We start from the raw sequence: 54,163 nt of genomic DNA on the forward strand, positions 1-54,163 counted from the left end.
GACGTATCTCTTGGTTCTGGGTCTATTTGCTCGCATCAGGTTGAGCTTGCGCAGTCTACACACCCCTTTCCAGTGCCCCTCGCAGTGGTCTCGCTCTCCCCAGCTTTATCAACTCAGAACGCAACAGGCCCGAGGCGTGCTATTCGTCACATATTAATCGATCGGGTCGAGAGGGGGTGGCATGTGGGAACGGGTGACTCGACGGATGCTCCTGGCCGGCGGGGTGGCGGCCGGTGGTCTCGGGATCGCGGGCTGTCTCGGGGAGGGCAGCGACGGGGGGGCTACCGCCGGTGCCGACGGGTCCGACGGGGGCGGCGAGGACGACGCTACCTACGAGATCTGGGCACTCGATCGAGGGACCGATACGGGCTACGTCTACGAGCCCGGCGGGGAGGAGGGAACCTTCGAGGAGGTCGAGTCCATCGACTTCGCCGCCGACGACGGCGGGGGGCCCCACACGATCGCGTTCACTGCCGACTACGAGTACGCCGCCGTCGCCTGTACGGCCGGCGCCCGCACGCTCTTCGTCCGGACGGAAGACCGCCGGGTCGTCGGCAGCGTCGAGACCGGTCCGGGGTCGCGGTTCGCCGCCTTTACCCCCGACGAGGAGTACGTCGTCGTCGACGTCGCCGGCGCGGGCGCGATCAAGCGGATCGCGGCCGACCTCGAGGCCGAGGAGTTCGGGATCGACGGCGAGATCGTGCTCACCGACAGCGAGACGATCCGGGAGCACGCCGGCGACTTCTCGGACTCGAGCCCGGTCTGTCACCAGCACACCGGGGCAGGCCACTCCTATCACGCCCTAGGTCCGGACTACCGCGACGGCGGCCTCGTCGTCGTCGACCACGCTGACTTCTCGGTCACCGAGGTCTTTCACGGCGAGGTCGATGGCGTCCCGACCAACTCCGGGACGATGCCCCACTACGAGGAGTCGAAAATCTACCTCACGGCCGGCCGGCCGTCCGACTCCGAGGGGAGCGAGGAGGGTGTCGGCGACTACTACGTTTTCGATACGGAGGGCCACGAGCCGATCGAGAGCGGGTTCACGGAGGGGATCGACGCACACGACCTCCGGTTTACCCCCGACGGCGAGGAGCTCTGGGTGCTCAACCGCGAGACCGGCGACGGGATCGTCCTCGATCCCGGGACCGATGAGGCGATCGCGGAGGTAGCGAACTACGGTCCCGCGCCGGACGTCATGTGGTCCTCGCCCGACGGGGAGTACGTGTTCGTCTCGCTGCGGGGCCCCGAGCAGGCGCCGGGAGACTCCCATCCCGCGACCGGCGAAACACCCGGGTTCAACGCCATCGACGCCGAGAGCCGCGAGATCGTCGCGACCGTCGAACCCGACCCGATCGCGGACTACGGCGCGGACGAGATCGAAAACGAGGACGTCGCCACCCCCGACTTCCACGGCATCGGCGTCCGCCCGATAAGCGAGTTCGACACCGAGATCCCGAACTCGCCGCCGTTCTGAGTTGGGGTTCGTTCGACCTGCTGTGTCGTTTGACTTCGCTCCCGGTGACCGACATCCGTGTTACGTACAGTATTAGAGCAGACCACCGCTTTAGGAAGACTGTAAGTATCCGTCAGCAATCATCAATACTGCAAGGACGGCTATGGCGATTAATAGTATTAGGCCACTACCGTAATCCGTTCCGACAGCAGCATAGGTGATCAAACCAATACTGGCCGAAACCAGGCACATCGCAAATAGACGTTTATCAGTGGGGGTGTTCATGTGGCAATATTATCAAGTACAAGTATAAGTTTCCCTCTGTTTGTTACGTTCGCACGCGGATGTAACGCCGGGTTCGGACAAAAGCGCTCAGAAAAAAGACTTCGACGGAGCCGGTGGTTTCGTTCACCGCAAACCGGCGCTCGCTTCGGTTGCGTTACAGCTCCGTGCTCACGTAGGGGCCGTCTTGGCTGTACCCGAGTTTCTCGCGGTAGTACTCCCGGGCGCCGATGCCCGAGATCACGGCGAGTTTCCCGTAGCCCGCCTCGCGGGCGAGTTCCTCGGCGCGTTCCATCAGCCGGCGGCCGTACCCTCGGTGCTGGTGCTGGCCGTCCTCGCCAGCCCCGCCGACTGCGACCTCCGATCCGTAGACGTGGAGCTCCCGTACGAGCGCGGCGCCTTCCAGTTCCTCGCGAACCGGGTCTCCGGGAAACCGAAGCCGACAGAACCCGACCAGCACGTCGCGGTCGAAGTCTTCGAAGGAAATGAAGTGTTCCGTGCCGCCACAGGCCTCGTAGCTCATCACGTCGAGTTCGATCTCGGCGGCCTCCCGCTCGGACATCCCGGCTTCCCGACACCGGATGCAGTCGCAGGTCCAGCCGTGCTCTTCGAGGCGCTTTCGGGCGAGCTGTCTCAGGTTCGACTTCCAGACGCCGGCCTCGATGTGGTCTGCCGGAATGTCGCGCTGGACGCGCTGGAGGCGCGTGTAGCGCGGGATCATCGACTTGATCTCGGCGACGAGTTCGGCGGCCTCCTCGTTGCCCAGGGGATCGAACTCCCCTTCGTGCCACCAGTCGTAGGTCGCGGTGCCCTCGACGATCAGCGTCGGATAGATCTTGAGGTAGTCGGGGCGCCACTGCTCGTTGTCGAACAGTTCCCGGAAGTCCTCTAGGCACATCTCCTTTGACATCCCGGGCTGGCCGGGCATCATGTGGAAGCCGACCTTGAACGCCGCGTCGCGCAGCCGGCGGTTGGCGTCGATCGACGCCTGCACGCCGTGGCCGCGGTGCATTTCTCGATTTATACGCTCGTAGGTCGTCTGGACGCCGACCTCGACTTTCGTCCCGCCGAGGTCGAGCATCCGGTCTATCTGTTCGGGGTCACACCAGTCGGGTTTGGTCTCGAAGGTCGTCCCGATGTTCCGAACGTCGTTCGTCTCGTTTTCGGCGATCACGTCCTCGAGATACCGCCACTCGTACTCCTCGGGATCCTCCGCGAAGCTGACGCCCTCGGCGGGTTCGGGCTCCGCTCCGGGGTCGAAGTCGTTCATCGCCTCCAGGGCGCGCTTGACGAAGTGTTCCTGGTAGTCGTGGCTCCGGGCGGTCATCGTCCCGCCCATCAGGATCAGCTCTACCTTGTCGACGGGATGGCCGATCTGGCGCAACTGGTTCAGCCGGAGCGTGACCTGCCCGTATGGGTCGTAGTCGTTCTGGACCCCGCGGGCGGCGGCGGGTTCGTCGCCGGTGTAGCTCTGCGCCGAAGAGAACTCGGAGTCCGGCCCGCCGGGACAGTAGAGACACTTGCCGTGGGGACACCGCTCGGGCGAGGTCATGATCGCGACAGGCGACACCCCCGAGGCGGTCCGGACGGGCTTTCGCCGGAGCACCTCCTCTAGGTCCTCGCGGTGTTCCCGGGGTGCGTAGTCGAGCAACTCGGAGTTCTTCGGCACCTTCGGCGCCGAGTGCTCCGAGCAGGCTTCGAGCTTCGCCTTCTCGACCTCCTCGCGTTCGACCTCGCCGGCCAAGATACGACCGACAAGGGTCTCACAGACCCGCTCGAACGCCTCGGTCTCGGTCGGCGAGATCTCGGTACTCATTCGGTCATCTCCTACTGGCGGCGTCCGGCGAATAAGGGTGTCGCTACCCGGGTCATCGCTCGCGCTCGAGGTGGCGGTCGGTGTCTCCGTGCGGGTTCTCTCGATCCCCGCTCCGGGCGCGCGCCCACTCGGAGGCGTCCTCTACGGTCTCGACCTCGAGCAGCCGTTCGAGTTTGTGCTCGAACTGCTCGTCGGTGAGCTCGCCGGCGGCGTACCGTTCCCGCAGGGTCTCGAGGGCGTCCCGGCGTCCGGGTTCGAGTTCGCGTTCTGCGGGTCGATCCTCGCGTTCGTCCTCGCCCCACCACTCCCCCCAGTCGTCCCAGTCGGTGTCTCCCCACATGCCGTCCCACCACTCGGCCCTGTCTTCCTCGTCGCCGTACAGCAAGGCGACGAGGGGGACGACGACCATGTACCCGATCAGCATGACGGCGAGCCACAGCGAGCCGCCAAAGCCGGAGATCAGGAGCGCGAGCCAGAGTCCGGTGACGATCGTCGAGGCGATCGCCGTCGCGTTCTCCCGGGCGCGGGTCGCGGGATCGCCGCTCATAGCCCCTCGTGTGCGCGAGGAAACGAAAGGGGTTTCGACCGGCGGCCGGTCCGACGGACCGACCGCTCGTCGCCCCCGTTTGGGCCACGGGCCCGGGTTCGTCCTTCCTGCCGAAGGGTTAAGGCGCGACCGTGGGTAGATCCACCGAACCGAATGTCCCCGGAGCCGGTCGTCGTGTTCGCAGCCGTGTCGCTGCCGTTCGTCGCCGCCCTCCTGATGCCGCTTGCGTTCCGGTTGCTGGGCGAGCGGACGGGCTACCTCGCCGCGGGAGTCTCGTTTCTCTGTTTCGCACTGCTCGCGACCCAACACGGCGCCGAGGGCGTCGTCTCGCTCGCGTGGATCCCCTCCTTGGGAATCTCGCTTCGCTTCGCTGTCGATGGCTGGGCCGTGCTGTTCGCGCTGGTCGCAAGCGGGATGGGCGTCCTCGTCTCGATCTACTCGCCGGCGTACCTCCACGGCGAGTCCGGCCTCGCGAGGTACTACGCGGCCCTGGTGGCCTTCCTCGGGTCGATCCTCGGGGTCGCCCTCGCGGCGGACCTGATCGCACTGTTCGTCTTCTGGGAGCTGACGAGCCTCTGTTCGTTCGTGCTGATCGGTTTTCACACCGAGGACGACTCCTCGAGGTACGCCGCGCGGATGTCGATGCTCGTCACCGTCGGCGGCGGGCTGTTCATGCTCGCCGGCTTCCTGTTGCTGGCCCAGGCCGCCGGCGACCCCGCCTCCTTCGACCTCGCGGCGATGCTCGCCGAGCCCGGGCCCGTCCGCGACTCGCTACGGGAGGCCGGCCTCTTCGTCCCCGCGCTCGCGCTGATCGCCGTCGGCGCGACGACCAAGTCCGCCCAGGTCCCCGTCCACTTCTGGCTCCCCAGCGCGATGGCCGCGCCGACGCCCGTCTCCGCCTTTCTCCACTCCGCGACGATGGTCAAGGTCGGCGTCTACCTCCTCGGACGGCTCCGCCCCCTCCTCGAGAGCCCCGAGTGGTCGCTGTTGTTCTCGGCGCTCGGGCTCGCGACGATGCTCGTCTGTGCGATGCTGGCCGTGGCCTCGACCGACGTCAAGGAACTGCTGGCGTACTCGACGGCGAGCCACCTCGGACTGATGGTCGCGGGCTTCGGCTTCGCCTCGGGGTACGGCGCCGAGGCCGGGGTCTTTCACCTGCTCAACCACGCACTGTTCAAGGCCGCCCTGTTCTTGATCGCCGGCATCGTCGCCCACGAGGCAGGCACCCGCGAGCTCGCGGAGCTCGGGGGACTCCGCCACGAGCTGCCGTTTACGGCCGCCATCACGGCGGTCGTCGCCCTGAGCATGGCCGGCATCCCGCCGTTTAGCGGCTTTTATTCGAAGGAGTTGCTGTTCAACGCGACCGTCGAGGCCGCCGGCCAGATCCCCGGCGCGATCGGCTGGCTCTACCCCGCCGTCGCCGTTCTCGCGAGCGTCTTTACCGTCCTCTACTCGGTTCGCTTTCTCGCGCTCTTTTTCGGCTCCCGGCCCGATGGACTCGGCCACGTCACCCGGCCGGCGCCGATCCTGCTCGTCTCGCCGGCCATCCTCGGCGCCCTCACTGCCGTCATCAGCGTCTCGCCCGGGATCGCGATCGAGACCGTCGTCCGGCCGGCCGTCGACGCGACGGTCACGGAGCCCCGCGAGATGCCCCACGTGATCCCCACGTCGTACTCGACCGCGGTCGGGATGAGCGCGCTCGCGATCGGACTCGGACTGGCCGCCTACCCGTTCTACGGCCGCTTCCACCGGGGTATCGGCGGGCTGTCGGCGGCGATCCCCCCGGTCGCCGCGACCTGGTGGTACGACGCCGCTATCGACGGCCTCGAGCGCGCCGGACGAGGGCTCGCCGCCCGCGTCCAGAACGGGTTGCTCCGGACGTACGCGACCTGGACGCTCGGGGCCACCTGTGCGATCGCGCTCGCGGGCTTCGCCGCGGCCGGGGCACTCTCGGGAACGATGGTCGAGCTCGAGGCGTCGATCCCGATCGCGCTCGTCGCCGCCGTCGCGGTGGTCGCGGCGATCGCCGTCGTCCGCTCGCCGTCCCACGTCGTCGGCGTCCTCACGCTCTCGATCGTGGGGTTCATGCTCGCGATCGTCTACATCCTCGCGAGCGCGCCCGATCTCGCGCTGACCCAGCTCGTCGTCGAGACGCTCGTCCTCCTGGTCTTCCTGCTCGTCATCGAGGAGATTCCCGAGTCGGCGGAGCTTCCCGTCCCCAAGTTCTCGGAGATGGCCCTCGGGCGGGTCGGCCGGGACGCGGTCCTCTCGCTCGCCGTCGGCGCGACCGCCTTCGTCACCGTCCTCGTCACGACCGACGCCCGCCCCGAGGGGGCCTCCGAGATCGCTCGCTACTACGCCGAGCAGGCCGTCCCCGAGGGTGGGGGGACCAACATCGTCAACGTCGTCCTCGTCGACTTCCGGGCGTTCGACACAATGGGCGAGCTCGTCGTCGTCGCCGTCGCAGCGATCTCGGTGCTGACGCTGCTCGTCATGCGCGGACGGGGTGAGGACGCGTGACGACGGTCGTGATGCGGACGACCGCCCGGGTCGTCGTCCCGATCGTGCTCGTCGTCGCCCTCTCCTTGCTCCTCGAGGGCCACAACCTCCCCGGCGGGGGGTTCATCGCGGGCGTGCTCACGACGACCGCCTTCGCCTTGCTCTATCTCGCCTTCGGCCTTGACTTCCTCGAACGGGGCGTCCTCGGCCGCGAGGTCGAGTCCGGAAAGGCACCCTCGCGGGACCGGGTCGTCGTCGCCTACCGCCGACTGTTCGCGGCCGGGCTCGCGATCGCCGTCGGGAGCGCGCTGGTGCCCCTGTTCTTCGGGGTTCCGTTCCTGAGCCAGACGTACGTCGTGCTCGAGGGCGTCCCGATCTACGGCCACGTCGAGCTCGCGAGCGCGGTCGTCTTCGATCTCGGGGTCTACTGCGTCGTCGTCGGCGGCCTGCTCACGATCCTCTCGGCGGTGGGAGCCGAATGACCGCGATCGTCCTCGCGGCGACCGTCGGCGCCCTCTTCGCCCTCGGCACCTTCCTCATGCTCCGGCGGGACCTGGTCCGGGTCGTCTGGGGGCTCGCGCTCGTCGGCCAGGCCGCGAACCTCTACTTGCTGACCGCGGGCGAGATCGCACCCGCGACCCACGACGCGGTCCCGGTGCTCGCGGGCCACGGCGAGGTCCCCGAGACCGCCGACCCGCTGGTCCAGGCGCTGGTGCTGACGGCGATCGTCATCGGCTTCGGGATGACCGCCTTCGCGCTGGTGCTCTCCTACCGGGTCTACGAGGAACACGGCACCCTGGACCTCGCCGAGATCGGGGGCCGAGAGGTCTCCGAGGGGCGAGAGCGGACCCGGAGCGACGGGGGTGACCGGCGATGACCACCGTCGTCATCGCGCCGATGCTCGTCGTCCTCGTTACCGCCGTCCTCACGCTCCTGTTCGGGAGTTACCCCCGCCTCCGGACGGGCCTGGCCCTCGCGGGGACCGCGGGCTACGCGCTCGCGGTCGCCCTGCTGGCCTGGACGGTCGTCCTCGCGCCCGGCGCCCCGGGGATCGCGACCTACCAGGTCGGCGGTCACCCCGCGCCCTTCGGCATCACGCTGGTCGCCGACGGGCTCTCGGCGTTCATGCTCGCGATGGTCGCGACCGTCGGGCTCGCCTCGGCGATCTTCTCGACGCGGTACGTCCACAACATCGGCTACGACCGCCGGACGTTCTACAACCCGCTCTTTCACGTCCTCCTGCTCGGGGTCACCGGCGCCTTCCTCACGGGCGACCTCTTCAACCTCTTCGTCTGGTTCGAGGTCATGCTGATGGCGAGTTACGTCTTCGTCGCCTACTACGGCGGCCCCCAGCACACCCGCGCTGCCTTCCGGTACGTCGCCTTGAACCTCGTCGCCAGCGCCGTCTTCCTGCTCGCGGTCGGCGGGCTCTACGCGACCACCGGTACCCTCAACATGGCCGATCTGGCCCAGCGCCTCGCCGACCCCGCAGCCTACGGGATCGATCCGGTCCCCGTCGTCGGCCTCTTCGGACTCCTACTCTCCGTGTTCGCGCTCAAAGCCGGCCTCGTCCCCTTCCAGTTCTGGATCCCCTCGGCCTACCGGGCGGCGCCGCCGCCGATCACCGCCCTCCTCGCGGGCGCGACGAAGAAGGTCGGGATCTACGCGATCATCCGGCTCTCCTTTACCGTCTTCGCCGGCGCCGACGTCCCCATCTCGCTCTCGGTCCCCGGCACCGACCTCGGGATCGCGGGTGCCTCCCCGCTCGCGTTCGTCGGCCCCGTCCTGTTTGCGATGGCCGCGGCGAGCATCGTCGTCGGGGGGGTGGGCGCGATCGGCCGGCCCTCGATCGAGGGCGTCTTCGCGTACTCCAGCATCGGCCAGGTCGGCTTCATCGCGCTCCCGGTCGCGCTCGCGGCCGCGGCCACGAGCGAGCAGTTCCGCCGGCTCGCGGTGCTCGCGGCGCTGGTCTACGCGCTCAACCACGCGCTGGCGAAGGCGCTGCTCTTTCTCGCGGCGGGCGCCGTCAGGTCGGCGACCGGAACGATCGCCTTCGACGATCTGGGGGGGCTTGCCGAGCGCGCGCCCGCGCTGTCGATCGCGGTCTTCGTCGGCTCGCTTGCGCTGGTCGGGATGCCCCCGCTGTCGGGCTTTTTCGGGAAGTTCCTCGTCTTCGAGGCGGCGATCCGAGCGGAGGCCGGCGGCGCCCTCGTCGTCCTGCTCGCGGGCTCGCTGCTGACGATCGCCTACGCGACCCGGGTCTGGAACCGCGGCTTCTGGGGCGCCCCATCGACGGCGGTCACTGACGCCCGGATGGACCGGGTCCAGGTCGCCGCGGTCGTCGCGCTCGCGGCCGGCGTCCTCGCGGTCGGGATCGGCTTCGATCCCGTCTACGAGTTCGCCGAGGTCGCCGCCGAGGCCGCCCTCGACGCCGAGGGGTACGCCGAGGCGGTCGATCCGGGGGGTGAGGCGGCGTGAGCGTCCAGGTTCGGACCTGGCCGGTCGCGGGCTGGATCTTCGCGATCCTCTGGATGTTCGTTCGGGGCACCACCCTCGCCCCGATGGCCCTCCTCGGCCAGCTCCTCCTCGGGCTCGCGGTCGGGCTCCCGATCGCCTACCTTTTCCGGCGGCTCTACCCCCGCTGGATCGGGCTCGGGCGGGCCGGGGTGGTGCCGGCGGCGGGACGGTACCTCCTCGACTTCCTCCGGGAGGTGGTGCGTTCGAACGTCGACGTCGCCTACCGCGTGCTCGCGCCGTCGCTCCCGATGGAGCCCGAGGTCATCCTGATCCCGCTTCGCGTCGAGTCCGCCCCCGCGATCACGCTGCTCGCCAACAGCATCACGGTCACGCCGGGGACGATAACCCTGGACTACGCCGAGGAGGCGAACGCGCTGTACGTCCACGTCGTCGACGGCCGCGACCCCGACGGAATCGTCGATCCTATCAGGCGCTGGGAGGACTACGCACTCGAGATGTTCGACGAGGAGGCGTCGTCGTCGGAGCCGGCCCCCGAGATCGTCGTCAGCGGCGGCGACCGGTGGGGCGAGCGGAGTCGCGGAGACCAGGTCGGCCGCGAGAGCTCGGGCGACCCGGGACACGACGGGGGTGACGGGCGTGACGGCGAGTAGCGACCCCGCCGTCCTCCTGGTCGCGATCGACGCGGCGCTGGTCGTCGTCGGTGCGCTCTGTGTCCTCTGTAGCTACCGGGTCATCCGCGGGCCGACGGTCGCCGACCGCGTGGTCGCCCTCGACGCCATCGCGACGAACGTCGTCGCCATCGCCGTCCTCTTTGCGCTCCGGACCGACCGGGGGCTGTTCGTCACGATCAGCCTCGTGCTCGCGATCATCGGCTTCATCGCGACCGTCGCGGTCGCCAAGTTCGTCGATCGCGGGGAGGTGATCCAGTGATCCGGGCCGCCCTCCTCGTCGCCCTGATCGTCGTCGGGGTTTTCTTCCTCACCGTCGGCACGATCGGCCTGCTCCGGTTTCCGAACGTCTACAACCGGATGCACGCGACGAGCAAGCCCACGACGCTCGGCACCGCCGCCGTCTTCCTCGCCGCCGTCGTCGAGTTCGGTCCCGGCAGCGAGGGGCTGACGGCGCTCGTCGGCATCCTCTTTCTGTTCCTGACGGTGCCGACTGGCGCCCACATGATCGCCCGCTCGGCCGAACGGGTCGGCGTCCCCTTCGTCGGGAGCGTCACCTGGCCCGACGAGTCGGCACTTGAGCGCGAGGGCTCGGAGACCGACTCGAACCCCGGTCAGGACGAAAGCGACTGAGAATACGGGCGACTACTCGTCGGCCAGGTCGCCGACCGCGGCGACGGCGGCCTCAATCACGCCCTCGCGCTCGCCGACGAGGAAGGCGACGTAGCCGTCGGGGCCGCCGACGACCCGGACGCCACCCTCGGGGACCGCCGACTCGATCGCCGCGCCCAGTGCGCGGACGTCCACGGGGTCTGTGCTCCGGACGTGGAGTTCGTCCTCGTCGATGCCGATCGTGACCGTCTCCTCGCCGCGCTCCTCGCGTTCGACTCGCGAGAGGGCGTCGAGCAGGAGGCCCGTCGGCGGGAAGTCGAAGCGGTGGGTGTAGGCGTCGGTGTCGAGGACGGTGACCGGAACCCCCTCGGCCTCGCGGCGATCGACGTTCGAGCGGACGGTCTCGAGTTCGTCGCCCAGCTTGTCGCGGAACTGCTCGGAGATGTGGCCCGCGAGCCCGCTCCCGCCGTCGAACAGCAGGTCGGCAATGAGTTCGCGCTTGTCGCTGTAGGACTGGTAGTGTGCCTCCAGAGCGATCGCCTCCCGGCGCTCCGAGCGGGCGGTATCGTCGTAGCCCGCCTCGCTCGCGAGGTCGGCGTACGCCTCGGGGACCCCCTCCCAGTAGCTGATCGCGGGGAGGTGTGCGAGGTCCTCGCGGGCGTCGTCGTTGACGTGGGCAGCGACGTTCGCCGCGAGGGCGGTCGTCGTGATCTCGGCGTCGCCCTCGGCGGCCTCCGAGAAGGCCGGACCGACCGCGACGGAGACGGCCTCGGCGACGGCGCCGTCGCCCCGGCCGTCGTCGATCACGAGCCGGTCGGCGCCGTAGTTCTCGAGGAGCTCGTAGCCGTCGGCGGACTCCGCGGTGCTGCCGGCGTCGGCGAGCACCACGAGGGGGAGCTGTTCGCCGTGGCGGTCGCGGGCCTCGAGCATCGAGGTCGCGTCGCCGGTCGCGGCGTCCATGTCGTAGACCGCGTCGTCGAGCGGGCGCCGCTCGAAGTAGTGGTACTCGGCGTCCTCGCGGGCGTGTTTTGCCCGGATTAGCGGGAGGATCGCCCGTTCCAGGCTGGCGCCGGCGACGTAGCCGTCGGCGGTCGCCGTGTGGCGGACGACGATCGGCCGGGCCTCCATCACCGCCCGGCGGATCGCGGTCGCGGCCTCGACGACTTCCTCTTCGAGGTCGGCGACGGCGTCGTGGTCGGCCAGCAGGGAGACGGCGGCGGGCCGGGCCTCCCGTTCGACGGCCTCGACGAGGCGGTCGGCGACGGTCTCGCGGTCCTCGCCCGAGAGGGGCTCCAAGCGTTCGGTCTCGACCTGGAGGTCGCCGTGGTGGCGCTCGACCTCGCCCTCCAGAGCGACGATCTCGTCGACGTCGACGTCGGGGTAGGCACGGACGCCGGCCTCCTCGAAGGCCGCACACTCGACGGCGCCGGTCTCGTCGCGGAGTTCGAAGACGGTCGGGCCGGAGGTCTGGCGGACGCTCGTGATCTCGCCTTCGAGCCGGACGATCGCGCCGACCTGGTCCGCCAGCGAGTCGACCGTGGTCGGATTGAGCGTCGGCTCGCCGTCCTCGTCGGTCGGATACCCCTCGGCCTCGGGATCGCTCTCGGGCGGGGTCTCGGTCGGCTCGCTCTCGACGTCGACTGCCTCCTCGGGCGTGGCCGCGGTCTCGACTTCCGTGCCGCCGTTTGCGACGGGGTCGTCGGGCCCCGACGTCGGGTCGCCGGCCGCGGGCGAGTCGGCGTGGGTCGTGGGTTCCTCGTCTTCCTCCTCGCTCCCGTCGTCCTCGGGGAGGCGGTCGCCGTCGGGGGCATCGATCACCGTCCCGCGGAACTCGCGGTCGTCCTGGCGGATCGACCAGCCGAGGTCGACGTTGCCGTTGTCCCGGACGTCCAACACCTGGACGTAGACGCTGTCTCCGGGCTCCCAGTCCAAGCTCTCGAGTCGTTGCTTCAGTTCGCTTCGGTGCAACAGGCCCGTGACGTGGTCGCCGACGTCGACGAAGACGCCGAAGTCGGCGTAGCCGTCGACCGTCCCCCGGTAGTAGCGCTCGGGGGTGAGCTGTGACGCCGAGGTCCCTTCGAACTCGAAGGCGACGTCCTCCTGATGGCTCGTACAGACCACGCCCTCGACGGACGTGCCGCAGATGATACAGTTACCCATATAGTTCGTCCAAGCAGGTTCGGCCTAAAACGGTTGTCGAAACGCGCCCGCGACGAACGCCGACGCCGACGTTTATAACGCCGCCCTCGAATCGACCGCCATGGAGGTCTTACTCGTCGCCGACGACCTCACCGGGGCCGTAGACGCCGGTCACGGCTTCGCCCGGCGGGGCCACCGGACCGTCGTCGCCGTCTCCGAGCGCGACATCGCTCCCGACGCCGACGATCCCGCCGTCCTCGCCGTGAACACCGATAGCCGCTACGCGGAGGACGACGACGCCCGGGAGGCCGTCGCCCGCGCCCTCGGCGGCCGGGAGGCCCGGGTCGTCTACAAGAAGGTGGATTCGACGCTCCGGGGCAACGTCGCGAGCGAGGTAGAAGCCGCCATCGAGGCGTCGGACGCCGATCTCGCGGTCGTCGCGCCCGCCTTTCCGGCCGCCGGCCGGACGACCCGCGAGGGGATTCACCGGGTCGAGGGCCGCCGGCTCTCGGAAACCGGGTACGCGGACGACGCGAACCCGCCCGGAAGCGACCGGCTCCCCGCGCTCTTCGAGCAGGCCCGGTACCCGGTCGAGCACGTCCCCCTCGAGACGGTCGCGGAAGGCGTCGGCGCGATCCACGAGGTTCTCGAGTCTTCCGGCGAGGGGCCCCGGATCGCCACCTTCGACGCCGCGGACGACGGCCACCTCGCGACGATCGCACGGGCGGGTGGGGAACTCGGCGAGCGGGTCCTCTACGTCGGCAGCGGCGGGTTGGCGGCTCATATCGCGGTTCCAGAACGGGGAGTCGGCGTCACGGGGGGCGCGGTCGGATCGCCGGACGGATCGGGCGTCCTCGCGGTCGTCGGCAGCGTCGCCGACGCCACGCTCGCGGGGATCGAGCGGGTTCCCGACTCGACGGTGATCGAACTCGACGGGGAGGAACTGGTCGCCGAACCCGAGCGGGTGGGCCGCGCGGCGGGCGAGCGCGCGGCCGCCCGCCTCGCCCGCGGCGAGCACGCGCTCGTCACCGCCGCGCGGTCGCGCGCCGACGTCGCCGCGACCCGCGGTGCGGGAGCGAGGGCAGGCCACGACGAGAACGAGGTCGCGGCGCGGGTCCGGCGCGCGCTCGCGGCCGCGGCGGGCGTCGCGCTCGCGGAAGGCCGACCCTCCGGCCTCTTTCTCACCGGGGGCGACGTCGCACTCGCCGTCTGCGAGGAGGTCGGGATCGACGCGATCCGGCTCTCGGGCGAGGCGGTCGCCGAGGGCGTTCCGTGCGGGCGGGTCGCGGGCGGACCGCTCTCGGGGACGCCACTGGTGACGAAGGCGGGCGGGTTCGGCGGGGAATCGACAATCGTTACGGTCCTGGGACGTCTCGATGGGGGCAGTTGACATGGATCGCTACACCGTCGCCCTGACGATGGGCGACCCGGCCGGAGTCGGCAGCGAGGTGATCGTAACGGCCTGGCCCGAACTCTTCGAGGACGGCCGAACGATGCCCCTGGTCGTCGGGGACGCGGGCGTCCTCCGGGCAGCAGTCGAGAACTGCGGGGTCTCCCCCGAGATCGTTCCGGTCGATCGTCCCGCAGAGGCGGCCGACGTCGGAGGACCCGACACGGTCCCCGTCATCGACCTCGCGAACGTCGACGGGCTCGAGTACGGCGTCGTCCGCGAGGCCTACGGCCGGGCGAGTCTGGACTACGTCGAGCGTGCGATCGACCTCGCGCTCGCGGGCGAGATCGACGCGATGACGACCGCGCCGATCAACAAACAGGCCACGCGGCTCGCGGGCAGCGACCACGCCGGCCACACCGGGATGCTCGCCGACCGAACCGACACCGACTCCTACGCGATGCTGCTGATCGAGGGCGATCTTCGGGTGAGCCACGTCACCACCCACGTCCCGCTCGCGGAGGCCTGCGAGCTGGTCACTCGAGAGTCGGTTCTCGAGACGATTCGGGTCACCGACGAGGCCCTTCGGGAACTGGGGATCGCCGAACCCGGGATCGCGGTCGCGGGGCTGAACCCTCACGCGAGCGACGGCGGCCTCCTGGGGGAGACCGAACGCGAGGAGATCGAGCCCGCGATTTCGGCCGCCAGCGAGGAGGGGATCGCGGTCGCGGGCCCCGAATCGCCCGATACCGTCTACCCCGCGGCCGCGGGCGGCGCCGCAGACTGTGTCGTCTCGATGTACCACGATCAGGGCCACATCCCGATCAAGATGCTCGGGTTCGCCGAGGGCGGGCAGGTGTCGGGCGTGAACGTCACGATCGGGCTCCCGATCGTGCGAACCAGCGTCGATCACGGCACCGCCTTCGACATCGCCGGCGAGGGGGTGGCTTCCGACCGGAGCCTCCGCCAGGCCGTCTCGGTCGCGACGGAGATGGCCGCGAGCCGCACGGACGATGCGAAAAGCACCGACGGAGCCGAGAGAGGTGGACCGGAGTGACCGAGATCCCCTTTTCGGTCCCCGACGCCGAGGAACTGCGGGCGGCGACCGACGCCACGATCGGGGACCTGCCCCGGGTCGCGCCCGCCACCCGCCACCGCGATCACGACGAGCTCCCGGACGTCGAGCGGGCGGCCCACGAGGCCGTCGGCGATATCGACGGGTTGGGGGAGCTTCCGCCCGGCTCCGAGGTGGGGATCACCGCCGGGAGCCGCGGGATCGACGACATGCCGACGATCCTCGAGACCGCCGTCTCCGAACTCCGGGAGCGAGACCTGAAACCCGTGATCCTCGCGGCGATGGGGAGCCACGGCGGCGCCACCGCGGAGGGTCAGCGCGAAACCCTCGCCGCCCTGGGGATCACTCCCGAGACCATCGGCTGTGTGATCCGCTCGTCGATGGCCGTCGATCGCGTCGGCGAGGATGGGTTGGGACGACCGGTGTACGCCGCCCGGGACGCCCGGGAAGTCGATGGCGTCGTCCTCGCCAACAGGGTAAAGCCCCACACCGACTTTTCGGGACCGGTCGAGAGCGGGCTCTGCAAGATGGCCGTCATCGGCCTCGGCAAGCATCGTGGCGCCGAGTCGCTGCACAACGCGGGCCTCGCCGCCGACTTCTCGTCGGTGATCCAGGAACGCGCGGGGATCCTGCTGGAGGAGCTCCCGATCATCGGCGGGATTGCCCTCGTCGAGAACGCCCGCCACCGGGCCGCCCACGTCGAGGGGATCGACGCCGGCCGAATCCTCGAGCGAGAACCCGAACTCCTCGAGACGGCCAGAGAAACGCTCGCGACCCTTCCCGTCACCGACCTCGACCTCCTGGTCGTAGACGAGATCGGCAAGGAGATCTCGGGGACGGGAATGGACACGAACGTGCTCGGTCGGACCTACTTCCACGGCGAGGACGAACCCGACGAGCCATCGATCGCGCGGGTGTACGCCCGATCCGTGACGCCGGCCTCCCATGGCAACGCCCTCGGGATGGGCCTGGCGGACTTCGTGCATCGAGACGTCGTCGCCGACCTCGCGGTCGAGGACATGTACGTCAACGTCGTCACCAGCGGCGAGCCCCGCCGGGCGAAGCTGCCGTTCGTCGTCCCCGACGACGCGACCGCGCTCCTGGTTGCCCCCTCGACGACCGGCGTCGCCGACCCCGGCGAACTCCGGTTCGCGCGGATCCGAAACACCCTGGAACCCGACGACCTCGTCGTTTCGGAGCCGGTCGCCCGCGAGCTCGAGGACAGGCCCGACGTCACCGTAGGGAAACTCCGCCCGATCGAGTTCTCGGAGGGCCGACTGGAGACGGCGCCGTACGACTGATAGGGTCGGTTACAACGATGTACCGTTCGGTCGCAGTACCGTGTTGTGATCGACGGTGCAATGACTTGTAACCGACCCTATGACGTCCCGATCCGCTCGCTCGGCTCTCGGTATGCCGGCAGTAGCCCTTTGGCCGCGTCGTCCGAACTCCGCCCATGACCCTGACCGTCACCGTCGCGGACGTCCACCGGATGACCCCGGACGTCACACAGTTCCGGCTCGTCGCCGAAGACCACACCTTCGAGTACGAGCCCGGCCAGCATACCGCGATCCATTTCGAGGACGATGGCGAGGAGGTCGAACGTCCCTACACGGCGGCCACCCTTCCGGGAACGAACCAGCTCGTCCTGGCGATCAAACGCTACGACGACGGCACCGCCTCGGTCTACATGCACGACCGCGAACCCGGCGACGAGATCGAGATCGAGGAGGTCTCGGGCAACCTCCACGTCCGCGACCTGGATCGGGACGCGGCCTTCCTCGCGACCGGCACCGGAATCACCCCGATCTACCCGATGCTCAGACAGTACGCCAGAGAGGGTGGCGGGACGGCCCGGCTGGTCTTCGGCGAGCGCGATCAGGAACACCTGATCTTCCGGGAGAGCCTGGATCAGATTCGGGCCGAGCACCCGAACCTCTCGGTCGAGTACGTCCTCTCCGACCGCGAGGACGACCGGGCCTGGAACGGTCGGACAGGCCACGTTCAGGAGCACCTCCCGGAGGCCATCGAGGGCCTGGACGATCCCGCCTGCTACGTCTGTGGCGTCCCCGAGATGGTCGTCGAGACCGAAGAGCTCCTCGACGACGAGGGGATCGACGACGACGCGATCTACACCGAGGGCTGGGAGCGAGACGCCGCCGAGGACTGATCCTCACTCGTCGTCGAACACCGGCGACCCCGCCTCGAGTTCCGCGAGGCCCTCCCGGATCTGCCTCGCCTCGTCGGGAAAGAGCGCGACCTCGACTGCGTTTCCCTCGCCGTCCTCGAAGGCGAGTTTGACGCGCTTGTCGCCGAACTCCCGCGCTTCGGCGCTCTCGACCCCGAACAGCTTCGCGGTCGCGGCCTTCGTCGCCGGCCCGACGTTCTTGAACGCGCCCTCGTCGATCTCTACCATGAACCGGTCGATGTCGATGGTGAACACGCCGGCCCTTCGGCGGGAGAGGGTAAAAGCTGGGGCAGTCGTCTGAGAATCCGAACCGAGGCCTCGGCTCGTCAGCCATCTCGGGCGCGTTCGACGACTCTCCGGTGGACCGATCTCTCACTCCCGGTGCGGTGTGTCACATTGGTAACAGCTTCTAGTCGTCTTCCGCGCTCCACGTTTCAAGCAGTCGCCGCGTGGACGGATACAGCCGTTCGTCGGCTGGCGGGGTGGCGAACCATGCCGCTCCGTTCAGTTCGCCGGGTTGGATCGCGATCGAGCCGTCCTCGTAGTCGGCGTGAAAGAACACCCGGAGCACGTGGAGGCGCTCGTCGTACTCCTCGCAGGTCGCGATCTCGTGGCGCATGTGGCCGATCCCCGACGGAGAGACGGACATGCCGACCTCCTCGGAGACCTCGCGAACGACGGTTGACTCCATGGTTTCGTCGTCCTCCCGTCCGCCACCGGGGACGCCCCACTTGGACCCGCCTCGCCCGACGATCAGGAGGACCCGCTCCTGCTCGGTCCCGTCGACCGCCATCGACTCCGTGAGCGGCGGGAGTTGATCGGGCGTCCGTCGGACGAGGGCGTACGCGCTACCGATGTACCCGTCGCGGGACATCTCGAGCCACTCCGCGAACTCGCCGTCGCTCGGCGTGTCGTGGCGCTCGTACACCGGCGCATCGCCGAAACGGTCCAACAGCCGATCGCGCCGGCGTTCGACCTCGTCGCGGTTGATATCCCGATAACCCATATCACCTACCTCCGGCCAGGCCGACAAAACGCTTCGGAGACCCATCGCGTCGGCGCCAGCTACCGGACGACTCCCTACGCGAGCGGGACGGATCGGCGGCTGGTCGGCCGACGTTCGATCGAAAGCGGGGTAACGGTCGGATCCGGAGGCGTACTCGACTGCGCTTTCGTATCGTCGTCTCGTCCTGCCGGGTTACGCTTTAGTAGCCCACGACTGTACCACCGCCCGCTATGGAACTCACCTGGCACGGCCACTCGACGGTCGCGGTCTCGGTCGGCGACACCCGCTTGCTGATCGACCCCTTTTTCGACAACCCGCAGACGGACGTAGAGCCAGCCGAGGTTGAGGAGCCCGACTACGTCCTCCTCACACACGGCCACGCCGACCACGTCGGAAGCGCGGGGGCGTTTGCCGACGCGACGCTCGTCGCGGTGCCCGAACTCGCCGCCTACGCCCAGGAGGAGTACGGCTTCGAGGAGGTCGTCGGCGGGATGGGGATGAACCTCGGGGGCACCGTCGAGTGTGGCGACGCCTACGTCACGATGCATCGTGCGGACCACACGAACGGCATCGAGACCGACTACGAGTATTCGGCGGGCCCGCCCGCCGGCTTCGTGATTAGCGACACGAAGCCCACCCAGGTTTCGGACGACGAATCGACGACGTTCTACCACGCCGGCGACACCGGGCTGATGACCGAGATGCGCGAGGTGATCGGTCCCTACCTCGAGCCCGACGCCGCCGCCATCCCGATCGGCGACCACTTCACGATGGGGCCGATGCAGGCCGCGATCGCGGTGGACTGGCTCGACGTTGATCACGTCCTTCCGATCCACTACGACACGTTCCCGCCCATCGAACAGGACCCCGCCGATTTCGAACGGGAGGTCGAGGCCGCCGGCAGCGACGCCGAGGTCCACGCGCTTTCGGGCGACGAAGGTCTCGAGATCTAGAAGGGCAGCGCCGCCACTAGTCGCGCGACCAGGCCCTCCTCGTCCCCCTCGTTGCCCCCATCCGAGAGCTCCCAGTCAGCCTTTTCGGCCGCTTCGGTGACGCGAACGAACTCCCAGCCGGTGTGGCCGGCGACCCGTTGGTGTTCGTCGGACGTGCCCACGAGGACGTACCGGGGGGTGTCGGCGGCCGCACGGACGTCCTGGGCGGCGAGCCAGATATCCCGGTCGCCGAGGTCGAAGTCCTGGCGGAGGTCGTGGGTTTCGACGACGGCGGCGACCTCCTCAGTGTGATTCCCCAGCACGCCGACGTAGTGGGTCCATGTTGCCGCGTCCTCGAACGCTGCCCGTGGGTCTTCGAGCCGGGAGACGGCCGAAGGGGTGACCGCGAGGGTCACGTCGCCCGGTCCCGGGTCGGCCGAGCCGTCGATGCTCATCGCCCCGTTCTTGGGGACCCTCCCGGATAACCGCTGTCCCACAGCGGAAACGTTTACCCGCCGGGCGTCGACGGTGGGGACGCAATGACGAAGGAAGTGACCACCGTCTCCGAGGAGGGGTTCAGCGCGACGAACGAGATCCGCGACTTCGACGTCGAGATCGACGCCGAGGGCGAGTCGGCTCCCGACACCCTCGAAAGCCTGCTCGCCGCCTACGGCTCGTGTTACGTTCCCGCGCTCAGAGTCGGCGGCCAGCAACGCGGCGTCGACGACCTCGGGCGCGTCGAGATCGACGTTTCGGGCGATCTCAACGACGACGACAAGCTCGAGTCGGTCGCCTTCGACATCCGGGTCGAGAGCGACGTCGACGACGAGACCGGCGAGGAAGTGATCGAACGCGCGTTCGAGCTCTGCAAGGTCCACGACGCCCTCAAAGAGAGCCTCCACGCCGACGCCTCCATCGAGGGCGGCGCCTTCTAAACGCGGGGTTTCGTTCGGCCGTTTCGATGACCGGTTTCGCCGTCGAACGCGTGGACCGAGCCACCGGCGGGCGCTCGAGGGAAATCCTGATACCGCCGCTCCTCCAAGCGACCGTATGTCAGAGAGTGACTGGACCGACCGGATCGTCGGCGAGCGGATGACCGTCGACCGGGAGTTCACCTCGCGGATCGCCGGCTCGCGGTTTTCGAACCAGGAGTGGAGCCTGATCATGACCGCGACGGAGTTCGAGATCGAGAACGCCGACGACCCCGAGGCCGCCCGGATCGTCGCCAACACCGAGAAGGTCGAGCAGATCCTTCCGGAACTCGAGAACGTCCGCTCGCAGGTCGGCGCGATGGGTGGGGCCACAGGTCCTGAGGGCGGGGACGACCGGGGGTCGGGCGGCGGGATCGTTGACTCGCTCAAGGGTGCCCTCGGGATGGGCGGCGGAGGTGGCGGTTCGGACGCAGAACGGGAGGCCGCCGAGGAACTCACTCGAGAGTACGCCGAGGCGCTGCAGTCCGAACTCGAGTCGAAGGGGCGTTGGGAGTCGGTGCGGACGGCCGCCACCGAGTAGCCGCCCGCGGTCGCCGGCTACTCGCTGCCGGCGTGAAACAGCGTGAACTCGCCCGCCTCGTAGATATTTATCAATTCGTTTATTAGCTCGTCGTATGACTCGTCGTCGACCCGAAGGGCGTCGAGCCGTTCGACCGTCTCCTCTGCGAGTTCGATCTCGGTCGTGGGCATGGGGGGAACCGTAGGTCACGAACCGGAATAAACCCCAACCGTCGCGCGACCCGAGGAGGTTTATGTCGGCCCGTCCAGGTGGCGGTATGGCAAGCGAAGACGTCGAGACGATTGCGGTCAGCATCGAAACCGACGAGGGCAGCGACGAGATCGCCGTCCCCGCGACGCTCGTCGACCTGCTCGCCGAGGAGGGCCAGGGGTCCGCGGAGGCCGTCGCCGACGTCACCCTGCTTTCCTTTGCGAGCCGCGCCCATCATCTCGCCCACCACGGGGAGGCAGACGACCCCGACCTCGAGGCCGCCGAGGGCGAGATCATGGACCGATTCGAGGACCGGTTCGGCGTCACGTTCGGCGAGGCGACGGGCCACCAGCACTGATCGCCAGCCGGCGGTGAGGGGCAGGCGATTACCGGGGTAACGCAAATACCGGCCCACCCCATAACGGGGGCGTGAACGAGACGGAGAGCCGCGGTGGAACCGATCGACGGGCGATCGGGCGGCGACGGCTGCTCGGCTCCGGGCTCGCTCTCGCGGCGGGCGCCACGTTCGTCGAGGGGATCGACGACTACGTCGACGACGAGTTCGGGACGATCACCTACGCGTTCGCCCGCCCAGACGGCGCACCCGAGCGGGGGGCGCTGGAACCGCGGACGAGGGAGGTCTCTCCCCGCTGGCACGCGAGCGTGGAGCTTGCGCTTTCGGCCCGGGACCGGATCGTCGAGGCCGCCCTCGACCCGATCATCGACGCAGCGGTCGTCCCGGGGGAGTACGGCGAGGCGACGGCGTCGCTCGACGTCACCGCGACCGAGGCCGTCGGCGAGGCCCTAGAGGAGCTGGTGGCGCCGGTCGCCGCCGGGAGCGGGGCGGACCTCGCCGTAGACGTTTCGGTGATCGACGAGCTCTCGCCGCGGGTCGAACTCGCCGACGGCGGCGGGACGCCTGCGGGCTACCAGCTCCGGGAGCTCTCTCCCGAGGGCATCCCCGGCGGCGTTCTCTGTGTGACGGAGGTGGGCTCGGGAACGCTCTCTCCGGCGGTGATCGACGCCGACAGCGGCGAGCGCTTCTTCGCGACGTCAAACCACGTCTACGGCTCCGGGGGCGCCCGCGAGCACAGCCACCACGGAGCGGAGTTCGGCGTCCTCCACGGCGACCAGGTGTACCGCATCGGCAGCGTCGGCGAGGGGTATCCCGGGGCGGATCTCGTCCGGGTCGAACCCGAGGGGTGGTACCGTCCGGCCTCCCGGATCGAGCGGGCCGACCCCGCCCAGGTGATCGGCCAGTACACGCGGGTCGGACTCGCCGACCTCGCGGCGAGAGGCGAGCCCCTCACGAAGGTCGGCGCGCTGTCGGGGCGGTCGTCGGGACCGATCCACGGCGTCGGCGCGGTCACCTGTTACGCCGGCGAGGTCTGCAAGCGCGGCCAGTTGAAGTGGGGCGGCGCGGAGGACCTCGCCGACGGCGACAGCGGCTCGGTCAGCTTCCACGAGGACCCCGAGAACCCGGATGCCCTGCTGGTCGCCGGGATCAACAACGCCCGGACCTGGTGGCCCGGCGGCGACTTTACCTGGGGGACCGCGGCCCACCACCTCCGCTCGGAGTACGGACTCCACTTCTAGAGGCGTTCGGAGGTCGTCCCGCTCGCGTTCGGAACCGTCCTCCGCCGCCAGGGCGTAAACCGAAGATTGATTTCAGTTTACGAGAGAGGGCGGGTATGGAAACCGAAACGGAAGGGGTCGATCTCGTCGAGGGGCGGGTCGTCAGGCAGTTCGCGCGCGCGGCGCTGCTGGCGGCACTGATGGGCGCGACGGCGATCGTCGCGATCCCGATCGCCGGGATCCCGGGGACGCTCCAGCCGCTGATCGTCTTTCTCGCCGGGATCTATCTGGGACCGTACTGGGGAGCCACGTCGATGGGGCTCTATCTGGCGGCGGGGATCGCCGGCGCACCCGTCTTTGCGGGCTGGGCCGCCGGCCCAGGCGTCGTCGTCGGCCCGACCGGCGGTTTTCTCGTCACGTTCCCGGTCGCCGCGTTCCTGATCGGGTACGCGATCCACCGGGGGGGCGACCTGCGGGACCCGGCGGAACTCTCCCCGCTTTACCTGGGAGGCGTGTTGCTCGTCGCCACTGCCGTGCTCTATGCGGTCGGGGTATCGTGGTACGCCTGGGTCGTCGGGATCGAACTGGGCGAGGCCGCCCTCGCGGTCGCGGCCCCGCTGATCCCGGGTGATCTCGTCAAGATCGTCGTCGCGGTCGCGATCGCTCGATCCGGCCGGATCGACACCGTCTGAGATGATCGAGTTCCGGAACGTCACTCACCGGTTCGGCGACGTGACCGCCATAGCGGGACTCTCGCTCACCCTGGGCGACGGCGAGTTCGTCGTGCTTGCGGGGGCGAACGGGAGCGGGAAGACCACTCTTCTGGGCCACTGCAACGGCCTCCTGGTTCCCGACGAGGGACGGGTGCTCGTCGACGGCCACGACGTCGCCGACGAGCCCGTGGCCGTCCGCCGGCGCGTCGGGATGGTCTTTCAGCATCCCCGCGACCAGTTCGTCGCCGCGACCGTCGGCGAGGACGTCGCCTTCGGCCCCGCGAACCTCGGCCACCCCCGCGAGGAGATAGATCGGCGAGTCGAGCGCGCGCTCGCCGCGGTCGGGATGGGGAGTCGAACCGAGGAGGCGATCGAGGCCCTGTCGGGGGGCGAACAGTCGAGAGTCGCCATCGCGGGCGCGCTCGCGATGGAGCCGACCCACCTCGTCCTTGACGAACCGTTCGCCGGCCTCGACGAGCCCGCACGACGGTCGGTGCTCGCCCGTCTCGAGGAGCTCTCGGCTTCGGGAACCGCGATCCTCGTCGCGACCCACGACCTCCGGGACGTCCTCAAGCTCGCCGATCGCGTCGTCGGGATGTCCGAGGGAGCGGTCGTCCTCGACCGTGCGCCGGCCGACGGGCTCGGGGATCTCGACGGGATCGGCGTCCGGGTTCCCGGATGCTGAGCTACGCGCCCGGCGACTCGATCGCCCACCGGCTCGATCCCCGCTCGAAGCTCGCGGTCCAGGCGGGTTTCGCGGCGGCCGCCCTCGCCTACACGACCCCGGTCGCCCTGGCCGCCCTCACGGCCCTCGCTGCTGGGATCGCCGCCGCGTCGGAGTTCCCCCTCCGGCGGACGGCCCGCTCGCTTCGCTACCCCGCTCTCCTGCTCGCCGCGGGGCCGCTGGTCGCCGCGCTCACCCTCGGACCGCCCTGGTTCGAACCGTCTGCGGCCGTCGAGCCGGCGCTGGGGAGCTACCGGGTCCTGCTCGTGCTCGTCGTGAGCGCGGCCTACGTCCGGACGACCCCGGTCTCGGAGTCGCGGGCCGCGATCCAGCGGACGATCCCCGGCAAAGCCGGCCAGCTCCTGGGCGTGGGGATCGCGCTCGTCTTTCGATTCCTGCCGGTGATTCGGGGGGACCTCCGGCGGATCCAGCGGGCCTCGGCCGCCCGGCTGGGCACCGAACGCGGGGCCGTCGAGCGGGCGACGACGGTCGGGGTCCTCGGGCTCGAGCGGACCTTCCGCCGGGCCGACCGACTCTCGCTCGCCCTCCAGGCGCGGTGTTTCTCCTGGGGGCCGACGCTTCCGGCGCTCTCGCTTTCGCGGCGGGATCTGCCAGCACTGGCGCTCGCCGCGGGTCTGGCCCTCTCGGCGCTTCTACGCGGCGCCCGAGCCGTAGGTCTCCTCTAGATACTCGACGATGTCGCTGCTCTCGGGCATCCCCTCGACGCCGTGGGCTTCGTCAGTGAGTACGGGGACGCCGGTCTGGCCGCTTACCTCCTTGACCTGCTCGCGCTCGCCGTGTGCGCGGGGGACCTCGATCGAGTCGTACTCGAGGTCGAGTTCCTCCAACTTGGACCTGACTTTCGCACAGAACGGACAGCCGGGGAGCTCGTAGAACGTGATCTCAGCCATCGGCGGGCGTAGGAGGTCGGGCCGTATGAGCCCACCGGTCGCGCCGACGGGGCGTTCGTCAGCCGGGTCTGACTCGGAGCCCCGCGTTTCTTTGTCCCTGCCGACGACTGCCCCGCCATGACCGACTCCGACCGGACCCGCGCACACGTCTTCGTCTCCGGGACCGTACAGGGCGTCTACTTCCGTGCGACGACCCGCGACGCCGCCCGCGAGGCGGGCGTCTCCGGCTGGGTTCGAAACCTCGCGGACGGCCGCGTCGAGGCCGTCTTCGAGGGTCCCGAGGAGGGTGTCGAGTCGATGGTTGAGTTCTGTCACGAGGGCAGCCCGGCCGCCGACGTCTCCGACGTGGCGGTCGAGTACGGTGACCCCGAGGGGGAGTCAGGGTTCGAGATCCGGCGGTAGTCAGGGAGAATCGAAGGTCGGTTCCCCGTCCGCGTCGTTCCCTCCGTCAGTGGCGTCGTACTCGCCGAGCCACGGCGGTTCCTCGGTGTGGGCCCACGTCGCCCAGTCGGCCTTCTCGCCGGCGTAGTACGCCCGGTAGGCCGAGACGGTGTCGCCCTCGCGACGGTACTCGTCGGGCATCGCCTGGGGCCGGGCCGTCGGCTCCTCGCCCGGAAAATCGATCCCCGCATCGTCGATCCGGGCGATGACCTCCCAGGAGGCGTGATCGCTGTCCTTGTCGTAGCGTTCGACGAACTCCGCGTTCAGCGCCTCGGCGTGGGCGCGAAGCCGGAGCCAGTTCGCCCGCGACTCGCTCGCGCAGCGGGTGACCGGGTGGCCGGTGTGGGTCGGCGCGTAGAGGAAGTCGGCGTCGGCGCCGTTCTCGCGGGCCGCGGTACAGAGCACCTGGGCGGCCTCGAGAAGCAGCTTGTTGACGTGCTCGTCGCAGTGATAGCGCGCGGCGAGCCGGGGATCCTCGTCGAGCCAGAAGACGTTCATGGCCGAAGTAGGTGTCCGGGCCGGTTTGCACTTTCGTCCACAATCTTCAACGCCTCGCCGACCGAACCCCTCGCCATGATCACCGGCGAACGGATGGGTGCCGTAGACGAGAACGCCGCCGCGCTGGGCGTGGCGCGAAAGCAGCTGATGGAATCGAGCGGGAACGCTATCGCGCGTGTCGTCCGCGAGGTCGCCGATCCCGGTTCCAGGATACTGATCGTCGCCGGCCGGGGCAACAACGGCGGCGACGCGTTCGTGGCGGCGCGCTTTCTCGACGATTACGACACCACGACGCTACTTCTGGGCCGCGAGGACGCCATTGGCACCGGCATCGCCCGCGAGAACTGGGTGGTCCTCGGCGAGGCGGGCTACGACCGCCGGGAGGTGACCGACTCCCGGGCCCTGGAACTGCCCGACGCCGACGTGGTCGTCGACGCGATGCTCGGCACCGGGATCTCGGGAGAACTCCGCGAGCCGGCGGCGACGGCGGCGAGGGAGATCAATGCGGCGGACGCGACGGTCGTCTCCGTGGACGTCCCGTCGGGGTTCGACGCCGACGAGGGCGAGAGCGCCGACAACGGCGTCGAGGCCGATCACGTGGTGACATTCCACGACGAGAAACCGGGTCTGGCGGAACTCTCCGCCGAACTCACGGTCGCCGACATCGGCATTCCGGCGGCCGCGGAACGCGTTCTCGGACCCGGTGACCTCGCGCTCGCCCGCCCCGATACCCGCGAGGGCCGGGCGTTCGTGATCGGCGGCGGCCCCTACACCGGCGCACCGGCGCTCGCCGCCCAGGCCGCCCTCCGGTCGGGCGTGGAACTTGCCTTCGTCGCTGCTCCCGATACCGTCGCCGGCGAGATCCAGGGCTACGCCGAGGATCTCATCGTCCAGCCCTACGACGGCGACCGGCTGACCCCCGACCGGGCCGAGGAGCTGGTCGAGACCGCCGAGGGGTACGACGACGTCGTCGTGCTGGGGCCGGGGCTCGGAAACGCCGAGGAGACCCTCGAAGGTGCCCGGGTCTTCCTCGAGTCCTACACGGGCCCGATGGTCGTCGACGCCGACGCGCTGTCGATCGTTCCGGACGTCGAGACCGAGGCGACGCTTCTGTGTACCCCCAACCGGGCGGAACTCGCTGAGATGGGGGGCCCCGAGGTGACGGATCTGCGGGAGGCGACCGACGAGATCGAGGCGTTCGCCGACGACCTCGGCCACACAGTCCTCGCGAAGGGGGTCGACGACGTGGTCTCCGACGGCGAGCGCACTCGGGTCGCCCGGGTCGGGGTTCCCGGAATGGCCGTCGGCGGCACCGGCGATCTGCTCGCGGGGATCTCCGCGGCCCTCCTGGAGCACGCCGAGCCCTTCGAGGCCGGCGCGGCCGCGGCCTACGTCAACGGTCGGGCCGGCGAGGTCGTCGCGAGCGAGCAGGGCGACGAGAGCGGACTCGGGATCTACGCCTCGGACCTGCTCGAGGAGATTCCGCGGGTGATCCGGGGCGAGGCCGGCCGGGTGAGCGGCGATGACTGAGAACGAGGACGCCGAGGACCTGACCCACACCACGAGGGAGGGCGACGTCCAGATGGTCGACGTCGGGGACAAACCCGACAGCGAACGACGGGCCGTCGCCGCCGGCGAGATCTCCCTTCGAGAGTCGACGGTCGGGGCGATCCGGGCCGACGAGGTGGGCAAGGGCGACGTGCTGGCGACCGCCCGGATCGGCGCGATCCAGGCGGTCAAACACACCTGGGAGACGATTCCGATGTGTCATGGGATTCCGATCACGAACGTCGAGGTCGGCTTCGAGCTCCGCGAGAACCGGATCGACTGCGAGGTGGCAGTCGAGACCACTGGCAAGACGGGCTGTGAGATGGAAGCGTTGGAAGGGGTGACGACGGGGCTGAACGTCGTCTGGGACATGGTGAAGGCGATCGAGAAAGAGGACGAGGGCGGGTATCCCGAGACGGAGATCGGCAACGTTCGGGTACTCGACAAGGAAAAGCGGGCGCTCGAGTAGCTCCCGTTCGGGTCTGTCGCCCCGAGGATGGTGTGATCGACGATCGGAATCCCGGTTAAATCGTTTTCGCGACGTTTACGAAGAAAACTATTTCTCGTCGGCGGTCGTCTGTCGGTCCGAGTGATGGTGTCGGAACCGCTACTCGTCCTCGGGGTCGCGGTGATCGGATCGCTCGTACTCGCCGGACTCTGTCTCTGCTATGCGGTCGCGGCGGACGCGAACGCTCGGGGCGCGAAAGGGCGCCTCTGGGGGGTGTTCGTCCTCGTACTCGGTCCGGTCGCCGTTCCCGCGTACCTGAACCACCGGCGGGACCTTCCAGGCCGGGCCGAGACCGCGGATCGCCTCGAGCGGACTGCGGGGTCGGTCGGCATCGGCGTCGGTATCGCGGCTCTGGTCGGTGGCGTCGTCTCGCCGCCGGACCCGTTCACGATCGCCCTCTACACGGCCCCGCTGATCGTCGTCTCCGTTCCTCTCGCGTTCGCGTGCTGCTACGATCCCGGCTGGCGGGCGCTCGTCCCGAATCGTTTCGCGGAGTAATGCGTTTTAGAGGTCCATCCCGCCGTTGACGTCGATCACTTCGCCGGTGACGTAGGATGAGTCCTCGCTCGCGAGAAAGCCCACGACGGCGGCGACGTCCTCGACCTCGGCGAGCCGTTCGAGGGGGATCTCGGCGACGATCCGCTCGAGGACCGTCTCGGGGACGCTCTCCAACATATCGGTCTTCGTAAACCCCGGCGCGACGCAGTTGGCCGTCGAGCTCCCCTGGGCGAGCTCGAGGGCGATCGTTCGAGTGAACCCGAAGAGGCCGCTCTTGGCGGCGGCGTAGTTGGCCTGCCCGAAGTTGCCCTGCTTGCCGACGACGCTCGAGATGTTGATGAGCCGGCCTTCGGGCGCGTTCCAGACGTCGTCGTAGAAGACCTGGGTGCAGTGAAAGGTGCCCCCGAGGTTGACCTCGAGGACGCTCTCCCACTCCTCGGGGCTCATCTCGACGAACTGGGTGTCGGCGGTCATCCCGGCGTTGTTGACGAGCACGTCCGCGGGGCCAAAGGCCTCGTGACACCGCTCGCGCATCGCCTCGACGGCCTCCCGGTCGGTGACGTCGGCCCGGGCCGCGATCGCCCGTCCCCCGTGGTCCTCGATCGTTTCGACGGCCTCGCGGGCGGCTTCCTCGGAGCTCCGGTAGTTGACCACGACGTTCGCGCCCTTCCGGCCGAGGTGTTCGGCGATCCCCCGTCCGATGCCTCGTGCCGATCCGGTGACGACGCAGGTTCGCCCCTCCATGAAAGACCGTAACGAACTCCGACGGTAAATAACGAGGTGGCGTCTCGCGGGACGTGAGCCCCCCGATCGGCGCGGTCAGCGGTCGCCGGCGCGATCGATCCACTTCTGGAGCCCGCTCGGCGAGATTCCGGTCTCGGCGGCGAGGTCGGCGGCGTCCGCGTTCGCGAGATCCTCGACGGTCGTGATACCCGCCTCCGAGAGTCGCCGTGCATAGGCGGATCCGATGCCCGAGATCGCGGTTAGCTCCTTGCCCTCGTCGACGGCTTCGCCGTCCCCGGGATTGGCGTCTTCGTCGCCATCGCCGATTCCGTTCTCGCTGTCCAGATCGTCGGCTCCGGTCTCGTCACCAGCGACGTCCTCGACGAGACCGGCGTCGGCCTCCTCGGGTTCGGGCGCGTCGGGTTCGGCGTCGGTCTCGCTTTTCGAACGCTCCTCGAACCAGTCACAGACCTCGGGCCAGAGTTCGGCGTGGGAACGCGAGGAGACCGACATCCCGATGTGGCCCGTCGCGAACTCCATGACCTCGGTGTCGTCGCTCGGGATCGCCTCGTTGAACGGTTTGGAGGCTCCCGGCGGCACCAGGTGGTCGTACTCGGCGACGATCTGGAGCACCGGCATCTCGATGTTGTCGAGGTCGACGCGCTCGCCGCCCAGAGACAGTTCGCCGTCGATCAACCTGTTCTCCTGGTAGATGTCGGCGATGAACTGCTCGTAGGTCGCGCCCGCGACGTCGATCCCCTCGTCGAGCCAGCGCTCCATGCGCGCGAAGTTCTCGACGAACTCCTCGTCCTCGACGTTGTCGTAGAAGCGGACGTACTTCGTCACGTTGTTCGCGACGGGATCCATCAGCGCGAACCCCACGTCCAGAAACTCCGCGGGGACGTTGTCGAAGGTGTCGGTGACGACCCCGGGCTCGTAGTAGTCCTCGGCGCCCCAGAGCTCGAGGACGCCGCCGTCGCCGGCGAAACAGAGACCGGCGGCCATCAGCCCCAGGTTGCGGACCTTTTCGGGGTAGAGCGCGGCGTACATCGCCGCCATCGTCCCGCCCATGCAGTAGCCCAGCAGATTGATCGCGTCCTGGTCCGAGCGGTCGCAGACGACGTCGGCGCAGTTGTCGATGTAGCGGGTGACGTAGTCCTCCAGGGTGAGCGAGCGGTCGAGTTTGGAGGGCTCGCCCCAGTCGATCATGTAGACGTCGAACCCCGCCTCGAGCAGGCGCCGGACGACCGAGCGGTCGGGCTGGAGGTCCAGAATGTAGGGCTTGTTGATCAGCGCGTAGACGATCAGAATCGGGACGTCGTGTTGCTCCTCGGTTTGGGCCTCGTAGTGGAGCAGCCGGAGCTTGTTCTCCTCGTAGACGACCTCGCTCGGCGTCTGCCCCACTTCGGCGTCGCCGAGAGTCTCGGCGCGGTCGGGCGCGACGCCCGCCTTCTCGGCCATCTCGGCGGCGCCCTCCCAGGCCTGGCGCTGCATGTCGAGACCGACCGTGAACGGGTTCTTCATTCGAGTTCCTCGAGAACTCGATCGAGTTTCTCCTCGACCGCGTGCTGGCGCCGCTCGAGTTCGACGAGGCGGTCGCCGACCTCCGTCACCCCGCTCTCGGTGGCGAAACCGAGCGTCGAGAGCGTGCTCTCGGCGGCCTCCTCGGCGTCCTGTTGGGCTTCCATGAGGTCGCCGACGGTCTCGCCGGTCATCCGGGCGAAGGCGGTCGTCGACATGACCTCCTTGAACGCGTCGTTTGCGGTGTCGAGCCAGATGTCCCGGAACTCCTCCATCTCGACCTCTTCGCCCTCTAACTGGTCGTTCATCCGTTCGACCATCCGCTCGGAGGCGTCCATCCAGGCCTCGTAGGCACGAGCATAGCCCTGGACGCCCTCGCTCATCTCGGCGTCGTCGGTCGTCGCCTCGACGGTTTCGGCCCAGCTCTCGACGAAGCGGGCCTGTGCCTCCATGTTCTCCTCAACGGAGTCCATGAACTGCTCGTTCCACTGTTCGACGAACGCGTTCCAGTTCGCGGGTTCCGTGGGTGTCTCTGTCATGAGTAATGGTTGTGTCGCGTATGAAATAAAGCTGTGTGGCTGGGTGGGAGAGCCGGGGGACCCGGCGGTCGAGTTCGATTACGCCGAGGCGTCGAACTCCTCGCCTGCGTCCTCGACGGCGTCGGCCATCCCGCTGACGCTCTCCTCGACGTTCTCGTGGGCGTCGAGGTAGGCGTCGAACGAGGAGTCGACGGCCTCGGCGTAGGTGTCGGCGACGCCGTCGTAGGCGGCTCCCGACTCCTCGACCATATCGGCCATCGCGGCGAGGGACTCGAGCTGGCTCTCGCTTGCGGTCTCGACGCCCTCCTCGACGACCGCCCGGAGCTCGTCGGTATCGACGGCGCCCTCGGGGAAGGCCGCTTCGAGGGCGTCGAAGTAGGCGCCGACGGCGCCGGTCGTGAGCTCGGCGTTTTGCTCGGTGAGCCGCTCGGAGGCGGCCAGCATCTCGCCGGCGGCGTCGAAGGAGGCCCGCTGGGCCTCGATCGTGTCGTGGGTCAGTTTCCGGCTCTGCTCGACGGCGGTGCGCTGGGCGTCGAAGACTGCGGTGAGTGGGTCGTTGGTCATGGTAGTAGGGTTGGATGTGGGTCGTATCGGGTCGTTACTGTTCTCCGTCCTCGTCGTCGCGCGAGCGCTTGACGGGGACGACGATGGTCTGGACGATATCTCCCTCCTCGATGTCGAGGGCCTCGCGTTCGGGTTCGGGAACGCTGATCCGGCCGCCGCTCTGGACGCGTGCCTTGAACGTCGCAGTCGAGGTCGACAGCGGGTTGGTCATCGGATTGACCCCCGAGCTCTCGGTCGGGGAACTCGCCTCGAGGAACTGCCGGAACAGCTCCTGTTGGGACTGGGCGACCTGCTCGCTCGCGTCCTGCATCTCCGCCATCTGCTCGGAGAACAGCGCAGGCAACCACGGCGGCTGGGAGTCGTCCGTCATCACTCCTACCGAACGGCCCCGAGACAATAAATGTTTCCGTCTGATACCATCTGATACCGTCTGATGGCGAGAAATGTCTGATTCGGGTTTCAACCCCCGATCGGGGCGTCTGGGGGTTCGATTGGGGACTACACCCGATCGAATCCGGCTGATCGCCCCCATCAAAGGAGTCATAACCGTCTCGTCCATATTCCGGAGGTATGAGCGGAAACGAGGCCGGCGAGAACGCGTTCGCGGCGATGACCGAGGCGTGGACGACGATGGCGAGTAGCTTCTTCCAGGGCGCGACCGCCGCGAACCGGGCGGCGGCCTCCGCGATGTTTCCTCCGGGGGCAAACGGGGACGGAGAGTCCGGGCTCGTAGGCACGAATGGCGACGACACGGTCGCCCCCTCGGTCGACTCCCTCTCGTACGAGCGCCTCGACTGGACGTTCGAGCGCACCGCCGACGACCCCGCTGACCTGGGGGTCGGCGACAGCGTCACCTTCGAGAAGAGCCTCGTCGACGAGGACGTCCGCGCGTTCGCGCGCGCCAGCGGCGACACGAACCGCCTCCATCTCGACGACGAGTTCGCCCGGACCACCCGTTTCGGCGGCCGGATCGTCCACGGCACCCTCGCCTCGGGGCTCATCAGCGCCGCCCTCGCACGCCTCCCCGGGTTGACGATCTACCTCTCTCAAGACCTTGAGTTCCGGGGGCCCGTCGGGGTCGGCGACCGGGTGTCGGCCCGCGTCGAGGTCGTCGAGGAGTTGGGCGACGGGAAGTTCCGCCTCGAGACGACGGTCGAAGACGAGAGCGCGGGCGAGACGGCGGTGGCGGGCGAGGCCGTCGTCCTGATCGACGACCTCCCCGGGGCCGGCGACTGACCCCGACCACCATGACGCGCTTCGGAACCGCGGGCATCCGCGGCCCCGCCGAGGAGACGGTGACGCCCGAACTCGCCCTCGCCGTCGGGCAGGCCGCCGGCGCACCCGGCGAGACGGTCGTCCTGGGGCGAGACGGCCGGGAGACCGGTCCCGCGCTGGCCGCGGCGATGGAGGCCGGCCTCGAGAGCGCGGGCAGTGACGTCCGACGGCTCGGCACCCTGCCGACGCCCGCGCTCGCGTTCGCTTCGCGGGGACGGCGGGGCGTGATGCTCACCGCGAGCCACAACCCGCCCGCCGACAACGGGATCAAACTGTTCGAGGACGGCGCCGAGTACGACCGCGCGGCCGAAGAGCGGATCGAGTCGCGCCTGGAATCTGGCCCCGGGACCGCGACCTGGGACGAGTGGGGTCGCGGGGAGCGAGTCGAGATCCTTCCGGACTATCGCCGGGGCGTCGCCGACTACGTCCACGACCGGTTCGGCGAGGATCCCCTCGAGGGGCTGTCGATCGCCGTCGACTGTGGCAACGGCGTCGGCGCGCTCGCGACCCCGCAGGTGCTCGACCGGCTGGGCGCGGAGGTGACCGCGCTCAACGCGACCGTCGACGGGAGCTTTCCCGCCAGGGACAGCAAACCGACCAGGGAGGCCCTGTCGGACTTTCGAGGGTTCCTCGCCGACGGCGACCGCGACCTCGGGCTCGCCCACGACGGCGACGCCGACCGGCTGGTCGTCTGCGATCCGGACGGGGAGGTCGTCGCCGAGGACACCGTCCTCGCGGTCCTGGCCCATCACTACGTCCGGAGATCGGCCGCCGCCGACCCGGTCGTCGTCACGACGCCGAACACCTCGAAACGGATCGACGAGCGCGTCGCGGAGGCGGGAGGTCGGGTCGAGCGGGTCCGGCTGGGCGCGCTCCACGAGGGGATCGCAGAGAGCGAGGCCACCCCGGTGTTCGCGGGCGAGCCCTGGAAACACGTCCACCTCCCCTTCGGCGGCTGGATCGACGCGGTCGTCGGAGCGGGCGTCGTGAGCGCCCTCGCCGCCGACGCCGGCGGGGTCGACGCGCTTCGTGCACCGGTCACAGAGCGCCCGATCCGCAAGGAGAGCGTCCGCTGTCCCGATCCCGCGAAGGGACCGGTCATGGCGCGTCTCGCCGAGGACCTCCCCGACGCGTTCCCGGGGGCCACCGTCGAGACGGGGTACGGCATCCGTCTGGAGTTTCCCGACAACGCCTGGCTTCTGGTCAGGACGAGCGGCACGGAGCCCGTCGTCCGGCTGTACGCCGAGAGCGAATCGATCGAGGAACTGCTGGCCGACGCCCGCGAGGTCGTCGAGCGCGTCGTCGAGGACGCCGGTTGACCGAACGTGTTGAAACGGTGGGGGGAAACCGGATCTTTTAACCCGATGACCCGAGATGGTCGGCTATCATGGCAACGGACAGGCGCGCGTTCTTGACCGGCGTCGGGACGATCGGAATCGCGACGACCGCGGGATGCGTCGGCGGGTTCGGCGAGGAGGGGAACGGAGAGGACGGTGGAAACGAGAGCCAGGGCGGCAGTGGAAACGAGAGCGGGAACGATAGCGACAACGGCGACGGGGGCGGGAGCGCCAACGTCGGGATGGTGTACGCCACCGGCGGGCTCGGCGACAACTCCTTCAACGACATGGCCCAGCAGGGGTTGCTCGACGCCGAAGAGGAGTTCGGCGTCTCCTACTCGGAGGCCGAACCGGAGTCCAACGGCGAGTTCGAGGGCGCCCAGCGGGACTTCGCGGAGGGCGACTACGACCTGGTGAGCTGTATCGGGTTCGCACAGGAGGAGGCCCTCACGAGCAACGCGAGCGAGTACGGGGACCAGAACTTCATGATCGTCGACGCCGAGGTCGACGCCGACAACGTCCGGAGCTACGTCTTCGGCGAACCCGAGGGCTCGTTCCAGGTGGGCCATCTCGCGGGGCTGCTCACGGACATGGAGTTCGAGGCCGGGGCGGGCTCGACGAACCCCGAGGAGTCGGTCGTCGGCTTCGTCGGCGGCGTCGAGTCGCCGCTGATCGAGTCGTTCCAGGCCGGCTTCGAGGCGGGAGTCGACCACGCCGACACCGGCGCCGAGGTCGTCTCGAGCTACGTCGGGGAGTTCAACGACACCGCCGGCGGCCAGGAGACCGCCCGCTCGATGTTCGAAGGCCAGGGTGCCGACATCGTCTACCACGCCGCGGGTGCGACCGGCGTCGGCGTCTTCCAGGCCGCCCAGGACCAGGGCCGGTTCGCGATCGGGGTCGACGCCGACCAGTCGGTCACCGAGTCGGACTACGCCGACGTCATCCTCGCGAGCATGGTCAAACGCGTCGACAGCGCGGTGTACACCGCGATCGAGTCGGTCGTCGACGACGCCTTCGCGGGCGGCGAGACCGAGGTCCTGGGACTCGAGCAGGACGGCGTCGAGGCGGTCTACGGCCAGGAGATCGGCGGCGAGATCCCCGACGAGGTCGTCGAGGCCGTCGACTCCTCCCGTCAGGCGATCATCGACGGCGAGATCGAGGTCCCCGACACGCTCGAGTAGCGCATGAGCGAGTCGGAGGGAGATACGGTAGCGGGACGGTCGGCAGGCGAGAGCGACCTCGCGGTCCATCTGGACGGGATCACCAAGCGGTTCTCGGACGTGGTCGCGAACGACGACGTCGATCTCCGCGTCGAGCGGGGGTCCGTCCACGCCCTGCTGGGCGAGAACGGCGCCGGAAAGACGACGCTGATGAACGTCCTCTACGGGCTCTACGAGCCCGACGAGGGCCGCGTCGTCGTCGATGGCCGGGAACGCGGGTTCGACCGGCCGCGCGACGCCATCGACGCCGGAATCGGGATGATTCACCAGCACTTCATGCTCGTGGACACGATGACCGTCGCGGAGAACGTCGCGCTCGGCAACGAGCCCCGCAAATGGTTCGGGCTCGCGGTCGACCGCGCGCGCATCGACCGCGAGATCCGCGACCTCTGTGACCGGTACGGCTTTTCCGTCGATCCAGACGCGCGGATCGGGGACGTGAGCGTCGGCGTCCGCCAGCGCGTCGAGATCATCAAGGCGCTCTATCGCGGCGCGGACGTGCTGATCCTGGACGAGCCGACGGCCGTGCTCACCCCCCAAGAGGTCGAGGACCTCTACGACGTCTTGGCGGAGCTGACCGCCCAGGGAAAGACGATCATCTTCATCACCCACAAGCTGGGCGAGGCGACTCACGCGGCCGACGCGATCACCGTCCTCCGGGACGGCGAGTCGGTCGGAACCGTAGACCCCGAGGGAACGAGCCGGGCGGAACTCGCCGAACTCATGGTCGGACGGGAGGTGTTGCTGGAGGCCGAGACGGAGCCCGTCGAGACCGGCGAGACGGTCCTCTCGGTCGCGGACCTCTCGGTGATCGACGACCGCGACGTTCCCGTCGTCTCGGGGATCGACCTCGACGTGCGGGCCGGCGAGGTCGTCGGGATCGCCGGCGTCGACGGCAACGGCCAGGCCGAACTGGTCGAGGCGGTCGCCGGCCTTCGCACGCCCGACGCGGGGACGGTTCGCTTTTCGGGTCGCGACGTCACCGACTGGTCGCGCCGGAAGCGCATCGAGTCGGGGATGGCCTACGTCCCCGAGGACCGTCAGGAGCGCGGACTCGTCATGCCCTTCGACCTCGTCGAGAACGCCGTCCTCGGGAGCCAGCGGGGCCCGGCGTTCGCGGGCGACGGTCGGATCGACTGGGCGGCGGTCCGCGATCACGCCGAGGACGTGGTCGGGACCTACGACGTCCGGCCCGCCACGACCGACTCCGAGGCGGCCGACCTCTCGGGGGGCAATCAACAGAAGTTCGTCGTCGGCCGGGAACTCGAGCGCGACCCCGACCTCCTCGTCGCGACCCACCCGACTCGCGGGGTCGACGTCGGCTCGACGGAGTTCGTCCACGACCGGCTGCTCGAACTTCGCCGCGAGGGGGTTGCGACCCTGCTGGTCTCCTCGAACTTGGAGGAGGTCCGGTCGCTCTCGGATCGGCTGGCGGTGATCTACGAGGGGGAGTTCGTCGACGTGGTCGATCCCGACGCCGTCACCGAGGAGGAACTCGGCCTGCTGATGGCCGGCGAGCACCCCGAGGGGACGACGGAGTCAGAGACCGAACCCCCGGTCGGGGGCGAGGGGGGTGACGAGCGATGAGGGATCGGATCGAGGGGCTGATCGGGCGTCTCGTCCGCGCGTCGATCGTCGAGCGGGTCGCCATCGCCGCCGCCGCCCTGGTCGCCGCGGTTGTCGTCGGCGGCGTCCTCGTCTTCGTCTCCGGGGGCTTTGCCTCGTGTGCGAGCGGGCTGGACCTGGCGGGCTGGACGTTCTGTTACAACCCGATGCAGGTCTACTACGAGCTGTTCCTCGGCGCGCTCGGCCATCCCCTCGAGGGCGGCTGGCACGTCCACAACTTCAGCCTCGCGACGACGCTCCGGGAGACGACGCTGCTCGCCTTCGCCGGGCTCTCTGTCGCCGTCGCCTTCCGAGCGGGGCTGTTCAACATCGGCACCCAGGGACAGCTCGTCGTCGGGGGCCTGCTGACGGCGGTGACCGTCCTCTTCGCCGCCCGGTTCGTCCCCGGCGGCGCCGTCGGAACCCTCGTACTCGTCCCTCTCGGCGTGCTGGCGGGCGCGGTCGGCGGCGGGTTCTACGGCGCGATCCCCGGCGCACTGAAGGCCTACGGCGGCGCAAACGAGGTGATCACGACGATCATGCTCAACTTCGTTGCGGTCGGAGTCACCTCGACGCTTTTGTCCTGGCGGTTTCAGGACCCCGAGAGCGCGAACCCCCAGACCCGCGCCGTCCCCGAGTACGCCGAGATCCCCACGATCCCCGTGATCGGCTACAGCCCCCGGCTGGACTTCTCGCTTCTCGCCCTCGGGTTCGCCGTTGCGTTGATGGTCGGACTCGCCTGGATGCTCGCCCGGACCTCCTTCGGCTACGAGCTCCGGGTCAGCGGGGTCCAGCCGGAGGCGGCCCGCTACGGCGGCGTCGCCGAGAAACGCATGACCGTCGCGAGCATGACCCTCTCGGGCGCCCTCGGGGGGATCGCCGGCGCGTTCTGGGTCCTGATGCAACACGGCCGCTGGCTCGAGAACGTCCCCTCGCTGGGGTTCGACGGGATCGCCGTCTCGATCCTCGCGGGGAACAATCCGCTGGGCGTCGGCGCAGCCGCCTTCCTCTTCGGCGTGCTCTCGAGCGGCGGCCGGTCGATCAACACCGCGACGGACGTTCCCCCCGAACTGGTCGGCGTCGTCTCGGGGCTGATCATCCTGTTCGTCGCGATGCCGGAGTTCTTCCGGATGATCGGTCGGCAGTTCCTCGACGTCGACGAGGAACCCGGCCGCGGAACCGGGGGTGGGGCCGATGAGTGACCTCCTCTCGCGTCGGAGCGCCGCCGTCGCCCTCGCGGTCCTCGCGGCGGTCACGATTGCGGCCGGGCTCGTCTTTCCCGACTCGTGGGTGGGGACCGTCCTCTCCGTGCTGGCCAGCCCGGGCACACACACCGCGATGCTCCGGCTCGCCGTCCCGATCGCGCTCGCGGCCATCGGAGGGATCTTCGCCGAGAAGAGCGGCGTCATCAACATCGGGCTCGAGGGTCTGCTGATCGTCTCCGCGTTCTCGGCGATCCTCGTCACCTTCCGGCTGGGTGCCGGCGAGTCGACCGCGTTGCTCTCGAACCACTGGTGGGGGTTCGCGGTCGGCGTGATCGTGAGCACGCTGTTCGCCCTGCTCTTTGCGGCCGTCTGCATCGAGTTCGAGGCCGACCAGATCATCGCCGGGCTGGCGGTCTGGCTGATCGCGCTCGGGCTCGCGCCGTTTGCCTCCCGGATCGTCTTCGACAGCCCGAACACCGGCAACGTCGGCACGTTCGATGCCGTCACCGTTCCCGTGCTCTCGGAGGTCCCCGTCCTGGGCTACCTGCTGTTCGACACCGGCCCGGACGTCTACGTGATGCTCATCGCGGCGGTCGCGGGCTGGTACCTGCTGGCCAGGACCCGCTTCGGACGCTGGGTCGAGGCCAGCGGCGAGAACCCGAAGGCCCTCGATACGGCGGGCGTCGACGTCCGGAAGGTCCGCTACGCCGCCGTCTTGCTCTCGGGGATCTTCGCCGGCCTCGGCGGCGCCGGCTTCGCGCTCGGCCAGCTTGGCACCTTTGCGGGCGGCGGCGAGACCGACATCGGGGGCCGGGGCTTTATCGCCATCGCGACCTACCTCTTTGCGAACTACCATCCCATCGGCGCGCTCGCCGGCTCCTTTCTCTTTGCGGGCCTGGATGCCGTCCAGATCCGGCTGCAGACCTACGGCTACGCCGTCCCGACCGAGCTCATCCGGACGATCCCCTACGTTACCGTGATCGCCGTCCTCGTCCTCTTCGGGAAGACGCGGCTCCCGGAGGCGGCCGGCGAGCCCTACGATCCCGACGAGGACTGATACGGTCGGAGACGAGTCAGTGCACCGTCGATCGCAATGCGGTGTGCGATCAAACGGTAAATCGTCGTCTCCGACGGTATGACGAACCGATGCACCGATGGGCCTGGGGATCGACCTCCGCCCATGACCGATCGCCAGGACCTGATCGAGGCCGCCCGCGAGATCCAGACCGAAGCCCACGTCCCCTACTCGGAGTACCGCGTCGGCGCCGCCATAGAGACGACCGATGGCGAGGTATACACGGGCTGTAACATCGAGAACGCCAACTACAGCAACAGCTTGCACGCCGAGGAGGTCGCCGTCGGGAAGGCGATCGCCGACGGAAATCGCGACTTCTCCCGGATCGCCGTCAGCTCCTCGCGCCGGGACGGCGTCACCCCCTGTGGGATGTGTCGCCAGACGCTCGCGGAGTTCTGTGGCGAGGAGTTTCCGGTGTTCTGTGACGCGGACGGCGAGGTCGAGGCGTACACCCTCGGCGAGCTCCTCCCGGCGGCGATCAGCGAGGAGACCTTGGAGTAGCGACGACCGCGAGCGACCGCCACACCTATCCCCCGTTCCCCGAAACGAGGGCCATGCTCGAGCGCCTCCGGAAGCGGGTCCGCGGCAACGGCGAGCCGGTCGTCGGCCTCTTCGTCGACGGGCCGAACGTCCTCCGCGAGGAGTTCGACGTCGATCTCGACGACGTCCGCGAGGCCGGACGCGGGCTGGGACGGCTCGGCGTCTGCCGGCTCTATCTGAACGAACACGCGACTCCGGGACTGATTCAGGCCGCCGAGGCCAGGGGGTTCGAGGTCGTCGTCACCAGCGGCGACGTCGACGTCCGCCTCGCGGTCGACGCGACCGCCCTCGCCGACGCTATCGACGTCCTCGCGGTCGTCTCACGGGATACGGACTTCAAACCAGTCGTCGAGCACGCCGGCCGGAACGGGCTCCGGACGGTCGCGATCGCCCCCGGGACCTATGGAGGGTCGGACGCGCTCCCGAACGCCGCCGACGAGTCGATGAGCCTCGAGGACTAGATCCCCTTCTCGGTGATCTCTAAGTCGTAGGTGCCGCTGCCCGACCAGGCGTCAACCATCACGTACAGCGGTTCCTGGCTGGGGTCGTCGACGACGATCTCCTCGTCGCTACCCCAGTTGTACGACCGGTGGTCGTAGCTCGCGGTCGTCGGACAGCCCCCGCCCTCGTTGGCGTAGAGGTCGAAGGTCGCGTCCGAGGGCCCCTGGAGGTCGACGACGACCTGGCAGGTGTCCGCGAGCTCCCACTCGTAGGACCAGCAGTCGGAGCCGCCACTCGAGAGCGACTGATCGGAGATGGCGGTCGTCGTTCGGGCGTCACCACAGGTGCCCCCTCCCCCGCCGCCTCCGCCGCCACCGCCGTCGCCGGGTTCGGTGCCGACCGCGGCCTCGGCGTCGACGCGACCCGAACCCTGTTCGTCGGCCGAGAGGCCGACGTCCTCGGCGGTGTTCTTCAGGTGCATCCGGGTGTCGGCGGTGTCCGTTCCCCACTGCGAGATCGCGAGTCCGGCGACGCCGGCGACGACCGGCGAGGCCATCGAGGTCCCCGAGAGCTGGTCGTAGTCGTCCCAGGGTATCGTCGAGAGCACGTTACTGCCGGGCGCACAGAGTTCGATCTCCTCGCCGACGTTCGAGTAGGCCGCGAGCGAGCCGTCGGGGTCGAGCGCCGAGACGGCCAGACACTCGTCGTAGGCCGCGGGGTAGGAGACGCTCGCCCCGTAGTCGTTGCCCGCGGCGGCGACGACGAGCGAGCCCTGGTTCTGGGCGTAGGAGACGGCGTTTTGCATGGTGGTCGTCGAACCGCCGCCACCCAGCGAGAGGTTGATGACGTCGGCACCCTGGTCGGCCGACCACGTGATCGCGTCGGCGATGTCCGACAGCGAGCCGCCGCCGCTCTCGTCCAACGCGCGCGCCGAGAGCAGCGAGCAATCGCTGATCCCGGCGTGGCCGGTCCCGTTGTCGGTGCCGCCCGCGGCGATCCCGCCGACGTGGGTGCCGTGGTTCTCGTCTTGCTGGACGGGATAGGGGTCGGCGTCGTCGTCCGCGAAGTCCCGACCGTAGTTCGAGACGCTGCCGTCCACGTTCCCCTCGAGGTCGGCGTGGTCGTACTGGATCCCCTGGTCGACCACCGATATCGTCACGTCGGAATCGCCCAGGGTGGCGTCCCAGGCGCCCTCACAGCCCACCATCTCCGGGGCGTACTGGTCGCCGTAGCGGGGATCGTTCGGGGTGAAAAGCGCCTCGAACGTGACGTTCGGTTCGGCGTACCGGACGTGCTCTTTCCGGGTGATCGTGTCGACGAAGTTCTCGCGTGCGCGGTCGGGGGTGTGGCTCGGGAACTTCACAGCGACGTAGCCGATCCGGTTGTTCGAGCCGACGACCTTCGCTCTCCCGGGAACGTGACGACGGACCGATCCCTCGAGGTCCGAGACCGCGCCCTTGGCGACGCCGACGAGGATCTCGTCTTTCTTCGGTCCCGCTCCCCGCCCGGGATTCGCGACGGTGAGCCCCGAGAACAGCCCGCCAGCGCCGGCGGCGCCGAGGAGTTTCAGCGCGGTTCGCCTGTCGACTGCCGGAGTGTCATAGTCTGGCATGACGTACCGTCCCGAAGTAGTTACCAACGGAAATTACTTTCGGTATTCGGAGAGTGTACGACGGGGTGGTAGGTCGCGTGCCACTGTCGGTGCCGTCGCCCGTCTGCGTGTCCGGCACGAACCGCCGGACTTCTATCGCTCCGATCCGAACGTCCGGCGATGACCGACCCCGATACGCCCGTTCTGGACAACCACCTCCACCTCAACCCCGACAACGGGCGGGGGCTCGCCGCCGTCGACGACTTTCGGCGGCTGGGCGGGACCCACCTGATCGTGGTGAACAAACCGTCCTGGCATCTGGGCCAGGACGTCGAGGGAGGCGAGGAGTTCCGGCCCGTCTTCGATCGCACCCTCGATGTCGTCGCGGAAGCCGCCGACCGGCTCCCGGGAACCGCGTGGCCCGTCCTGGGCGTCCATCCCGGACTCGTGACCCGGCTGGTCGACGACCGGGGGCTCTCCCCCGAGCGCGCGGGCGACCTCATGATCGAGGGTCTCGAGCTCGCGGCCGACTACGTCGCGGAGGGGGAGGCTCTCGGGTTGAAGTCCGGGCGACCCCACTACGACGTTCCGGAGGCAGTGTGGGAGGCGTCCAACCGGGTCATGCGCCGGGCGTTCTCCCTCGGCGCTGACCTCGACTGTGCCGTCCAGCTCCACACTGAGGAAAGCGAGGACCTCACCGTGGTCGCGGGCTGGGCCGAAGAGGCGGGGCTTCCGGCCCACCGCGTCGTCAAACACTACGCCAGCGGCCGTCTGGCGGGCCCGACCCCGAGCGTCATGTCCGAAAAGGATTGGCTCCGGGAGGCCGCCGAGCGCGGCGACCCCTTCCTGATGGAGACCGACTTCGTCGACGACCCCGACCGGCCCGGCGCGGTGCTCGGGCCAAAAACGGTCCCTCGACGGGTCGACTGGCTCGAGGCGGAGGGGCACGCCGAGGCGATCCGGACTGCCCACGTCGAGACACCTCGACTGGTGTACGGGGTCGACACCGAGGCCACCCTCGATCCGGGGGGTGAGAACGGATGACCCGGCCCGATCGGTTGCATGGGTATTTTTATAGCCACCTTCCCTCTTGCGGACCAACAACTCTCCGTCACGTATGAGTCCCCCACAGTACACGCTCGCCTTCAAACCCGCAATCGGCCTCTACGGGCAACACGACCCGAGTTCCGTCCTCTTCGAGGATGGGGTCCCCGTTTTCGGGATCGAGGAGGAGCGCCTGACGCGTCAGAAACACGCCGTCGAGACGTTCCCCCGGCTGGCGATCGAGGCCTGCCTCGACTACCGCGCGCTCGAGCTCTCCGAGGTCGACCGCGTCCTTCTTCCCTACGACCCGAGCCTCCGTTCGCGCATCCGCTCGCACTATCTCGGCGACGCGCTCCGGGCGCCCGGGATCGCCCGGAAGATCTCCGCTCTGGAACGGACCCTGGTCGCCGAGATCCGGGGGAACTTCCTGCCGACCCGGGAGATCGAGACCAAACTCGCAGAGATCGGTACCCCGGTCCCCGAGGTCGAAACGCGCTCCCATCACCTCTGTCACGCCGCAAGTGCCTTTCACCCCTCCGGCTTTTCGGAGGCCGCGGTGTTGACGATCGACGCGAAAGGCGAGTACGACTCGACGGTCGTCTGGCACGGCTCCGATCGGGGCCTGAAACGGCTGCGAACGTACGACCACCCCAACAGCCTCGGACTGTTCTTCGCGATCGTCACCGAGTTCCTGGGCTACCGGATGTTCAACGGCGAGGGGAAGGTGATGGGACTGGCCCCCTACGGCCGGGAGAACCCCGGGATCGAGCGCGCGCTCCGAGGGCTGGTCGACCTCGGGGTCGATTACGACGTGACGCCGCTGACCCGGCGCTGGGGGACGGGCTACGGCGTCAACGTCCTGGAGGATATTTTCGACCGGTCGCGGACCGAGACCCCCGGCGAGTTCGACCAGTGGGAGAAGGATCTCGCGTACACCGCCCAGAAGCTCTTGGAGGAGACGGTCGTCGAGATCGCCGAGGACGCCGTCTCGAAGACGGGTGCCTCGAACGTGGCGCTCTCGGGCGGGGTCGCCCTGAACTGCAAGCTCAACAAGCGGATCCGGGAGTCCCCCGCCGTCGAGTCGACGTTCGTCCAGCCCGTCGCCAACGACGCGGGCCTCGCGCTGGGTGCCGGCTGGGTCGACCAACACCCCTCGGAGGTCGAGCGCCAGTCGACGGTCTACCTCGGTCCCGCCTACGACGACGACCAGATCGAACGACGCCTCCGGACCAACAAGATCCCCTACGCCACCCCCGACGACGTAGAGGGCTACGTCGCCTCCCGGCTCGCCGAGGGCGCGCTGGTTGGCTGGTTCCAGGGCCGGATGGAGATGGGTCCCCGGGCCCTGGGCGCCAGAAGCATCCTCGCCGACCCCCGTTCGATCGAGTCCAGGGATCGGGTCAACGAGTTCGTCAAACACCGCGAGGAGTGGCGTCCGTTCGCCCCCTCGATGAAAGAGGAGGCCGCCCCAGACTACCTCGTCGATGGTGCGCCCTCCCCTTTCATGATCGACACGTTCGACGTCCGCCCGGAGAAAGTAGAGGACCTCGCCGCGGTCGTCCACCCCGCCGACGACACGACCCGGCCCCAGACCGTCCGGGAGGACCAGCATCCCCGCTACTACCGACTGCTCTCCGCGTTCGAGGAGATCACCGGGGTACCGGTCGTGCTCAACACCTCGTTCAACGACCACGGCGAGCCGATCGTCAACACGCCCACCGAGGCGATCAAGGACTTCTACGGGATGGGCCTGGACGCCCTCGTCCTCGGCGACTACGTCCTCGAGAAGGACCCCGCCCGGTTCGACTCGATGGAGGAGTTGGCCGACTCCGCGACCGTGCCCGACGTCGCGCAGTCGGCTTCGGAGGGTCGATCCCCCGTCATCTCGGGGTCCTGAGCTCCCCGGAGCGGACGCCGGGAAACTCGCAGTTCGATGGCGCTGTGGAGACCGCCCGAACCGTTCGGGAGTGAGAGACGGCCACACCCCGGCGACGGGAGTTCGCCGCGGCAAGCGGGACGTCCCGTTGCTGGTTCTGGGACGTTTATAACCCTCCGTGCGAACACCGACACGATGGAGGCCGTTCTGTGGTACGTGCTCACGGGGACGCGGGGCGGGCCCAACCGCCTCCGGATCCTCGATGCGCTCGACGCGAAGCCACGGAACGCGAACCAGCTCGCCGAGGCCCTCGAGCTCGATTACAAGACGGTCCGCCACCACCTGGACGTGCTCGTCGAGAACGGGATCCTGCGGACGAGCGGCGACGACTACGGCGCCGTCTACCTCCCGACCGAGCGGGCGAACCACAACTGGGACACCGTCGAGGAGATCATGGAGTCAATGGACGAACTATGAACGGATTTGGGACAGCGTATATCCCCACGGGATTGCAAGGAGGGGTTGGATGTCGATCTGGATAGACGCGGCACGGCTCTCGACGGCCGTCAACGTCCTCATCCTCCTCGCGCTGAGTTACATCTGGGCGCGAAACTACCTCCGGATCCGCTCGAAACACGTCATGGGGCTGCTGATCTTCGCGCTCCTCCTGCTCGCCGAGAACGCCCTCGCGTTCTACTACTACCTCATCCATGAGGACCTCTCTGCCTGGTTCGCCACCGGCGTCCCGGTCATCGCCTGGCGCGCGATGTTGATCCTCCACGTCCTCGAGACGGCCGCGCTCGCCTTCCTGCTGTGGGTCACCTGGGAGTAATCACGGACGTCTCGATCCCCCGTTCGTCTCTCGCCGTCGATGGTGCGTGTAGGGAGGGTTCGCCCGTTGTGGGCCCAAATTGGGTGAGAGTTCGGTAAATCTTCATACGTGTTTCGGGGGTCCGTTCTGATGCGCTTCGAGCGCACCACCATGACCGACGAGAGATCCACGGACGACGACACAGCACAGTCACGGTTCAACAGCTCCTCGCGGCGGCGCTTCCTCGGCACGTCGGCGCTGCTCGGCGCGGGCGCACTCGCCGCGACGGCGCCGGCATCGGCGACCACCCTGACCTCCATGGACGGCCACGACGGAAGCGAGGGGACCGACGACGGCCCCTCCGACGCCGACATCCTGAACTTCGCGCGAACGCTCGAGTTCCTCGAGGCCCGCTTCTACCGGGAGGGCCTCGATACGATCGGCGAGCACGACCTCCACTGTTCGGAGCCCCTCCGGATGATCGGCGGCCCGATCCAGGACGACGCCTACGGGGAGCTCCGGGTCATCCAGGCCCACGAGGAGGCCCACGTCGAGGCCCTCGGGGACGCGATCGAGGGACTGGGCGGCGAGCCGGTCGCCGAACCCGAGTTCGACTTCGGGACGGCGACCGAGGACCCCGTGGAGTTCCTCGCGACCGCCGCGACCCTCGAGACCACCGGCGTCGCCGCCTACGCCGGCGCGGCCCCGCTGATCGAGAACGCCGAGTTGATCCCCTCCGCGCTGGGCATCCACAGCGTCGAGGCCCGCCACAGCTCGTTCCTGAACGTGCTCAACGGCGAGAGCGGGTTCCCCGAGGCCGTCGACCAGCCGCTGACGATGGACGAGGTCCTCGAACGCGCCGGTCCCTTCATCGTCGAATAACCCTCGTCGAGCCGTTTTCACCCCCGCTGGCGCCCTGCCCGGTTCGAGCGGTCCCGTTCTCTAGCTGCCGTGGCACCCCTCAATCATGCACCGAGGACGATCCCCGAGACGCCGAGGAAGACGAGCATCCCGCAGACGTCGACGACGTTCGTGACGATCGGGATCGTGGTGTCGTCGGGGTCGATCCCGAGGCGGTAGGAGGCGTAGGTCGTCGCCAGACTGAAGACGATGGCGATGACGGCGACCGACATCCCGCTGGCGAGCGAGATGACGAGCAGGGTCGGGAGGGGCAGTCCGAAGCCGAAGGCGGCGCCGACGGCGTAGGCGCCGACCGCCAGCGCCGTAAAGACCGTCGCCGCGAGCGCGAGGATCGCACCGACGTTGGCCCACAGAACCCGGTCGGTGGGAGAGATCTCGGTCGTCCCCAGGTGAAAGCGGGTCGTGAGTCGCGCCGAGAGGATCGCCCCCAGGTTGCCCCCCGTCCCGATCATCGTCGGCACCATCACCGCGAGGATGCCGTACTCCGCGAGTAGCGCCTCGGCGTCCTCCAGGGTGATCCCCGCGGCGAGGACGACGGTCGAGAGCACGACGAGCAACGGGAACATGGTTCGGACGATGTGTCGGGCGTCCCAGCTTCCCAGCGCCCCCTTCGGGACGGCCATCAGGCGATCACCTCGACGATCAGGACCGACAACAGCAGGAAGACCATCCCGAACACGTCACCCAGGGTGGTGACGATCGGCCCCACGAGGTTGTCGGGGTCGTAGCCGCGTTCGTAGCCCACGAAGATCAGCGCCAGGAGTCCGCCGATCAGCACGACCGAGGTCAATACCCCCGAGAGAAGCATGATGGCGACGAACTCGGCGAGGGCCGCCGACTCCCAGCCCAGTACGAAGAGCGCGATCCGGGTGAGCACGGCGATGACGACCGAGATCCCGACGGCGTTGACGAAGGAGGCGACGACCGCGTTGACCAGCCGCTCGTCCCAGGCGAACCGCGGCTCGATCAGGCCCTGGTGGAGTCCGCTGGAGATCCGTCCGCCGAGGGCGCCGTAGACGTTCCCCCTGGTGGCCAGGAAGACGGGCACCATCACGAGGAGTCCGGGAAACCGCGCGACGCTCTCGACGACTTCCTCTAGGACCACGCCCGAGAAGAGCCCGCCACAGAGCGCGACCAGCAGGACCGGGAGCGCCTCGCGGTAGATCGACCAGAGCTCCGTCCGGGCGTCCATACCGCTTGCTTCCCGACTCCGGTGTTAAATCTGGCGGGACCCCTGCGGAGAACGGGTACGGGGAGCAGTCTCAGATCGGGCCCGACCCCGGGCTCTCGCGGTAGGAGCCGAGCAGTTCCTCCAGGATGATACACTCCTGGTCGGTCGGGTCGTAGTGGGTATCGATGAAGCGCTCGGCGGCCTCGTAGTCGCTCCGGAGGCCGTGTTTCCGGACGGTAATGACGGCGTCGAGAAAGAAGGTGCCGCCGTCGGTACCGAACGCGACTTCGGGGTCGGCGCTGTCGATGTCGAGTTCGGACTTGATCTCGTCGTAGTTGAACGTCTCGGGCTCGTGATCGGAATCGATGAGGGTCAGGACGTACTCCGCGGAGAACCGGTAGAACTCCGACTTGCTCTCGAACATACCGTCTTCGACGAGGCCGTCGATCCGGTCGACGACCGCGTCGGGATATCTGACGGTATCCTTCGCCATACCCTCACTATCTCGGGCCGAGATAATGATTGTTTCGGCATCTCGTCGCGGGGAGAAACGTCTGACGTACGGTTCGTGACGGAGTCGGGTCCGTCGGCGGATCCCGTTCTCGGCGGCGACCCATCGGAGAGACGAACATCGGATCACTCACCGGTTTCGCCACAACAGTGCGCCGGCCGGGATTTGAACCCGGGCCATGAGCTTGGAAGGCTCAGGTCCTACCACTAGACCACCGGCGCGCGCCGTCGCGGTCGCCCGCCACGGAACAGCCATCCCTTTTCGTCGTTCGCTTAAGGGCGTTTCTGTTCCGGTGTGACGACCGCATAACAGTTCCCCTTCGCGGTCCAGACCTCCTCGACGGCGAGGCTACTCTCCGCGAGATCCGCTTCGAACTCCGCGGGCGCGTAGATGTGGTAGAACCGACCGACGACGGTGCCATCGGGGAGCGTCCAGTCGACGGTCGTGTCGAACCCTTCCTCGCCGGCTTCGTCTCCCCTCTCGTTCGCGAACTTGTCGTGGGTCGTCGCCCAGACGCTCACCAGGGCCCGGCCACCGGGGGCGAGGGCCCGCGCGAGTTCGTCCAAACTCCCGATCCTGGCTGCCCGGCTCGGCAGATGGTGGAGGGTCGCAACGTAGGTAGCGAGGTTCACTGCTCTCGAGGCGATCGGGAGGGCGCTCGCGTCGGCCTGGATCGGGTCGATACCGAACCCGCGCTCGCCGGCCCGGTCGCGGCCGGTCTCGAGCAGCCCGCGGCTGAGGTCGACGGCGAGGACGCGGTCGGCCCGCTCGGCAAGGAGTTCGGCGTGGCGGCAGTTGCCACAGCCGAGATCGAGGCCGGCTCCGGCGGGGTCGGCGTCGGCGACGAACGTCTCGACTTCGGGCCAGGGGTGTTCGCGCGTCGCGGCGAAGTGGGTCGCGATCCGGTCGTAGGTCGCACGGACGTCGTCGCGCCCCTCGTTCATGGTCGATCCAGGAGAGCGACGTCCTAAAGGATTCCCGCCCGCCGGCGATGGCGGGCGTTACGTTCATACCGTGGGAGGCCTAACTGGGAGACAGGTAATGAGGCGCGAGCACTTCACGCTTGAGGTCAGCAACGTCGGCTGGATCGACGCCGGCGGCGAACCCCGAAAACCGACCGTATCGATCGATTTCACCGGTCCGGAGTCGATGCTTCGCGAGCGCCTCACCGGAGCCGACGGCGAACCCCTGGAGGCCGGTCAGACCGACGTCTCGCTTCGACTCCAGGGCTCGCTTGGCACGGAGACGACCGGCGTCGTCAGCGTCACCAACCGCGTCACCGGTGACTTCGTCCTCGAACTCAACGAGGAGGCCGAGGACGTCCTTTCCTTTATCCGTGCGGCCCGGGGCTACGGCGAGACGGCGACCGACGACGACGGCCGGTACGTCGTCGAGATCGCCGCCGACGGCGAGGCGTTCGCCACCTACGACAAACGGACCTTCCTCGTCTACGACGACGAGGGGAATTTGTTGCGCCAGCACAGCCTCATCCCCAGCGGTGTCGAACTCTAGGGCTTATCACTCGGCCGACCCACCTTCGGGTATGCACACCCACATCGTCCCGGTCGGCTTCGACTACGACCGGCTGATCGCGCCCCTGGTTCGCGATCAGGCAGACGTCGATCGCGTTATTCTCTTAGAGGGCGCCGTCGGCAGCGAGGCAAACGTCGAGTACTCGAGGCATCTCTCTCGAAAGCTCGAGAACGACTTCGAGAACCTGCTCGGCGCGACCACCGAACGGTTCGTCCTGGAGGACGTCTACGACTACGACGACGCCTTCGAGCAGGCCTACGGGCTCATCACCGCCGAACTCGACCGGGGCAACGAGGTCTGGGTCAACGTCGCCGCGATGCCCCGGACGGTGAGCTTCGCCTTCGCGACCGCCGCGAACTCCCTGATGGTCGAACGCGAGGACGAGCGCGAGGCGATCCACACCTACTACACCGCCCCCGAGAAGTATCTGGAGACCGAACTCGCCGAGGAGCTACGCACCCAGGCGGCCCTCCTAGAGGAACTCCTCGCGGAGGACGACACGGGCGATACGGGCGACGACCCCGCCGTCGGCAACGGCCGGGTCGAAGACCGACTCGAGAGCGCGCGAGACCTGCTCGCGGAGTTCGACGAGCGCGGGACGACGATCGGCGCCAAGGAGATCGACGGGAGCCACATCGTCGAGCTGCCGGTCGCCTCCTTCTCGAACGTCAAACCGTTCGAGGAGTTCATCCTCTACAAGCTGGGCGAGGACGGCGAGTTCGACTCGGTGTCGGAACTCGCCGAAGCGCTCGCCCGGGAGTTGAACGAGGAGTACACCGACAGCTTCCGCTCGAAGGTGATCTACAACGTGGATCGCCTGGGCCCCGGGGGGAAGGGCTACATCGAGCGCGAGGAACACGGAAAGTCCTACCGGACCCGCCTCTCGCGGATCGGCGAGCTATGGGTGCGGGCGCACTCCGACTCCGAGTCGGCTCCCGAAAGCGAGCGCGACTGACTCGCCCGACCGACCGGTTCCCGAAACCAGCGCTATTCTCCCGACCTCATCCGCACCAGAACCCGCTCGCGGACGACCAGCAGGCAGGGCAGAACGGTCAGACAGGCGACGAACGCGAAGACGATGCTCAGTCCCGTGACGAGCCCGAAGCGCTGGAGCGGCGGCGCGAGCGCCAGCGCCAGCACGCCGAAGCCCGCTGCGGTCGTGAGCGCACTTCCCAGTAGGGCGCCGCCGGTTCCGGTGATCGTCGCGGCGAGTGCGTCCTCGAGCGAGTCACGATCCTCCCGTTCCGAGACGAACCGCTCGCCGACGTGGATGCTGTAATCCACTCCGAGCCCGATCGCGAGGCTCGTGATGACGGCGGTCTCGCTGTTGAAGGGGAGCTCGAGGAGCGCCATCGCCCCGAGCAGCCAGGCGAGGGCGGCGACGACCGGCGCGAGCGTGATCGCTCCCAGGGTGAGCGTGCGGTGGCGAACCCAGTAGAGGACCGTGAGGAAGGCGAGGATGACGACCAGCGTCACCGCGAACGCCTGGACGAGCGTTTCCAGCAGGGCGTCCTGAATCACCGCGGTCGTCACGGGACCGCCGGCGGCCGTCGCCGTCACCGGCGCGTCCGATTCGATCGCTGCAGCGAGCGCGCGGGTGTCCTCGGCGACGGCCTGGGCGGGCGCGTCGCCCCGAACGGAGACCAGCAGGCGAGCCGATTCGTAGCCGCCGCCGTCCGTTCGCTCGATGACGGTCGAAGCCCGGTCGGCATCGACCTCGAAGAGGACGTCGTAGAGCCCCGCGACGTCCTCGTCGGGGAGGCCGTCGCCGTCCGCGTCGCGTTCGTCAAGGGCAGCAGCGACCGACTCGTTGTCGCCTGCGATTCCCCGGACGACCCTCGCCGGGCTCTCGATCGCGGGAGTGCCGTCGGCCCGGAGGGCGATCGTCTCGCCCTCCGCGGCGGCCGTCGCGTCGTCGATCGCGGCGAGCGCGGCGGGGTCGGTGACGTCCCCGCGTATCAGTACCTGTGACTGGCTTCCCTCCCCGCGCTCGCGGAAGTTGTCGCCCAGGTATTCGGCGTCGTCACTGATGGTGTAGGTGTCGGGCGCGAGCGGTCCCGGCAGGGATTTGGCCCACTTGGGGGCGTCCTCCGGGAGGAAGTCGGCCTGGTTGAACTCCGTGTCGATGCCCGTCGCGCCGTAGGCGCCGCCGGCAGCGAGCAGGAGCGCCACTAAAACGACTGCGAGTGGTGCCCGGCGGACGCCCGCGACGACGCCCGACAGCGCCCGGCCGACGAGGCCGCCCCCGACACCGAACGGCGGTTTCGCGCGGTCGCGGCCGAAGCGTCCCTCGAGGACCGAATCGACCTCGACTTTCAGTGCGGGGACGAACACGCCGAAGACGACGAACGTCGCGAGGATCCCACCCGCAGAGAGGACGGCGAAGTCCTGGATCGCCGGCAGCGGGCTGACGTAGTTCGAGAGGAAGCCGACGGCCGTCGAGAACGTCGCGGCGGCGAGCGCGAGGGTGACGCCCCCGAGTCCGAGGACCATGCCCCTCGCGGCGCCGATCGATCCGGGGTCGCCCGTCTCCCGTCCCGATCCCCCGTCGAGCATCCCCCGTCTGGCCTCCCGGTAGCGCATCACGACGTGCAACGAGTAGTCGATCGCGAGCCCGATCAACAGGAACGGAACCGCGATCAGAAGCTGGCTCGACGGCACCTCGAGCCAGCCCTGGATGCCCGCGAGCCAGGCGAGCACGAGTGCGATCCCGAGGAAGGCGATCAGCACGTCGGCGACGTCTCGGTAGGTGATCGCGAGGATCGAGAGGACGAGGACGAACGCGACGGGCGTGATGATCGCGAAGCTGTCGCCGACGGCACTCGAACTCGCCGCGTCGGTGATCCCTTGCCCGAAGACGAAGGCGTCCTCGAACCGTTCTTCGACCAGCGACTCGATCTCGACCTGGGCGTCGTACGCGAGTCCGGGGTCCTCGTCGGGGCTGCCGTCGTTTTCCTGAAAGACGAACGTGATCCGGGCATCGGCGTCGGTGGTGCCGGGTTCGTAGTCGGCCGGCAGGAACTCGTAGGGATCGCCCTGGACGTCAGCGTCGGGGTCGAGCACGTCGGCGAGGAGCGCCTCGACCTCCTCCTCGGAGCGGTCCTCGATGGCCTCGACTTGCTCGGCGAGATCGGGCTGGCTCGCGTCGGGCGGACCCTCGCTCTCGGCGGCACGGTCCTCGAAGACCGCGCCCGTCGCGACGACGTTCTCGAGACCGACGAACCCCTCGTCGGTCAGCGTCCCGTTGATCGACTCGTTGGCCCGTGCCTCCTCCTGGAGACGTAAGGAGTCGAGCAGTGACTCGCGGGTGAGGACGTCGCCGTCCTCGTCGCGGACGACGATCTGTGCGACGACCGTGTCGTCGGTGCCGTATCGCTCCTCGATCTCCTCGACGGCCCGGGTCTCCTCGGAATCGACGTCGAACTGGCCGATGCCGCCCTCCTCGCTGTCGCCGACGACCGCTCCCGCGGCGACGGCGAGGGTGACGAGGAGAAGGGCGAGGACGACGAGTTTGCTGTGGCCGACGACGAGCCCTGCATAGCGATCGGCGAGGTTCCCCCTCACGATCGCCGCCTCCCGGCTCTCTCCACTCTGCGTCCGACGTCCCTCCGACTCATACCCTGCCTCGGATCCGAGCCTTCATAGCCGTTCGGATGAAACTGGATTTTGTATAATCCATACCCGATTATGAATACCGATACCTCGCGCGATCGCGGCATTCTGAGTCCCGCCGATCGTGCCTACCTGCTCGGCGAACGGGAGATGAGCCACGACCAGTCGGCGCGCAACGCCGAGGCGCGGATCCGCCGGCGGATACGGGACGCGATCCTCGACTTCGACCTCCTCCTCCATACCCTGCCCGCGAAGGACCGCCGGCAGGTGTTCGACGAGGTCGCGACCGACCCCGAACTGCTGGACGGACTGCGGGCGATGGTCGCGTTCACCTACGTCGGCACCAAAGAGCAGGGCCTCGACTTCGAGGACGTGCTCGTCCCCGCGGTCAGAAACTCCGAGGAGGCCTACGCCGCCAAACGGTTCGACGCCACCGCCGACGTCGAGGTCACGTTTTCGGTCGAAACCAGCGTCAAAGAAAACATCCGGGAGGTCGCTGCCAGTCTCCAGGCCGGCGAGCCCGTCACCCCCGGCGCGCTGTTCTCGCTGGTCATGCAGGGAGAGTACGACCCCGCGGACCACGACGAGATCACGCTCGTCGGCACCGAGGGGGTCGACGACCAGTTCCTCGCCCGGCTCGCGGAGTACCTCGAGGCCGACCTCGAGCGGGTGAGCGACTCGCGGGCCGTCCTGGGGCGGTGACGGCGGCGACGCGAAAAAGCTAACACGGCGGTCCGCCCAGTAGGAGTATGGACGAGCCCGTCGCGATCGGCGCGAACGGTCACACCACCGTCTTCGTAGGGGCCCCGTAGCCCCACCTCTTCACCGCGATTCGACGGATGT

The 54,163-nt window shown here is 68.8% G+C and carries 60 protein-coding genes and 1 tRNA gene; 40 read left to right on the top strand and 21 right to left on the bottom strand.

What is annotated here, in order from left to right; all coding sequences use genetic code 11:
- Positions 1–181: 181 nt before the first annotated feature.
- A complete protein-coding gene (locus LCF40_RS12820) occupies positions 182–1,477 on the top strand; it encodes a YncE family protein (RefSeq protein WP_224828737.1) in 1,296 nt (431 codons plus the stop codon).
- 418 nt (positions 1,478–1,895) lie between these two features.
- Here LCF40_RS12820 and LCF40_RS12825 read toward each other — a convergent pair whose 3' ends face one another.
- On the bottom strand, positions 1,896–3,554 hold the full coding sequence (locus LCF40_RS12825) for a tRNA uridine(34) 5-carboxymethylaminomethyl modification radical SAM/GNAT enzyme Elp3 (RefSeq protein ID WP_224828738.1): 1,659 nt from the start codon (positions 3,552–3,554) through the stop codon (positions 1,896–1,898).
- A gap of 52 nt (positions 3,555–3,606) precedes the next feature.
- Positions 3,607–4,101 (bottom strand): SHOCT domain-containing protein, encoded by a 495-nt coding sequence (locus tag LCF40_RS12830; RefSeq protein ID WP_224828739.1) that lies wholly within the window; start codon positions 4,099–4,101, stop codon positions 3,607–3,609.
- Positions 4,102–4,254: 153 nt separating this feature from the next.
- On the opposite strand from LCF40_RS12830, the gene mbhE reads away from it, so the two are divergent.
- The 7 genes from mbhE to mnhG are packed head-to-tail and all read left to right on the top strand — an operon-like array spanning position 4,255 to position 10,379.
- On the top strand, positions 4,255–6,621 hold the full coding sequence (gene mbhE, locus LCF40_RS12835; RefSeq protein ID WP_224828740.1) for a hydrogen gas-evolving membrane-bound hydrogenase subunit E: 2,367 nt from the start codon (positions 4,255–4,257) through the stop codon (positions 6,619–6,621).
- On the top strand, positions 6,618–7,082 hold the full coding sequence (locus LCF40_RS12840) for an MnhB domain-containing protein (protein WP_114577590.1): 465 nt from the start codon (positions 6,618–6,620) through the stop codon (positions 7,080–7,082). The genes mbhE and LCF40_RS12840 overlap by 4 nt, the downstream gene beginning before the upstream one ends.
- Entirely contained in the window at positions 7,079–7,477 is a 399-nt protein-coding gene (locus LCF40_RS12845; protein ID WP_114577591.1) for a sodium:proton antiporter, read from the top strand. The genes LCF40_RS12840 and LCF40_RS12845 overlap by 4 nt, the downstream gene beginning before the upstream one ends.
- The gene (locus tag LCF40_RS12850) at positions 7,474–9,078 is read left to right on the top strand and encodes a complex I subunit 5 family protein (protein WP_224828741.1); all 1,605 of its coding nucleotides are present in this window, start codon (positions 7,474–7,476) and stop codon (positions 9,076–9,078) included. The genes LCF40_RS12845 and LCF40_RS12850 overlap by 4 nt, the downstream gene beginning before the upstream one ends.
- A complete protein-coding gene (locus LCF40_RS12855; protein WP_224828742.1) occupies positions 9,075–9,728 on the top strand; it encodes a Na+/H+ antiporter subunit E in 654 nt (217 codons plus the stop codon). Before LCF40_RS12850 ends, LCF40_RS12855 begins: the two co-directional genes overlap by 4 nt.
- Entirely contained in the window at positions 9,715–10,008 is a 294-nt protein-coding gene (locus LCF40_RS12860) for a monovalent cation/H+ antiporter complex subunit F (protein ID WP_114577593.1), read from the top strand. Before LCF40_RS12855 ends, LCF40_RS12860 begins: the two co-directional genes overlap by 14 nt.
- The gene (gene mnhG, locus LCF40_RS12865) at positions 10,005–10,379 is read left to right on the top strand and encodes a monovalent cation/H(+) antiporter subunit G (protein WP_224828743.1); all 375 of its coding nucleotides are present in this window, start codon (positions 10,005–10,007) and stop codon (positions 10,377–10,379) included. The genes LCF40_RS12860 and mnhG overlap by 4 nt, the downstream gene beginning before the upstream one ends.
- Before the next feature lie 12 nt (positions 10,380–10,391).
- On the opposite strand, the gene LCF40_RS12870 is transcribed toward mnhG, so the two are convergent.
- The gene (locus LCF40_RS12870; RefSeq protein ID WP_224828744.1) at positions 10,392–12,518 is read right to left on the bottom strand and encodes a DHH family phosphoesterase; all 2,127 of its coding nucleotides are present in this window, start codon (positions 12,516–12,518) and stop codon (positions 10,392–10,394) included.
- Positions 12,519–12,618: 100 nt separating this feature from the next.
- Here LCF40_RS12870 and LCF40_RS12875 point away from each other — a divergent pair, with 100 nt between their 5' ends.
- From LCF40_RS12875 to LCF40_RS12890, 4 genes are all read left to right on the top strand, one after another.
- Positions 12,619–13,887, top strand: a complete 1,269-nt coding sequence (locus LCF40_RS12875) for a four-carbon acid sugar kinase family protein (protein ID WP_224828745.1) — start codon at positions 12,619–12,621, stop codon at positions 13,885–13,887.
- A complete protein-coding gene (pdxA, locus tag LCF40_RS12880; protein WP_224828746.1) occupies positions 13,874–14,944 on the top strand; it encodes a 4-hydroxythreonine-4-phosphate dehydrogenase PdxA in 1,071 nt (356 codons plus the stop codon). The genes LCF40_RS12875 and pdxA overlap by 14 nt, the downstream gene beginning before the upstream one ends.
- 5 nt (positions 14,945–14,949) lie before the next feature.
- Positions 14,950–16,263 carry a nickel pincer cofactor-dependent isomerase, group 22 gene (locus LCF40_RS12885; protein ID WP_380684027.1) on the top strand — a complete coding sequence of 438 codons (1,314 nt, stop codon included), beginning with the start codon at positions 14,950–14,952 and terminating at the stop codon, positions 16,261–16,263.
- Positions 16,264–16,418: 155 nt separating this feature from the next.
- Positions 16,419–17,132, top strand: coding sequence for a ferredoxin--NADP reductase (locus LCF40_RS12890; protein WP_224828748.1), 714 nt, complete (start codon positions 16,419–16,421; stop codon positions 17,130–17,132).
- A 3-nt stretch (positions 17,133–17,135) separates the two neighbouring features.
- On the opposite strand, the gene LCF40_RS12895 is transcribed toward LCF40_RS12890, so the two are convergent.
- Positions 17,136–17,405, bottom strand: a complete 270-nt coding sequence (locus LCF40_RS12895) for a hypothetical protein (protein WP_224828749.1) — start codon at positions 17,403–17,405, stop codon at positions 17,136–17,138.
- A gap of 154 nt (positions 17,406–17,559) precedes the next feature.
- Positions 17,560–18,156, bottom strand: coding sequence for an NUDIX hydrolase (locus tag LCF40_RS12900; RefSeq protein ID WP_224828750.1), 597 nt, complete (start codon positions 18,154–18,156; stop codon positions 17,560–17,562).
- A gap of 230 nt (positions 18,157–18,386) precedes the next feature.
- Between LCF40_RS12900 and LCF40_RS12905 the strand changes: the two genes are divergently transcribed.
- A complete protein-coding gene (locus LCF40_RS12905; protein ID WP_114577601.1) occupies positions 18,387–19,109 on the top strand; it encodes a metal-dependent hydrolase in 723 nt (240 codons plus the stop codon).
- Here LCF40_RS12905 and LCF40_RS12910 read toward each other — a convergent pair.
- On the bottom strand, positions 19,106–19,543 hold the full coding sequence (locus LCF40_RS12910) for a DUF7124 domain-containing protein (protein WP_114577602.1): 438 nt from the start codon (positions 19,541–19,543) through the stop codon (positions 19,106–19,108). The genes LCF40_RS12905 and LCF40_RS12910 overlap by 4 nt on opposite strands.
- Positions 19,544–19,627: 84 nt before the next feature.
- Between LCF40_RS12910 and LCF40_RS12915 the strand changes: the two genes are divergently transcribed.
- Together LCF40_RS12915 and LCF40_RS12920 are read left to right on the top strand one after the other, a co-directional pair.
- Positions 19,628–20,023, top strand: a complete 396-nt coding sequence (locus LCF40_RS12915; protein WP_114577603.1) for an OsmC family protein — start codon at positions 19,628–19,630, stop codon at positions 20,021–20,023.
- Between the two features lie 115 nt (positions 20,024–20,138).
- The gene (locus tag LCF40_RS12920) at positions 20,139–20,600 is read left to right on the top strand and encodes a DUF5799 family protein (protein ID WP_114577604.1); all 462 of its coding nucleotides are present in this window, start codon (positions 20,139–20,141) and stop codon (positions 20,598–20,600) included.
- Positions 20,601–20,617: 17 nt separating this feature from the next.
- Here LCF40_RS12920 and LCF40_RS12925 read toward each other — a convergent pair whose 3' ends face one another.
- Positions 20,618–20,770, bottom strand: a complete 153-nt coding sequence (locus LCF40_RS12925) for a DUF7557 family protein (protein ID WP_198667915.1) — start codon at positions 20,768–20,770, stop codon at positions 20,618–20,620.
- An 86-nt stretch (positions 20,771–20,856) separates the two neighbouring features.
- On the opposite strand from LCF40_RS12925, the gene LCF40_RS12930 reads away from it, so the two are divergent.
- The 5 genes from LCF40_RS12930 to LCF40_RS12950 all read left to right on the top strand — a co-directional run bounded on the left by LCF40_RS12930 (position 20,857) and on the right by LCF40_RS12950 (position 24,487).
- Positions 20,857–21,147 (top strand): DUF7545 family protein, encoded by a 291-nt coding sequence (locus tag LCF40_RS12930; RefSeq protein WP_114577605.1) that lies wholly within the window; start codon positions 20,857–20,859, stop codon positions 21,145–21,147.
- Between the two features lie 71 nt (positions 21,148–21,218).
- Positions 21,219–22,385 carry a hypothetical protein gene (locus LCF40_RS12935; RefSeq protein ID WP_114577606.1) on the top strand — a complete coding sequence of 389 codons (1,167 nt, stop codon included), beginning with the start codon at positions 21,219–21,221 and terminating at the stop codon, positions 22,383–22,385.
- Between the two features lie 95 nt (positions 22,386–22,480).
- Positions 22,481–23,056: a biotin transporter BioY gene (locus tag LCF40_RS12940; RefSeq protein ID WP_114577607.1), complete on the top strand. Its 576-nt coding sequence runs from the start codon at positions 22,481–22,483 to the stop codon at positions 23,054–23,056.
- A 1-nt stretch (position 23,057) separates the two neighbouring features.
- Entirely contained in the window at positions 23,058–23,762 is a 705-nt protein-coding gene (locus LCF40_RS12945; protein WP_224828751.1) for an energy-coupling factor ABC transporter ATP-binding protein, read from the top strand.
- Positions 23,756–24,487, top strand: coding sequence for an energy-coupling factor transporter transmembrane component T family protein (locus LCF40_RS12950; protein ID WP_224828752.1), 732 nt, complete (start codon positions 23,756–23,758; stop codon positions 24,485–24,487). Before LCF40_RS12945 ends, LCF40_RS12950 begins: the two co-directional genes overlap by 7 nt.
- Here the strand turns inward: LCF40_RS12950 and LCF40_RS12955 are convergent.
- Complete coding sequence (locus tag LCF40_RS12955) at positions 24,455–24,712, bottom strand: glutathione S-transferase N-terminal domain-containing protein (RefSeq protein ID WP_224828753.1); 258 nt, start codon at positions 24,710–24,712, stop codon at positions 24,455–24,457. The genes LCF40_RS12950 and LCF40_RS12955 overlap by 33 nt on opposite strands.
- A 117-nt stretch (positions 24,713–24,829) precedes the next feature.
- Between LCF40_RS12955 and LCF40_RS12960 the strand changes: the two genes are divergently transcribed.
- Positions 24,830–25,114, top strand: coding sequence for an acylphosphatase (locus LCF40_RS12960; protein WP_224828754.1), 285 nt, complete (start codon positions 24,830–24,832; stop codon positions 25,112–25,114).
- Here the strand turns inward: LCF40_RS12960 and LCF40_RS12965 are convergent, their stop codons facing one another.
- Positions 25,115–25,651: a hypothetical protein gene (locus LCF40_RS12965; protein WP_224828755.1), complete on the bottom strand. Its 537-nt coding sequence runs from the start codon at positions 25,649–25,651 to the stop codon at positions 25,115–25,117.
- A gap of 75 nt (positions 25,652–25,726) precedes the next feature.
- Here LCF40_RS12965 and LCF40_RS12970 point away from each other — a divergent pair, with 75 nt between their 5' ends.
- From LCF40_RS12970 to LCF40_RS12980, 3 genes are all read left to right on the top strand, one after another.
- Positions 25,727–27,181, top strand: coding sequence for an NAD(P)H-hydrate dehydratase (locus LCF40_RS12970; RefSeq protein WP_224828756.1), 1,455 nt, complete (start codon positions 25,727–25,729; stop codon positions 27,179–27,181).
- Positions 27,174–27,668 carry a cyclic pyranopterin monophosphate synthase MoaC gene (moaC, locus tag LCF40_RS12975; protein ID WP_224828757.1) on the top strand — a complete coding sequence of 165 codons (495 nt, stop codon included), beginning with the start codon at positions 27,174–27,176 and terminating at the stop codon, positions 27,666–27,668. The genes LCF40_RS12970 and moaC overlap by 8 nt, the downstream gene beginning before the upstream one ends.
- 123 nt (positions 27,669–27,791) lie before the next feature.
- Positions 27,792–28,205 carry a hypothetical protein gene (locus LCF40_RS12980; protein WP_224828758.1) on the top strand — a complete coding sequence of 138 codons (414 nt, stop codon included), beginning with the start codon at positions 27,792–27,794 and terminating at the stop codon, positions 28,203–28,205.
- A 6-nt stretch (positions 28,206–28,211) separates the two neighbouring features.
- Here LCF40_RS12980 and LCF40_RS12985 read toward each other — a convergent pair whose 3' ends face one another.
- The 5 genes from LCF40_RS12985 to LCF40_RS13005 all read right to left on the bottom strand — a co-directional run bounded on the left by LCF40_RS12985 (position 28,212) and on the right by LCF40_RS13005 (position 31,922).
- Entirely contained in the window at positions 28,212–28,949 is a 738-nt protein-coding gene (locus tag LCF40_RS12985; RefSeq protein WP_224828759.1) for a beta-ketoacyl-ACP reductase, read from the bottom strand.
- Between the two features lie 75 nt (positions 28,950–29,024).
- Positions 29,025–30,452, bottom strand: coding sequence for a class III poly(R)-hydroxyalkanoic acid synthase subunit PhaC (gene phaC / locus LCF40_RS12990; protein WP_224828760.1), 1,428 nt, complete (start codon positions 30,450–30,452; stop codon positions 29,025–29,027).
- Positions 30,449–30,988 (bottom strand): poly(R)-hydroxyalkanoic acid synthase subunit PhaE, encoded by a 540-nt coding sequence (locus tag LCF40_RS12995; protein WP_114577618.1) that lies wholly within the window; start codon positions 30,986–30,988, stop codon positions 30,449–30,451. Before LCF40_RS12995 ends, phaC begins: the two co-directional genes overlap by 4 nt.
- Before the next feature lie 78 nt (positions 30,989–31,066).
- Positions 31,067–31,552, bottom strand: coding sequence for a hypothetical protein (locus tag LCF40_RS13000; protein ID WP_114577619.1), 486 nt, complete (start codon positions 31,550–31,552; stop codon positions 31,067–31,069).
- Between the two features lie 34 nt (positions 31,553–31,586).
- Complete coding sequence (locus LCF40_RS13005) at positions 31,587–31,922, bottom strand: AbrB/MazE/SpoVT family DNA-binding domain-containing protein (RefSeq protein ID WP_114577620.1); 336 nt, start codon at positions 31,920–31,922, stop codon at positions 31,587–31,589.
- 200 nt (positions 31,923–32,122) lie between these two features.
- Between LCF40_RS13005 and LCF40_RS13010 the strand changes: the two genes are divergently transcribed.
- The 8 genes from LCF40_RS13010 to LCF40_RS13045 all read left to right on the top strand — a co-directional run bounded on the left by LCF40_RS13010 (position 32,123) and on the right by LCF40_RS13045 (position 40,270).
- Complete coding sequence (locus LCF40_RS13010) at positions 32,123–32,788, top strand: MaoC family dehydratase (protein WP_114577621.1); 666 nt, start codon at positions 32,123–32,125, stop codon at positions 32,786–32,788.
- A gap of 11 nt (positions 32,789–32,799) precedes the next feature.
- Entirely contained in the window at positions 32,800–34,146 is a 1,347-nt protein-coding gene (locus tag LCF40_RS13015; RefSeq protein WP_224828761.1) for a phosphohexomutase domain-containing protein, read from the top strand.
- A gap of 68 nt (positions 34,147–34,214) precedes the next feature.
- Positions 34,215–35,345, top strand: a complete 1,131-nt coding sequence (locus LCF40_RS13020; protein ID WP_114577623.1) for a BMP family lipoprotein — start codon at positions 34,215–34,217, stop codon at positions 35,343–35,345.
- Between the two features lie 3 nt (positions 35,346–35,348).
- On the top strand, positions 35,349–36,971 hold the full coding sequence (locus tag LCF40_RS13025; RefSeq protein ID WP_224828762.1) for an ABC transporter ATP-binding protein: 1,623 nt from the start codon (positions 35,349–35,351) through the stop codon (positions 36,969–36,971).
- Positions 36,968–38,191: an ABC transporter permease gene (locus LCF40_RS13030; protein WP_224828763.1), complete on the top strand. Its 1,224-nt coding sequence runs from the start codon at positions 36,968–36,970 to the stop codon at positions 38,189–38,191. Before LCF40_RS13025 ends, LCF40_RS13030 begins: the two co-directional genes overlap by 4 nt.
- On the top strand, positions 38,184–39,251 hold the full coding sequence (locus LCF40_RS13035; protein WP_224828764.1) for an ABC transporter permease: 1,068 nt from the start codon (positions 38,184–38,186) through the stop codon (positions 39,249–39,251). Before LCF40_RS13030 ends, LCF40_RS13035 begins: the two co-directional genes overlap by 8 nt.
- Before the next feature lie 123 nt (positions 39,252–39,374).
- Positions 39,375–39,770: a cytidine deaminase gene (gene cdd / locus LCF40_RS13040; protein WP_224828765.1), complete on the top strand. Its 396-nt coding sequence runs from the start codon at positions 39,375–39,377 to the stop codon at positions 39,768–39,770.
- 53 nt (positions 39,771–39,823) lie between these two features.
- A complete protein-coding gene (locus LCF40_RS13045) occupies positions 39,824–40,270 on the top strand; it encodes an NYN domain-containing protein (protein ID WP_224828766.1) in 447 nt (148 codons plus the stop codon).
- Here the strand turns inward: LCF40_RS13045 and LCF40_RS13050 are convergent.
- Entirely contained in the window at positions 40,267–41,862 is a 1,596-nt protein-coding gene (locus tag LCF40_RS13050) for a S8 family peptidase (RefSeq protein ID WP_224828767.1), read from the bottom strand. The genes LCF40_RS13045 and LCF40_RS13050 overlap by 4 nt on opposite strands.
- Before the next feature lie 159 nt (positions 41,863–42,021).
- Between LCF40_RS13050 and LCF40_RS13055 the strand changes: the two genes are divergently transcribed.
- From LCF40_RS13055 to LCF40_RS13075, 5 genes are all read left to right on the top strand, one after another.
- The gene (locus LCF40_RS13055) at positions 42,022–42,885 is read left to right on the top strand and encodes a TatD family hydrolase (protein ID WP_224828768.1); all 864 of its coding nucleotides are present in this window, start codon (positions 42,022–42,024) and stop codon (positions 42,883–42,885) included.
- 73 nt (positions 42,886–42,958) lie between these two features.
- Positions 42,959–44,782 (top strand): carbamoyltransferase family protein, encoded by a 1,824-nt coding sequence (locus LCF40_RS13060; protein WP_224828769.1) that lies wholly within the window; start codon positions 42,959–42,961, stop codon positions 44,780–44,782.
- A 174-nt stretch (positions 44,783–44,956) separates the two neighbouring features.
- A complete protein-coding gene (locus LCF40_RS13065) occupies positions 44,957–45,238 on the top strand; it encodes an ArsR/SmtB family transcription factor (RefSeq protein WP_114577632.1) in 282 nt (93 codons plus the stop codon).
- A gap of 49 nt (positions 45,239–45,287) precedes the next feature.
- A complete protein-coding gene (locus tag LCF40_RS13070; RefSeq protein ID WP_114577633.1) occupies positions 45,288–45,593 on the top strand; it encodes a DUF8036 family membrane protein in 306 nt (101 codons plus the stop codon).
- A gap of 129 nt (positions 45,594–45,722) precedes the next feature.
- Complete coding sequence (locus tag LCF40_RS13075; protein WP_224828770.1) at positions 45,723–46,454, top strand: ferritin-like domain-containing protein; 732 nt, start codon at positions 45,723–45,725, stop codon at positions 46,452–46,454.
- Between the two features lie 83 nt (positions 46,455–46,537).
- Here the strand turns inward: LCF40_RS13075 and LCF40_RS13080 are convergent, their stop codons facing one another.
- The 5 genes from LCF40_RS13080 to LCF40_RS13100 all read right to left on the bottom strand — a co-directional run bounded on the left by LCF40_RS13080 (position 46,538) and on the right by LCF40_RS13100 (position 49,119).
- On the bottom strand, positions 46,538–47,116 hold the full coding sequence (locus LCF40_RS13080; protein WP_114577634.1) for a magnesium transporter: 579 nt from the start codon (positions 47,114–47,116) through the stop codon (positions 46,538–46,540).
- A complete protein-coding gene (locus tag LCF40_RS13085; protein ID WP_114577635.1) occupies positions 47,116–47,685 on the bottom strand; it encodes a magnesium transporter in 570 nt (189 codons plus the stop codon). The genes LCF40_RS13080 and LCF40_RS13085 overlap by 1 nt, the downstream gene beginning before the upstream one ends.
- Before the next feature lie 70 nt (positions 47,686–47,755).
- On the bottom strand, positions 47,756–48,157 hold the full coding sequence (locus LCF40_RS13090) for a CopG family transcriptional regulator (RefSeq protein ID WP_114577636.1): 402 nt from the start codon (positions 48,155–48,157) through the stop codon (positions 47,756–47,758).
- Between the two features lie 168 nt (positions 48,158–48,325).
- Positions 48,326–48,396, bottom strand: a tRNA-Gly gene (locus tag LCF40_RS13095).
- Between the two features lie 51 nt (positions 48,397–48,447).
- Positions 48,448–49,119: a class I SAM-dependent methyltransferase gene (locus LCF40_RS13100; protein ID WP_224828771.1), complete on the bottom strand. Its 672-nt coding sequence runs from the start codon at positions 49,117–49,119 to the stop codon at positions 48,448–48,450.
- Between the two features lie 97 nt (positions 49,120–49,216).
- Between LCF40_RS13100 and LCF40_RS13105 the strand changes: the two genes are divergently transcribed.
- Both LCF40_RS13105 and LCF40_RS13110 read left to right on the top strand, forming a co-directional pair.
- A complete protein-coding gene (locus LCF40_RS13105; RefSeq protein WP_114577638.1) occupies positions 49,217–49,687 on the top strand; it encodes a DUF5793 family protein in 471 nt (156 codons plus the stop codon).
- Between the two features lie 31 nt (positions 49,688–49,718).
- Positions 49,719–50,663, top strand: a complete 945-nt coding sequence (locus LCF40_RS13110; protein ID WP_114577639.1) for an HFX_2341 family transcriptional regulator — start codon at positions 49,719–49,721, stop codon at positions 50,661–50,663.
- 32 nt (positions 50,664–50,695) lie between these two features.
- On the opposite strand, the gene LCF40_RS13115 is transcribed toward LCF40_RS13110, so the two are convergent.
- Positions 50,696–53,272, bottom strand: coding sequence for an efflux RND transporter permease subunit (locus tag LCF40_RS13115; protein ID WP_224828772.1), 2,577 nt, complete (start codon positions 53,270–53,272; stop codon positions 50,696–50,698).
- Positions 53,273–53,395: 123 nt separating this feature from the next.
- Here LCF40_RS13115 and LCF40_RS13120 point away from each other — a divergent pair, with 123 nt between their 5' ends.
- Positions 53,396–54,022, top strand: coding sequence for a DUF8102 family protein (locus tag LCF40_RS13120; RefSeq protein ID WP_224828773.1), 627 nt, complete (start codon positions 53,396–53,398; stop codon positions 54,020–54,022).
- Positions 54,023–54,163 lie beyond the last annotated feature (141 nt).

It is taken from the genome of Saliphagus infecundisoli (genome assembly GCF_020177375.1).
Lineage (GTDB): Archaea > Halobacteriota > Halobacteria > Halobacteriales > Natrialbaceae > Saliphagus > Saliphagus infecundisoli.

What these genes read in the sequence shown, in the direction of transcription:
- LCF40_RS12970 (WP_224828756.1), top strand. Translation starts at nt 25,727, where the DNA reads ATGATCACCGGCGAACGGATGGGTGCCGTAGACGAGAACGCCGCCGCG.
- LCF40_RS12905 (WP_114577601.1), top strand. Translation starts at nt 18,387, where the DNA reads ATGGAACTCACCTGGCACGGCCACTCGACGGTCGCGGTCTCGGTCGGC.
- LCF40_RS13005 (WP_114577620.1), bottom strand. Translation starts at nt 31,922, where the DNA reads ATGACGGACGACTCCCAGCCGCCGTGGTTGCCTGCGCTGTTCTCCGAG.
- LCF40_RS12915 (WP_114577603.1), top strand. Translation starts at nt 19,628, where the DNA reads ATGACGAAGGAAGTGACCACCGTCTCCGAGGAGGGGTTCAGCGCGACG.
- cdd (WP_224828765.1), top strand. Translation starts at nt 39,375, where the DNA reads ATGACCGATCGCCAGGACCTGATCGAGGCCGCCCGCGAGATCCAGACC.
- LCF40_RS13080 (WP_114577634.1), bottom strand. Translation starts at nt 47,116, where the DNA reads ATGGCCGTCCCGAAGGGGGCGCTGGGAAGCTGGGACGCCCGACACATC.
- LCF40_RS13010 (WP_114577621.1), top strand. Translation starts at nt 32,123, where the DNA reads ATGAGCGGAAACGAGGCCGGCGAGAACGCGTTCGCGGCGATGACCGAG.
- LCF40_RS12985 (WP_224828759.1), bottom strand. Translation starts at nt 28,949, where the DNA reads ATGGAGGGGCGAACCTGCGTCGTCACCGGATCGGCACGAGGCATCGGA.
- LCF40_RS13000 (WP_114577619.1), bottom strand. Translation starts at nt 31,552, where the DNA reads ATGACCAACGACCCACTCACCGCAGTCTTCGACGCCCAGCGCACCGCC.
- LCF40_RS13035 (WP_224828764.1), top strand. Translation starts at nt 38,184, where the DNA reads ATGAGTGACCTCCTCTCGCGTCGGAGCGCCGCCGTCGCCCTCGCGGTC.
- LCF40_RS12890 (WP_224828748.1), top strand. Translation starts at nt 16,419, where the DNA reads ATGACCCTGACCGTCACCGTCGCGGACGTCCACCGGATGACCCCGGAC.
- LCF40_RS12900 (WP_224828750.1), bottom strand. Translation starts at nt 18,156, where the DNA reads ATGGGTTATCGGGATATCAACCGCGACGAGGTCGAACGCCGGCGCGAT.
- LCF40_RS13030 (WP_224828763.1), top strand. Translation starts at nt 36,968, where the DNA reads ATGAGGGATCGGATCGAGGGGCTGATCGGGCGTCTCGTCCGCGCGTCG.
- LCF40_RS12820 (WP_224828737.1), top strand. Translation starts at nt 182, where the DNA reads ATGTGGGAACGGGTGACTCGACGGATGCTCCTGGCCGGCGGGGTGGCG.
- LCF40_RS12960 (WP_224828754.1), top strand. Translation starts at nt 24,830, where the DNA reads ATGACCGACTCCGACCGGACCCGCGCACACGTCTTCGTCTCCGGGACC.
- LCF40_RS13070 (WP_114577633.1), top strand. Translation starts at nt 45,288, where the DNA reads ATGTCGATCTGGATAGACGCGGCACGGCTCTCGACGGCCGTCAACGTC.
- LCF40_RS13045 (WP_224828766.1), top strand. Translation starts at nt 39,824, where the DNA reads ATGCTCGAGCGCCTCCGGAAGCGGGTCCGCGGCAACGGCGAGCCGGTC.
- LCF40_RS12930 (WP_114577605.1), top strand. Translation starts at nt 20,857, where the DNA reads ATGGCAAGCGAAGACGTCGAGACGATTGCGGTCAGCATCGAAACCGAC.
- LCF40_RS12870 (WP_224828744.1), bottom strand. Translation starts at nt 12,518, where the DNA reads ATGGGTAACTGTATCATCTGCGGCACGTCCGTCGAGGGCGTGGTCTGT.
- LCF40_RS13065 (WP_114577632.1), top strand. Translation starts at nt 44,957, where the DNA reads ATGGAGGCCGTTCTGTGGTACGTGCTCACGGGGACGCGGGGCGGGCCC.
- LCF40_RS13100 (WP_224828771.1), bottom strand. Translation starts at nt 49,119, where the DNA reads ATGAACGAGGGGCGCGACGACGTCCGTGCGACCTACGACCGGATCGCG.
- LCF40_RS12875 (WP_224828745.1), top strand. Translation starts at nt 12,619, where the DNA reads ATGGAGGTCTTACTCGTCGCCGACGACCTCACCGGGGCCGTAGACGCC.
- LCF40_RS13020 (WP_114577623.1), top strand. Translation starts at nt 34,215, where the DNA reads ATGGCAACGGACAGGCGCGCGTTCTTGACCGGCGTCGGGACGATCGGA.
- LCF40_RS12950 (WP_224828752.1), top strand. Translation starts at nt 23,756, where the DNA reads ATGCTGAGCTACGCGCCCGGCGACTCGATCGCCCACCGGCTCGATCCC.
- LCF40_RS13105 (WP_114577638.1), top strand. Translation starts at nt 49,217, where the DNA reads ATGAGGCGCGAGCACTTCACGCTTGAGGTCAGCAACGTCGGCTGGATC.
- LCF40_RS12995 (WP_114577618.1), bottom strand. Translation starts at nt 30,988, where the DNA reads ATGACAGAGACACCCACGGAACCCGCGAACTGGAACGCGTTCGTCGAA.
- LCF40_RS12830 (WP_224828739.1), bottom strand. Translation starts at nt 4,101, where the DNA reads ATGAGCGGCGATCCCGCGACCCGCGCCCGGGAGAACGCGACGGCGATC.
- LCF40_RS13015 (WP_224828761.1), top strand. Translation starts at nt 32,800, where the DNA reads ATGACGCGCTTCGGAACCGCGGGCATCCGCGGCCCCGCCGAGGAGACG.
- LCF40_RS13075 (WP_224828770.1), top strand. Translation starts at nt 45,723, where the DNA reads ATGCGCTTCGAGCGCACCACCATGACCGACGAGAGATCCACGGACGAC.
- LCF40_RS12850 (WP_224828741.1), top strand. Translation starts at nt 7,474, where the DNA reads ATGACCACCGTCGTCATCGCGCCGATGCTCGTCGTCCTCGTTACCGCC.
- LCF40_RS13050 (WP_224828767.1), bottom strand. Translation starts at nt 41,862, where the DNA reads ATGCCAGACTATGACACTCCGGCAGTCGACAGGCGAACCGCGCTGAAA.
- LCF40_RS12920 (WP_114577604.1), top strand. Translation starts at nt 20,139, where the DNA reads ATGTCAGAGAGTGACTGGACCGACCGGATCGTCGGCGAGCGGATGACC.
- LCF40_RS12955 (WP_224828753.1), bottom strand. Translation starts at nt 24,712, where the DNA reads ATGGCTGAGATCACGTTCTACGAGCTCCCCGGCTGTCCGTTCTGTGCG.
- LCF40_RS12940 (WP_114577607.1), top strand. Translation starts at nt 22,481, where the DNA reads ATGGAAACCGAAACGGAAGGGGTCGATCTCGTCGAGGGGCGGGTCGTC.
- LCF40_RS13060 (WP_224828769.1), top strand. Translation starts at nt 42,959, where the DNA reads ATGAGTCCCCCACAGTACACGCTCGCCTTCAAACCCGCAATCGGCCTC.
- LCF40_RS12965 (WP_224828755.1), bottom strand. Translation starts at nt 25,651, where the DNA reads ATGAACGTCTTCTGGCTCGACGAGGATCCCCGGCTCGCCGCGCGCTAT.
- LCF40_RS13120 (WP_224828773.1), top strand. Translation starts at nt 53,396, where the DNA reads ATGAATACCGATACCTCGCGCGATCGCGGCATTCTGAGTCCCGCCGAT.
- moaC (WP_224828757.1), top strand. Translation starts at nt 27,174, where the DNA reads ATGACTGAGAACGAGGACGCCGAGGACCTGACCCACACCACGAGGGAG.
- LCF40_RS13085 (WP_114577635.1), bottom strand. Translation starts at nt 47,685, where the DNA reads ATGGACGCCCGGACGGAGCTCTGGTCGATCTACCGCGAGGCGCTCCCG.
- LCF40_RS12910 (WP_114577602.1), bottom strand. Translation starts at nt 19,543, where the DNA reads ATGAGCATCGACGGCTCGGCCGACCCGGGACCGGGCGACGTGACCCTC.
- mbhE (WP_224828740.1), top strand. Translation starts at nt 4,255, where the DNA reads ATGTCCCCGGAGCCGGTCGTCGTGTTCGCAGCCGTGTCGCTGCCGTTC.
- LCF40_RS13090 (WP_114577636.1), bottom strand. Translation starts at nt 48,157, where the DNA reads ATGGCGAAGGATACCGTCAGATATCCCGACGCGGTCGTCGACCGGATC.
- LCF40_RS13025 (WP_224828762.1), top strand. Translation starts at nt 35,349, where the DNA reads ATGAGCGAGTCGGAGGGAGATACGGTAGCGGGACGGTCGGCAGGCGAG.
- LCF40_RS13055 (WP_224828768.1), top strand. Translation starts at nt 42,022, where the DNA reads ATGACCGACCCCGATACGCCCGTTCTGGACAACCACCTCCACCTCAAC.
- LCF40_RS12925 (WP_198667915.1), bottom strand. Translation starts at nt 20,770, where the DNA reads ATGCCCACGACCGAGATCGAACTCGCAGAGGAGACGGTCGAACGGCTC.
- phaC (WP_224828760.1), bottom strand. Translation starts at nt 30,452, where the DNA reads ATGAAGAACCCGTTCACGGTCGGTCTCGACATGCAGCGCCAGGCCTGG.
- LCF40_RS12945 (WP_224828751.1), top strand. Translation starts at nt 23,058, where the DNA reads ATGATCGAGTTCCGGAACGTCACTCACCGGTTCGGCGACGTGACCGCC.
- LCF40_RS12980 (WP_224828758.1), top strand. Translation starts at nt 27,792, where the DNA reads ATGGTGTCGGAACCGCTACTCGTCCTCGGGGTCGCGGTGATCGGATCG.
- pdxA (WP_224828746.1), top strand. Translation starts at nt 13,874, where the DNA reads ATGGGGGCAGTTGACATGGATCGCTACACCGTCGCCCTGACGATGGGC.
- LCF40_RS12825 (WP_224828738.1), bottom strand. Translation starts at nt 3,554, where the DNA reads ATGAGTACCGAGATCTCGCCGACCGAGACCGAGGCGTTCGAGCGGGTC.
- LCF40_RS13110 (WP_114577639.1), top strand. Translation starts at nt 49,719, where the DNA reads ATGCACACCCACATCGTCCCGGTCGGCTTCGACTACGACCGGCTGATC.
- LCF40_RS12845 (WP_114577591.1), top strand. Translation starts at nt 7,079, where the DNA reads ATGACCGCGATCGTCCTCGCGGCGACCGTCGGCGCCCTCTTCGCCCTC.